Here is a 54,939-nt window from a genome sequence, read left to right as displayed (position 1 = left end):
GATCGCGATCGACGGCGGCGCAACGCTGGAAACACTCATCACGCAAATCCTCACAGATTGAAACACGCGAACATGACCCGCGGGAGCCGAAGCTTCCGTGAAGCAGATCGTTAAAATGCGAGGGATTTTTGGGAGCGGAAGGCTGAGGACGGTGGCTTTTGTCACCGCAATTGAGAGTGCCTCAGCAAGAGCACCGCTCTCTCCACGTCATTGCGAGCCGACGTTCGCGCGTAGCGCGGCGCGATGACAGGAAGCAATCCAGATCTTTCCGCCGGAGATAGTCTGGATTGATTCGCTGCGCTCGGCAATGGCGGAGTATGTGACAGGCGGCTTCGCGACAGGTATTCATCGCGCCCGCGGTCACCAGCGCGAAGCGCCCCGTCTATTCGTCCTTCGGCCGCGTGATCGCGATCGCGGCTTCGCTTTTGGTGCGCGTGCACTCCATGTTCAGCCGCTTGTAGCGCATCGATACCTTGTCGCCGCGCAAGATGCCCATGCGCTTCAGGCAGCGCGACGCACCGGTCGCGGTGTCGTCCTTCGGCAGCGTGAAGATGATCGCCGCCGCCGAGGCGATCAGATCATAGAACTGCGGCGTCGGCCGACGATCGCCCTTGGCATAGAGCTCGTTGGAATAGGTCTGCCCCTGCGCGCGACAGCCGAGCGACAATTCCTTCGCCGCCGGGTGGGTGAGATAGATGATGTTGGCCGCCTTGAAGTTGACCTTCAGCCCGTCAATGCCACTGCCGAGCTGTTTCGCAATATCGTCGCACTGGTCCGCACGCGCAGGCGAGGCGAGAGCGACAAGGCCGGTGATTGCGGCGGCGGCCAGAATCGCGCCGCGAACGTCGAATTTGAAAATCATGATGAAAAGCCCCTTCGGCGCTATAAAAGCGTCGCAGCGCGCGAAGCGCAAGGGTCGCGTTGGCGGTTGTGCGGGCCCAAGGCTCCGGTTCTTCAGAACCCGTAGATCGCCACGCCCACCGCAAAGGCAACCAACATCAACATGTTGAACAGCGTCGGTGCGCTGACGAGCAGCGTGGCGAGAGCAAGGCGCTGATTGCGGAGCGCGCAGGCGATGGCGCAGGCGGCCATCAGCGGGAAGGCGATGAACTGGGCCGGGGTCTGGAAGGCGCTGATGCCGGCGAAATCGAAGCCGTGCAGCACCACCGAAGGCATGTCGTGCAGCCAGGTCGTCACGATGATGGCGGCAAGCGCGAGAATTGCGCCACGCAGCCGTCCCATGGCCGCGCAGGCGAGCGCCATTAGCGCCAGCACGGGATGCGTGGCGATGTGCGCCTTGATCAGGAAACCGCCGAGACCCGGGCCCGGGATCTCCGACATGTCGCCAAACAGCGTCGAGACGTTGGATAGCCCGTCAAAAGCCTCCAGCACCGCGACGGCGAGAAGGACCAGCAAAAGACCGAACGGGCGGCGTGTCGGCAGGGTCGGGACCGGCACGGTGTCAGGTGTGATCGCAGGGGCAGGCATTCGTCATTTCGATTGCTGGAGGGCGTCCGAGAACCTTCCCTTTGTAGGAAAAGGGCTTAGAAGGGTTCAAACCTTGGCGCCTTCGTCGTGCCCAGCCGATCTAACCCGAGACCAGACCATGAACGCTCCCACTGCCTTTCCCGACCAGTCCCAGCCCGTTCCGCCCTACAAGCACACCCCGCTGTTTCCGCTGGGCAAGGACGAGACGCCCTACAAGAAGGTTTCGAGTGAAGGCGTGCGGGTCGAGAAGGTCCTGGGCAAGGACATGCTGGTGGTGTCGCGCGAGGCGCTGCGGGCTCTGTCGGAGGCGGCTTTCGGCGAGATCAACCACTATCTGCGGCCGGGGCATTTGAAGCAGCTCCGCGCGATCCTGGAAGACGGCGAGGCCAGCCCGAACGATAAGTTCGTCGCGCTCGACTTCCTGAAGAACGCAAATATCGCGGCCGGCGGCGTGCTGCCGATGTGCCAGGACACCGGCACCGCGATCATCATGGGCAAGAAGGGCTGCAACGTCATCACCGACGGCGAGGACGAGGCGGCGCTGTCGGAAGGCGCGCGCGACGCGTACCTCCGCCGCAACCTTCGCTACTCGCAGGTCGCGCCGCTGTCGATGTACGAGGAGAAGAACACCGCCAACAACATGCCGGCGCAGTGCGAGATCTACGCCGAGGGCGACGACGCCTACAAATTCATGTTCATGGCGAAGGGCGGCGGCAGCGCCAACAAGAGTTTCCTGTTCCAGGCAACGCCCTCGGTCCTCACCAAGGACCGGCTGCTCGCCTTCCTCAAGGAGAAGGTGCTGACGCTGGGCACGGCCGCGTGCCCGCCCTACCACCTCGCGATCGTGATCGGCGGCACCTCCGCCGAGCTCTGCATGAAGACGGTGAAGCTCGCCTCCGCGCGCTATCTCGATGCGCTGCCGACCCACGGCTCGCCTGATGGCAACGCCTTCCGCGACGTCGAGATGGAGCAGGAAATCCACAAGATGACGCAGTCGCTCGGCGTCGGCGCGCAGTTCGGCGGCAAGTATTTCTGTCACGACGTGCGCGTGATCCGCATGCCGCGCCACGGCGCCTCGCTCCCGATCGGGCTTGGCGTGTCGTGCTCGGCCGACCGCCAGGTGCTAGGCAAGATCACCAAGGACGGCGTCTATCTCGAGGAGCTCGAGCACAATCCCGCGCAGTATCTGCCGCAGGTCGAACAGACGCTCGGCGGCGAGGTCGTGAAGATCGACCTCAACCAGCCCATGAAGGATATCCTGGCGACGTTCGCGAAATATCCGATCAAGACGCGGGTCTCGATGACCGGCACCATGATCGTCGCGCGCGACTCCGCGCACGCCAAGTTGCGCGAGCGGCTGGAAAAGGGCGAGCCGTTGCCGGATTACTTCAAGAACCATCCGGTCTATTACGCCGGCCCCGCGAAAACGCCCGAGGGCTACGCCTCTGGCGCGTTCGGTCCGACCACGGCGGGCCGGATGGATTCCTTCGTCGACCAGTTCCAGGCTGCCGGTGGCTCGATGGTGATGGTCGCCAAAGGCAACCGCGCGCCGGCCGTGCGCGAGGCCTGCAAGAAGTATGGCGGCTTCTATCTCGGCTCGATCGGCGGTGCGGCGGCGAACCTTGCCGAGCACTGCATCAAGAAGGTCGAGGTGCTCGAATATCCCGAACTCGGCATGGAGGCGATCTGGCGCATCGAAGTGGTCGATTTCCCGGCGTTCATCATCATCGACGACAAGGGCAACGACTTCTTCAAGGAGTTGAACCTCGGCTAGTGCGCATCCGCGTAAGAGTTCACAAGGAATCCTGATCAAGTCGCCACGCGTGCGGCCGCGCCGTCGGCCGGACGCGCGGCTTCGATTCGTTCGGCCAGACCATTTCTGCCCGAACCAACCAAGGCTATTCATCTCGTGTCATTCCCGACCACAAGTCCGCCGCTCGCTCGCGCTCTCGCCGAGCGCAACTACGACCGGCCGACCCCTGTTCAGATCGCCGTGCTTGCGGACGAAGCTGTTGACCGCGACCTGCTCGTTTCGGCGCAGACCGGCTCGGGCAAGACCATCGCTTACGGGCTCGCCATCGCAAGCAATCTGCTCGGCAGCCTGGAGCGCTTCGAGCGGGCTGCCGCACCGCTTGCCTTGATCGTCGCGCCTACGCGTGAGCTCGCCTTGCAGGTTCAGCGTGAGCTCGCATGGCTCTATGAACATGCGGATGGGCGCGTCGTCTCCTGCGTTGGCGGTATGGATCCGCGCCGCGAACAGCGCGAGCTTGCCGCCGGCGCTCACATAGTGGTCGGGACGCCCGGCCGATTGAGTGATCATTTGCGGCGCGGCCATCTCGACATCTCGGAATTGAAGACCGTCGTTCTCGACGAGGCCGACGAGATGCTCAATCTCGGTTTTCGCGAGGATATGGAATTCATCCTGGAGACGACGCCGGATACGCGCCGCACGTTGTTGTTCTCGGCGACCTTTCCACGCGGCATCGTTGCGCTGGCAAAGCAGTATCAGCAACGGGCGTTTCGGATCGAGGTCGCCGGCGACCAAGGCGGTCACGCCGATATCGAGTACCGCGCCATCCGGATCGCTCCTGGTGATGTCGAGCACGCGGTCGTCAACGTCTTGCGTTTCTGGGAGTCGCCGAGCGCACTTGTGTTTTGCAACACCAGAGACGCCGTCAGGCATTTGCAGGCGGCGCTGCTCGAGCGCGGTTTTTCCGTGGTCGCGCTCTCCGGCGAGTTGACGCAGAACGAGCGAACCCAGGCTCTGCAGGCGTTGCGGGATGGACGTTCCCGCGTCTGCGTGGCGACCGACGTGGCGGCGCGCGGCATCGACCTGCCGAGCCTCGACCTCGTCATTCACGCGGATCTGCCGAACGATGCGGAGGTCCTGCAGCATCGCTCGGGCCGCACCGGCCGTGCGGGCCGGAAGGGTGTCAGCGTCCTGCTGGTGCCGCCCGCACGAAGACGGCGTGCGGAACTGCTGCTGAATCTGTCGGGCACGGACGCCGTCTGGGGCACGGCGCCGCAGGCGGATGATATCCGCAAGCTTGATCACGAACGCATGCTGAAGGATGCCGTGTTCACCGAGGAGGCGACTTCCGACGACCTGATGCTGGCGCGGGTCTTGCTTGCCGAGCGGTCGCCTGAGGATATCGCTGCGGCGCTTGCGCGTCTTTACCGCGCGCGGCTTCCTGCGCCCGAAGACATTCTCGATCCCGGTGAGGCTAGCGGCCGGCCGCGCGACGGGCGCGGTCGAGAAAACGCGAGAATCTCGCGCGGCGATGACCGTCCTGCCGCGTCCCGGTCGAAGACGGGAAAATCATCGTCGCGGCACGGCATGGCGGAGGCCAGCGTATGGTTTCGCGCCGCCATCGGACGAAGAAAGAATGCGGAGGCGCGCTGGCTCTTGCCGATGATCTGCCGTCGCGGCGGCATCGACAAGCGCGACATCGGCGCCATCCGGATCATGGACACTACCACCGAGTTCGAGATTTCCCAGCGGGTCGCGGAATCCTTCGCCGTCAAGATCCGGCGTCCCGACAAGGAAGACAGCATACGCATCGAGCCGATGGCAGATGCTCCTCAAGGCCAGGTGTCCTCGGACAAGCGCACGCACGCGCCCCGGCGCGAGACCGACGACATCGAACACAGCGCTCGTCGCCGCGACGATTCCCGTGACCCGGCAACGCGCAAGCCACGCGCCGAGGGCGGATCGAAATTCGGCAGCGAGGCTGAATTCGGCAAGAAGAAACGCCGGAGCAAGCCCGGCCACGCCGGCCAACCGCACCAGGCAAGTGCATGGCCTGCGAAGGGTGCTCGTGGAAAGAAGACAAGGAAGGACCGTCGCGGCTGAGGCGTTGCCGAACAGAGGGCGAGCGCGCTTGCGCGCTACGCCGGTTGTTTGTCATCTGCACTGCTCCCCGTTGCTGTTGTTGCGACGGACAGAGCCGTCGCAACAAAGAGGCCGGAGAGCACGCAGGGGTGAGGGGGACGGCTAGGCCCGCGTGCCGGTGAAGGGAAAGCTGCCCATCGGGCCGATGCTGGCTTCGCCTGAGATGCTGTCGCCGGAAACCGTGCCGGAAAAAGCGAGCGTCAGTGGCATCGGATTGGTGATCGAGATCTTCCAGGCGACATCGTCGCCGTTGACGCTTCCGTCGAAGATTTCGCCGGACTCGCCTTCGGCGCCCTGCGTGCCCGTCAGCGCGCTGCCTGCGCTCTTCAGCGTGAGGGTCGTGTTGCGGTCGCCCATCGGGGTGCTCAAGACGATATTCCAGTTTCCGTCGACGGCCATTCCTGTCTCCCTAACCTCTCCCGGCGAACCGCGATGATCCGCGGTCTGTCCAGCGCCGAGCGTATAGCCCAACTCAAAGCGGCTGCCTAACGCTCTCTTCGCCGCAGTCAGGCGCGGGCAGCGGCGCGCAAGCGGCCGGTGATGACGATGCGGAAGATGACGTATTGGATGGCGAATGCCGCGATCTTGGCGCCCATGGCGACGACCGAGACGTAGAAGCCCCACAATTTGAGGTCGCCGGTCGCGGCGACTGCGATGGTGCCGGCGCCGAGCGCAAACATCAGCGCGGCCCAGGCATAGCCTGCCGCGGTGACATATTCCGGAATGACGTCGGTCACGCGTGCCGGCATATAGCGCAGCATCCAGCCGCGCTTGAGCATGATCGCGCCGATCGCAAAATGCGCGATCGAGGGTTTTGCCAGCACGAAGCGCGGATCCTGGGTGAGGATGGTGACAGTGCCGAGCACGATGACGAGCGCGAGCGATGCGTAGGTCATGTAGCCGAGCGAGTTGCCCTTGAAGCGGGCGTAGATCACCTGCGCGATCGCCCCTGCAACCGCCACAGACGTCGCGAGGATGATGTTGTCGGTGACGAGATAGATGACGAGGAAGACGATGGTCGAGAGGAAATCGGAAGCGAGGCGGGCGAATACGTCCTTCATCGTCGGTCCTGTCGGTTAGGAAAAGGGCAGTGCGCTGGCGGGTGTACCGTATTTGATCTTACGATACTCGGGATACCATTTCGTGAAATACATCGCGCTGTTACGGGCGGCAAACGCCACTGCGAGGCCCGACCAGATCGGCAGGCCCGGCACGTAGAGCAGCACGACGTTGGAGGCCATCATCAACAGCGCCGCCGCGGTCCATGCGGCGGTAATGATGTAGTTGGCGCGCAGGAAGCCTGGCATCGCCGCCGTCTCGGCGGGGACCTCTTCGAGGGCGTATTGCAGCGTGAACGGATGGCGAGCCAGCATCGAGCCGAGCGAGATCACGAAGATGCCGGCATCGACCGACAACTTCACCGCGAGCGTGCTCAGCCAGGGATTGAGCAGCGCGAGATAGATACCGATGCCGGCGAACAGGATCGCCGATCCGGCGGCGAGGATCTTCACCGAGCGGCGGCACGCAACGTCGATTGCGATGGTGGCAAGGCAGATCGCGGAGGCGGTGAACACGCTGACCTTTGCCGATGTCAGGAACATCAGAAAGCCAAAGGCGCCGTAGGGAGCGAGGATCAGGAAGATTGTCATGAGCCGCCTCGATCAGGGCTTATCTTTACACTGTAAAGATGAATACGTCAGGCCGGGAGCGAGGTCAAGCAAAATCTTTACAGTGTCAAAATGACGTGAATGACCTGTAAAAAATGAATTGTTGCAATGGCTTGTGCCGACGCTTCGTCGGCAAGGTCGCTCCAGGGTAGCCGAGACAGGACCGTCAAGGCACACGTGATCAACAGGCTGATGGTGATGACGATCCCGCCGACGCGGCCGATCTGAAACCGCAGCGAGTTCGGCGTGGCGGACATGCCGATCGGGTGCAGCAGCCGCGACACCAAGAGTGCGCCCATCAGGAGGTGAATGCGCAGTGCGGATGCGCCGGACATTTCAATCATGGCGACCATCAGTGTGATGATCGGCACATATTCCATGAAGTTGCCGTGGGCGCGGATCGCGCTGCGCAAGCTCGTGTTGCCGCCATCGCTGAAGGCGGCCTTGTTGCTCCGCCGCAGCCAGATCACCTGAAGCGCGAGGACGGCGTAGAGCAGGGCGAGGACCGCGAGATAGAACGCAGTGATGGCTGGCATGTGCATGTGAGGCTCCCTGCTGAAGCACAAACGATCGTCATTCCGGGGCGCGCCATCTGACGCGAGCGCGGAATCCATCGTGCCGCGTCACGCGCGCCCGGGCACGTCGCGGAGCCTGTCATCGGGCCGCGCGTCGCGCGGACCCGTGGCTCTGCCCCGAAGTGACAGCGGATGGGCTCTACGCCGCTCCCACCCAGTTGCCATGAAAACCGTCGGGCACCCGGTGGCCGAGCTGCACGAGCGCGATGGGGCCTGCCTCGACATCGGCGGCGCTGAACACGGCGAGATCGCTGCGGTTCTCGCGGGCGCGCCAGACCACGGCGAGCAGCCAGCCATCGCCTTCAGCGGCATCTCTGGCACGCTCGACGAACACCGGTTCGGAGATGCTGTCGCCGGCCGGCAGCAAGTAATGGCCGAGGCGTTTTCCGGCGCCGTCGACATGCACGATGCCGGACAGCGCGGTGAACATCGGCAGTCTTGGATTGGCGCAGGCGTACCAGCCGTGGTTGGTTTTCAATCCTGCGCGACGATCATCGATGCGCGGGAATTCGCCGGTGAGATCGTCGAGATAGGTCTGCTGGAAGCGGTCGGTATTGCCGTTGAGCTCGAAGGTCCAGCGGCAATGGCGCGCGAATGATTTGTCGGGATTGGTTGGCCTGCCGTCGGGATGCGGAAACAGCGGCGCCTCCTCGAACTGCATAACGTCGGCGACGATGCGGTTGCCGTCCTCCCAGGCGTTCATGACGTGGAAGACGTAGCAGGCTTCAGTGCGGAACCAGACGATGTCCTCAGGTTTGCCGCTGCGCTTCATCACGCCGACATAGGCGCCTTTCTCCGGCTCCCAGGCGTAGGGCGGCCGGCCCTTCATCGCGCGCTCCATGCTGCCGGTGATGGGCAGGATCGGAAACAGCACGTGGTTCTCGGTGACGATGAAGTCGTGCACCATGCTGGCATAAGGCGCCTCGAAACGCGTAAAGCGCGTCGCCTTGCCGCCTGCGTCGATCGCGCCGTAGGAGAGGGTGGGCGTGAGCGGGCCGCTCGCATTGTAGCCGAAGAACACCATTTCTCCGGTTGAGGGATCGATCTTCGGATGCGCAGTGAAGGGGCCGGCGACGCGGCCCTGGTAGTTGCAGTAGCCGCGCGTGGCGAGCGTGCCGGGCTCGATCTCGGTCGGCAGATGACCTTCTTCGAGCGCGAGCAGCTTGCCGGCGTGGAAGATGACGTTGGTGTTGGCGACGCCGCCGTCGGTCAGGTGCGCAGGCGCGTCCGGCAGCTTGCGGCCGAAGCCGCCGAACAGTGCCCGGCCGGCATCGTGTTCGGCCTGCCATTTCGGGGTGCGGACCCAGCGGTTGCGGTAGCTCGCGCGGCCGTTTTCGAGATGGAAGGCGTGCAGCATGCCGTCGCCGACGAACCAGTGCGCGCCGGGTGCGTCGAACTGGGGATTAGGGCCGTTGCGATAAAGCGTCCCGTTCAATTCGCGCGGTAACTCGCCGACAATTTTTGGGAATGGCGCGTCGGCTTCGAACGGGATTGGCGCGCGATTGGCCGGCACCTGGCTGAACACATCCTGCTGCAAGGCGTATCCTCCGTATCTTTACATCGTAAAGATACGCTAGTGCCACTTCGAGCTTCGGTCAAGCGAAATCTTTACACTGTCAAAATGACGTCATATAACGCCAGTCATGGCCAAGACCGAAACCATCCGCCGCGCTCGCCCCAGAAAATCGCCGTCATCCGCCGCGAAGGAGCGGCCGCGCCGGGTCGCGAGCGCGAAGGCCGAGACGCCCTATCATCATGGTGCGCTGCGCGAGGCGTTGCTGAAGGCTGCGGAAAGAGTGCTGGAACGCGACGGGCTCGCCGGGCTGACGCTGCGCGCGGTGGCGCGCGAGTCGGGCGTGTCGCATGCCGCGCCGACCCATCATTTCGGGGATCTCACCGGTCTCGTCAGCGAGCTCGCCGCGGTCGGCTTCCGCCAATTCAATGCGGCGATGGCTTTGGCCTGCGATGCCGCCAGGACGCCGCTGGAGCAGGCACTGGCGCGGCCCAAGGCCTATGTCGCCTATGCGCAGGCCCATCCCGGCATGTACGGCATCATGTTTCGCACCGAACGGCTCGATTATTCCAGGCCCTCGCTGCATGAGGCCGCACATGCCTCGTTCGCGGGGCTCGCCAACGCCATCGGCGCGATGCGGCAAGAGCGGATCAGCGGCGATACGCTGACACTCGACCAGGCCGCAGCCATCGCGCGTGCCTGGTCGATGGTGCACGGCTTCACCATGCTGCTGCTCGACGGCCGCCTCGAGGACATTCTGGGACGGTTGCCGAAGGGTACGACGGCCGAGCAGCTTCTGGAGGCGATCCTGAAGTCGGCGGCGCAGGGGAAGCTGCCGCCGTCCTGATCGGAGGGGACCGCAACCCTTGCCATCGTCGTGCGTTGACGCGCCATGACGAGAACATCGCGGGCTCCCTGGAAACGCGCCAACCCGCGCAAACGCGCGGGCAAGGCGGCGAAGCACCTTACGCCCACGCAAGAATCGGCGGCGAAGGCCCGTGCCCGGCGCGCCGGCCGCCGTTATCCCAACCTCGTGGACAACATGCGCATGGCAGCAAAGAAGACCTCCAAGAAGAAGTCTCCCAGGTCCTCGAAGACATCGGCCAAAAAGACGCGTAAGCACACGACGCGCAAGCGCGCTTCAGCCGAACGCGAGAAGGATCCGCGCGGCGGTTTGACGGCCGCGGGCCGCAAGGCCTTCGCAGGCAAGGAAGGCGCGCATTTGCGGCCCGGCGTCAACAAGCCGGAAGCGGAGATGACGCCGCAGGACATGCGGCGCAAGGGAAGCTGGGCCGTACGCTTCTACGGCCGCAAGAAGCTGCCGCCGCTTGTGGATGCCAAGGGCCATCCGACCCGGCACGCGCTCTCGGCCCATGCCTGGGGCGAGCCAGTGCCAGAAACCGTCGCGGCAGCACGGCGCATCGCGGCCAAGGGCGAGCGCCTGCTGGCTCGCTATCGCCGCGCGAAGAAGGCTTAGCGCCGCGCGAGTTCGATCGCGCGGCCGCTGGTGCCGATCACCTTCACCTCGTCCTTGCCGCAGGTGAAGTCGCGCGCATATTGGTCGGCCGCCTGGCGCGCCAGCTCGTTGGCGTTCGCATTGGCCTTCACGTCGACACAGGCGACATGGCAGACCGGCCCCGGCGGCAGCCGCGTCACCGCGAGCATCGCCTTGGTGTTCGGCCGTCCTTCCTTGTTGAGATCGGTGCCGTCGGCGATGCGCCAGCGCTGGATGATGGCGAATGGTTTTGTGCCCTCGGCGCGCCATTCTACCGTGTGTTCGGTGGAGTTGAACGGCTGGAACCACACCTGCGCCGCCGGCTCTTTGGCGGCAAGTGCGCGGTTGAGGCCGATCGACACGACTTCGCGCAGATCGTCCTCGGCGATCAGCACCACGAGCCCGGCCTTGCCAGGGCAGACCCGCGTCGTGCTGCCGTCAAGCGCGCTTGGCTTGCCGATCTGCCGGCAATCCTTGGGCGCGGTCGAGGTGTAGGTACTGCCGAAGGATTGGGCGCCGGCCTGATCAAGCGCGACGCTGGCGAGCAGCGCAATCAGGCAGCCAAGTGTGACATGCTTCATGACGAAGCCCTCATGCCGCGGAACTCACCTCATTCAGACGTGTTCATTGTGGGGAAGGTTCAAACCGGGCCTCGAGACACCTGACATGGCCGCGGAATCGTTCTAGAAGAGCGCCTTCGCCTCGTCCCGCGTTGTCACTTATTTCGATCATGCCAGCCATCTTGTCGAACAAACCCTATCGCGTCGGCCGCTCCAAGACCGGACTTGGCCTCTTCGCCACCAAACCGATCAAGAAGGGTACCCGGATCATCCGTTATTTCGGACCGATCCTGGACTCGCGGATTCCTGAGCATGACGACATCGAGAACAAATACCTGTTCGAGCTCAACAACCGCTGGACCATCGATGGCTCGGTGCGCAAGAACGTCGCCCGGTACATCAACCATTCGTGCCGGCCGAACGCAGAATCCGACGTGCGCCCGCGCAAGCGCAAGGTCTTCATCCGCGCCATCAAGAACATCGAGGCTGGCGACGAGATCAACTACGACTACGGCACCGACTATTTCAAAGCCTATCTCAAGCCGATCGGCTGCAAGTGCGCCTCCTGCGAGAAGAAGCGCAAGAAGCTCCGCGCCGAGGCGCGGGCCGAACGGGCCAAGGTGAAGGCGCGCGCCGAGCGCAAGGCACAGAAGGCGGGCGCGAAAAAGAAGAAGCTCAACGGCAAGCACGCCAACGGCAAGGCCAACGGGCGCGCGCGGGCCTAAGGCGCCTTCGCGAGCGCAATCGTACTCCAACGGACGCCTGCGCTCCGGTTCGCCGCTTGGACCGAATCCGATCGCACGTTGAGCACCGAGCGCAGACCGTAAGGTCCTGCGAGCTCGATCGTCTCCTCAGGAGATACCTCAAACATTCGCCGCCCCGGCGGTATCGGGCCGTGGCGCAGCTTCATGATGACGAGGCCGCCGGTCGCAGTCAGGGACGCAACGTTCGGCATGGCGCGCCCGCGCTGGTTTTCGTCGAGATGCATCCAGACCGCGGTGAGCATGACCAGGTCGAAGGTCTCGTTGCGACTCCGCAAGTCCGAGAGATCGGGCAGGCTGTCGTTCACCCATTCGATGGCAGGCCGGGAGTGCCGCGCAATGGCACCTACCCGCAATGCATCAGTCGGTTCGACAGCGACGACGCGATGGCCCATTTCGGCAAACCAGGCCGCATCGCGTCCGCTGCCGGAGCCGATATCGGCCACCCGAGACGGGGTCTTGGGTAGGAGATGCAGCACCGCGCGATGCACATCGGCAGGCGGGATGGTCTCATATCGCGCGAAGAGTTCAGATGTCTCCTGCGCATAGCCTTCCGTGCCGCTGACTGGCTCTGACATTTATACGCCATCCCTCGAATCCAAGCGATTGTTGGCATCGCGGGCGAAGCGAAGCAATGCGGATCACGACATTCCGGGTCTGGCGCTGACGCGCTAGCCCGGAATGACTAGCTTGAGCGAGGTCAGGCCACGACCGCGCTGCCACTCTTGCGCAGTCCAACATACTGCAACTCCGCGAACACGCCGGTCGCGATCGCCTGGGCCACGACCATGAGTTCGCCGGCGAGGTTCGGTGACACCGCGCCGGAGAACAGCAGCGCGATGCTCGCAGCCGTCCAGGCGGCGTTGCCGACCACGACGAGGGTGACGAGGGCTTTCGGCACTGAGCTGCGCGAAGCGAGCCATCCGACAAACGCGGCATAGACGATCAGGAACAGGCCGGTTTCCCGCAGCAGTGCCTCGGGCAGATTGAAGAGCGAGGCGACGGCGCTCGCGTCGAAGGTCAGGCCGACTGCTGAGATGCCGCTGAAGATTGCGTCAGCGAAGAGGGCACGGCGCAGGAAGCTGGATGCATGGATCATGGTCGTTCTCCTTCTATGGGCTTCGGGGTGAAGATCAGCGCAGGCCGCGCCAGAAGGCGCGAATGATGCGTGCGAGGCGGAACGGGCAGAGGCTTTTTCCGACGCTGTGCTCGAAGGCCAGCACCTGTGCGATGACGAAGTCGCCGGTCGAGTGCACCAGCGGTTCTGGCATGTTGAGGCTGCGCGCGAGCAGGCGGGTGGCAAACTTCACCGCCCAGGGCAGCAGGGTGTCGGCAACGGTCCGGTAGAGAAGCAGCGCGATCATGGTCATCTCCTGCTGCTGGAGAAGATGAGCCATGGCCCTGCCCAATTCGATTACCTCGGGGGTAAGAAGGACGCCTGTTCTGGACAGTTCTCTATGTGCGACATTGTCGCGCAGGACGTGGTTCGTCGCCTCAGGCTAATTGGGATGCGTTCGCGCTTAAGATTACTAGCTTGAGGGCATGGCGATGAGGGTGAGGGCGCCTATCGTCGTTTGCCATGCCGCCGGCGACTTACGCGTCCGGAGGCGCGATGCCTACGCCTGCGTCCTCGCCGGCTACGGCGTCTGTTCTTGCGCGATTCCCGCGATTCTACGGATATCGGCGATCTATTTATCTTATTGCGGCATAATCTAATTGAATTGCTCGTGACATAAATTTAAGGCGATGCTTGCTGCGGAGCCAAAAAAGAACTTGGCGGATGCTGACTCAGAATCCGACCGGCTCAAACAATCATGATAATGGCGCGGAAATTGCTGATGTCTCGTGCGGGCGAGTGGTCGCGAACATGAGACAGAGGGCGTTGAGAGAGCGGTCGAACGAACACCGCGGGGAAGCATGGACGGCGATTGGCGGCTGCAGGCATCCTTGAGCGACACGAGCGATGACCTCGTATGCGTACGAAATCGTGCCGCTGCGTTTCTCGAGGAATTTTCGACTTCCGATTCCAAGGAGAAGGAGCATTGGCTTCTACATTGGATGACGGTTGGTGATCAGTATCGCGCATCGGCCGAACTCGCAGTCAAGGACAACCTGCCGGATACGGCCAGTGAATTCTGGCTTTGCGCCCTGACTGCGTTTGAAGTGGCGAGACAACTGGCTTGTCCGGAGAATTCATCGGGTGTCGTACTTGCGGACAGGATCGAGGGGAGTTTCAGAAGCCTCGAATCTTGTGCGCCTGATCGGGTGCAACGAGTAGAGATCGAGTTTTTCGAGCGAGTGCTTCTTGCGGGGTATTTTCTGCCGGCGGCGCGCCGCGAACGACCCGCACCTGCGGTCATTTTCATTAGCGACGAGGAGTCTTCGGCCGAATCGATTGCGAGCCGGCTATTGCCTGCAGTCAACGATCGCAATATGTCGGTTCTCGTTGTGAGCGGAGACGATGCTTCAAAACATCGTCTGTTTAAGCCCGAAGCCTTCTTGGCGAGTTGGCTGAATCATTTGGAATGCCGAGCGGATGTTGATGCCGGCCGAATTGCTGTCAGCGGCGAGAGAATGGCCGCCGGCTATGCGGCGCGCATCGCCGTATGCGACCGCAGGATAGTGGCCGCCGTGTGCGACGGCGGCCTTTGGGCCTCGCTCCGACATCGAGCGAGCGTGGGCTGGATGACGGGAATTTGGGATCCGGCCTGCGATCGCACGCGAGCGTCAAGTCTCGAGTTGGTCCGCCGAATGCGGTGCCCGGTCTTGATCGTTGCCGGCGGCCGAGCGCTGTTCGACCAGCAGAACGCTCTTGAACTGCAGGCCGACTGCAAGCTCGCTGGATTGGACTGTTCCGTTGCAATATCTCAAGCCTCCACCGAGGTTGAAAATTTCGTTGCAAAGGACGACGTCGTTCTCGACTGGCTCGGGGAGAAGCTCCGGTCACGCGGTAGCTTGAGTCAATAAACTAACCTGCAGCAGCCGCTCATCGAAAGGCTGCCTGCTCTGCAGCTCCAAAGCTGGCCCTCCAAAGCTGGTCAATGCGTTGATCCCATGATCACGAGATATCTATGGCCAGCAATCGCGACGCCAACCGCGCATTCTTCGCAATCCTCGTCAGCGCGGCGTTCAGGTCCGCCAAGGATTTCTCGTCGAACTCGTTGAACATTGTCGAGTTTAGAGCCAGCTTCCTCTTGGCGAGCTTTGCAATTTCAGCTTTTGCCTTGGCGGTAAGAGACATCAACACATAACGTGCGTCGTCCGCACGAGGTGCCCGCGACAGGAGTCCGTCCTTCTCGAGACTCTTCGTCTGGTTGGTGACGAATGCCGGATGAATCCGCAACTTGTTCGCGACCTCGATTCCTGCGACGCCCTGTCCCTCATCCAACTCTTCGATGGCCATCAAAATCAGCCATTGCGGTTCCGTGATGCCGAGGAGTTCGGCCCAGCTCTTATGGATTTCCTCCAATTGAGAGTGGATCTCGACCACATTCCAAATGAAATCGTTGATTGCTCGGTCGAGGTTTTTCTCGATCATTTTTGAGTTCCGGCGAGGTTGAAGGCACCAGGGGCCTTTCGGCTACTCTACGGTTATCTCTAATGATTTTGTTCTCAGATATTCGTTATCCACGGAGGCAATCTGCTCAATTTTTGCCACCACATGACAGCAAGCATCGGCTCAAAAACAGGCTTGCAAATATCAATTGATTAAAATAATCATCTTGAGTGTTTAGGAGCAGTTCGAACTCTTTCAACGAAGGGTTCTGATACACCACTCGCTAAACCTCCAAGGAAACCCTCGGGATGCCCCCCGAGGGTTTTTTGTTGCCTTTTCCCGCTGAAATTGCCCAAGAACCCGACAGATTCGGTGGTGTTGCGCTCATACAACAGGTCGCGGCGAACGATCGCTTGATGAAAACAATCAATTGAGATGATTGTTTTGTTAAACTATATCGAATTTAGCGACGGAGGGGGGCACCTCAAAGTCGTTTCCGCAGCCGGAACCTGGATGCGGACTTGGGGAATTGAGGGGCCGGAGGTCGCGTCTTTGGATCGCGTCCAAGTCGCCCAACACCAACTTGGAGGTAAGCAAATGAAATTGACGAAGAGCCTTATGCTCGGCTCGGCGGCGGCTCTGATCGCCGTTGGCGGAGCACAGGCAGCCGATCTTCCCGTGAAGGCCAAGGCGGTCGAATACGTGAAGATCTGCTCGCTGTACGGCGCAGGCTTCTACTACATGCCGGGCACCGACACCTGCATCAAGTTCGGCGGCTATGTTCGTGCCGACACGTCGGTTGGCGCGGGCGACTATTCCTTCCAGCAGGGCGCGAACCAGGGTTCGAACAACCGTCTGACCAACTACTGGTTCAGCCGCGCTCGTATGGACCTCACCGTCGATACCCGCACGGCGACCGAGTACGGCGTTGTGCGCACCTACGCGGACATGGTCTTCACCTGGACGAGCAATGCCGTGACCGGCAGCAACCCGTCGGCGCAAGGGACCTTTGACGGTTCCGCTTCGCTCGGCCTCTACCATGCGTTCATCCAGTTCGCCGGCTTCACCTTCGGCCGCACGGTCTCGATCTTCGACACTCCGTGGCAGAGCTATCCGGCTGGCGGTCCCGATACCATTCCGGGCGGCAGCAACAACGTCACCGGCGTGAACCAGGTTGCCTATACGGCTGACTTCGGTCAGGGCATCACCGGCTCGGTGGCCTTGCAGGATATGACGACGGCGGCAGGTGGCCAGTCGAACCTCTGGAACGTCTCGTCGGGTACCGCCGCTCAGTTCGTGACGGGCGTCTACGGTGCCAACGATTGGGGTGGCACGCGTTCTCCCGACATCGTCGGTGCGATCCGTGTCGACCAGGCCTGGGGTCTGGCCCAGATCTCGGTTGCCGCGCATGACATCCATTCCGCTTACTACGGCACCACGGAAGTCTCCGGTCACCCGGCTGACAAGTGGGGCTGGGCGGTTCAGGGTGCCTTGTCGATCAAGAACATCCCGACCGGACCCGGCGACAGCATCAACCTGCAGGCCGTCTACACGGATGGTGCGAGCCGCTACAACTTCCAGAGCCTGTTCCCGCAGAGCTTCTTCATGTTCAGCGGCACCGGCCTGGCCGGCGCCTACCAGAGCACTGGTTTCGCTGGCATTGCTGATGGCGTCTTCGGCACCGGCACCGGCATCGATACCGTCAAGACCTGGGGCTTCCGCGGTGGCTACACCCACAACTGGAGCCCGACCTGGGCGAGCGGCATCTACGGTGGCTATGGCCAGCTGAGGTACGGCGATACGGGCAAGGCCCTGATCTGCACCAACTTCGCTGCGATCGCCGTGGCCGGTTCGACCTGTAATCCGGACTTCAACTTCGCGGTTATCGGTGTCAACACCGTGTGGACCCCGGTCAAGAACCTGGCGTTCACCGCGGACGTGAACTGGACGCATCTGGACCAGAAGTATACCGGCGCGATCAACAGCCCGGGCATCACTTCCGCTGCCAAGCCGGCAGCCGTGTATGAGCTGAAGGACCAGAACTCGGTCAGCATGCTCCTCCGCGCCCAGCGCAACTTCTAAGATCGATCTCTCGACCGATCAGAGAACCCCGGCGGGCAACCGCCGGGGTTTTTCTTTTGGACAAAGCGCCAGGTGAGCCCTTGCAAATCAGGTAGCGGTCCGAACGGCGGTCTGACCCAGGGATGTGCTCGCGAAATTCGATTACCCCGGAGGTAATGGAAGGGCCGAAATCCGCATGCTACGTTTTTGACCATGAACGCACATGCAGCAGCGGCGCGAGCCGAGAGCGCCCAGCCCGTCCATATTGGCGATCACTTGCGCGAATGGCGGCAGCGCCGCCGCATGAGCCAGCTCGATCTCGCGGGCGAAGCGGAGATCTCGGCGCGCCATTTGAGCTTCGTCGAGACCGGCCGCGCCACGCCCTCGCGCGAGATGGTGTTGAAGCTTGCCGAGCGGCTCGATGTTCCCTTGCGCGAACGCAACGTGCTCCTGGTTTCGGCCGGGTACGCGCCGGCCTTTCCGCAGCGTGCGCTGGAGGATCCGGCCTTGAAGTCAGCCCGCCAGGCGATCGACCTCGTTCTCAAAGCGCATGAGCCCAACCCGGCACTCGCCTATGACCGGCACTGGAATCTGGTCTCCGCGAATCGCATGGTGGCACCGCTGCTCGATGGCATCCCGCAGCGGCTGCTCGGCCAGCCCTTCAACGTGCTGCGACTCGCCTTCCATCCCGAGGCGCTGGCGCCGCGCACCGTTAATCTCGCCGAATGGTGCGGGCATCTGCTCGAGCGGCTGCACCGGCAATGCGAGGCGACCGCCGATCCTGAATTGATCAAGCTCTACAATGATCTGAAGAGCTATCCGATTCCCGCGCGCTCGGCGCCGCTCTCGCACGACAATGTCGCGATTCCCTTCAAGCTGCGGCATGAGGGCGAGATACTAAGTTTCTTTTCTACCACCATGGTGTTCGGCACGCCCGTCGACATCACGCTGTCGGAATTGGCGCTGGAGACGTTCTTTCCGGCGGATGAGCGCACGGCGGAGCGGCTGAAGCAGATGGCGGCAAAGATGGGCTAGCGCCCTTGCCTGGGGGCTCGTTCGGCTTATCTTCCGGCGGAACCAAAGGTCCGCCCGAAGGAGATTGCCATGAGCTCACCCAATACGAGCACGCTCAAGCCGCTTCAGATCGACATCGTCTCCGACGTGGTGTGCCCCTGGTGCTATATCGGCAAGCGCCGAATCGAGAATGCGCTCGCGCTGGTGCCGGACGTGCCGGTCGAGCTCAACTTCCGGCCGTTCTTCCTCAATCCCTGGGTGCCGCGCGAGGGCATCAGCCGCGAGGCCTATCTGACCAAGAAGTTCGGCTCGGTCGAGGCCTATAAGGGAATCGCCGGTCGGGTCGTCGCGGCCGCGGGCGAGGAGGGGCTGACCTATCGGCCTGATCTCGTGCAGCGCCAGCCCAACACCATCGACTGCCACCGCCTGATCCACTGGGCGGAAGCTTCCGGCAAGGCACCCGAGATGAAGCAGCGGTTGATGGAGCTCTATTTCCGTGACGGCGGCGATCTCACCGATGTGAACGTGCTCGTGCAGGCGGCGGCCGATGTCGGGCTCAATGGTGACGACGTGCGACGGCGGCTTGCCACCGACGAGGACGTCGCCCTGATCTCGGCCCAGGCGCAGGACGCCGCCGAGAAGGGCATCTCTGGCGTGCCGACCTATGTCTTCGCGCAGAAATACGCCGTCTCTGGCGCGCAGGACCCGAACCTGCTCGCCCGCGCCATCCGCCAGGTGTCGGAGGAGATCAACGCGCAGGCGGCGGAGTAGGTACTCTACTTGCGGAGCAGCCGAAGCGTTTGCCGCGCGGTGTCCAGCGCGGCATTGCGCGCGACGAGCGTCGCGTGGATCAGCGCCACCACCGGATCGTTCCTCCACAACGGAATCAGCATATCGCCAATGGCAAAGCGGCTGCGCCAGATCGGATTGATCATGGGGTGATCGGCGCTGGCGGTGGAATCGGCGCTCGCGACCGCAGGATCGGCGCAGAGGTGGCGGGTCAGCTCGAGCGTGAGCTGTACACCCGGCGAATATTTCGCAAAGCGCTCATCGATGCCGAGCTTGAAGAAGAAGGCGCGATCCTGATGGCGCAGCACGATGCCGGCGGCAACCGGCGCTCTTCCAGCGCGCAGGCTGATGACCTCGCATTGACCGGTTTCGGCGAGCGCGAGCGCGGCGCGTCGAATGAACGTGGCATCGCCTGGGTGCTGGATCAGCGCGGTGCCGCGCCTGGCTTTCCAGCCGCTCGCCTCGAGCTGCAAGAACGTTTCGAGCGCTGCTTTCACAGCGTCAGGCGTGCGCGAGACGTCGAACATGACCGGACCATGCTCTTCCAGCCGGTGCTGCTGGCGCCGAAGCTCCTTGAGCTTCTTGGCCCCAAGCGCTTCGCGCAGCAGCGTATCGCCATCCTGGGTCGCATCGAGACTGGCGCGCATATACGAGCTCAGCACGCGCGGCTTCAAACCGTCGCGGGTCAAGATTGCAGTTAGTGATCTCATCGCCGCGCCATCGAGCGCGACGTCGCGCAGGATCAACGCGTGGGCGCCGGCATCGCGTGCCTGATCGAGCAGGCGCGCTGCGGCTTCGCTCGCGGTGTCACGATCAAGCAGCGGGCTGCAGAGCGTGCCGTAGGGATGCGCGCTCACCAGCGCGGGCAGGGGGATTTTCCAGGCGCGCCATAGCGAGACGACCGGCATCAGCCCGATCAGGTGTGCCGATGCGTTGAGCGCGCACAGCGCCATTGCGCCGGTGCGGCCGCGGGCCGTCGCGCTGACGGCGAGCGTCCAGGGCGGCAGGTAATAGCCGTTCGGTTCGATCGCCTGCGCGCTGAGCGCCTGCCATTGAGCCAAATCAACTGACGCAACGGGGACGAGCGGTACGGTGTCGGAGAGGTTGCGGGCACGCGGAGCCGTGGCATCGCTTGCCGATGCGCCCTTGATCGCAGCTCGATGCGCGATATCGACCACGTCTAGTCGTTCCCCGTTCACGCCGGCCGGGCCGAAACCCGAACCGCGTCAGCTCATGCTTAGCGCAAAGATTGGAAGATACCGTTGGCGCAAGCCGTCAATTCGAGCGGTAGCGTTAACGTCCCGTTGACCATCCGGAGGCAAGACCGCCGGATGGTCACTGGTCGGCCGGCACAAAATGGTCGCGTGCGCTTGCGCTTTCGCCGCTGGCCTTGTCCGTGATCGTGATCTCGATCTCCACCTCCGCCCGCGGCAGGTGGGCGGGATCGACCTGCACCGACATCCTGACTTCGCGGGTCTGGTCCTGTCCGACCTCGACGACGGGCTTGCCATCCAACTTCGCGTCAATGCCGATGATCCGGATCGCCGCCCCCGGCAGGCCGGAGACGTCAACCGTAAATGATCGCGCCGGGCCCTTGTTGAGCAGGCGGACCGTATAGTCGTTGCGAATCCCGCCGTCCGAGAGCTGCACGAACAGGGGATTGCGCTCGTGCAGCACGTTGACGTCCATCGTGCCGCGCGTTGCGAGCGTATAGAGCATGATGCCGCCGACGATGGCGATCGCCGCCGCATAGGTCAGCGTGCGCGGCCGGACGATGCGATAGATCGGTGCCTTGCCTTCGTGCCGGCGCTCCATGTTGATGTCGGTATCATAGCCGATCAGCCCGGTGGGACGGCCGATCTCCTTCATGATGTTGTCGCAGGCGTCGATGCACAGGCCGCACTGGATGCAGCCGAGCTGGATGCCGTTGCGGATGTCGACGCCGGTCGGACACACATTGATGCATTGGTGGCAATCGACGCAGTCGCCGGCGACATCGCCGAGAGCGCGCGCGGCTTCAGCCTTCTTCACCGACATGCGCGGCTCGCCGCGGTCGCGGCGATAGGTGACGTTGAGCGCCCATTCGTCGGTCAGCGCCGCCTGGATCCGCGGCCACGGGCACATGTAGATGCAGGTCTGCTCGCGGGCGTGGCCGGCGAACACGTACGTGGTGGCGGTGAGAATGCCGATCCAGAGATAGGCGATGAAGGGCGCCTGGAAGGTGGCGAGATCTTTCACCAGCGTCGGCGCATCGGCGAAATAAAGCACCCAGGCGCCGCCGGTCCACCAGGCGATCATGATCCAGAGGAAGTGCTTGAGCGCCACTTTGCGGATGTGATCGAACGTCCAGTAGCGCTTGTCGCCCTGCATGCGCTCGCGCCGGTCGCCCTCGACCCAGCGCTCGATGGCGTAGAACAGGTCGGTCCACACGGTCTGCGGGCACAGATAGCCGCACCAGAGGCGTCCCGCCACCGCGTTCATCAGGAACAGCGCCATGGCTGCGATGATCAACAGGCCCGTGAAGTAGTAAACCTCCTGCGGCCACAGCTCGATGAAGAAGAAGTAGAAGCGGCGATGAGGCAGGTCGACGAGCACCGCCTGGCTGGGCAGGCCGGGGCCGCGGTGCCAGCGCACGAACGGGAGCAGGTAGTAGATGCCGAGCGTGACGCAGAGAATTATCCATTTGATGCGGCGGAACCTGCCGTGAACCGACTGCGGATAGACCTTTCTGCGCCTCTCGTAGAGCGGCCCTTCGATGAGGGTGTCGTCGGTCATGATGCGCTCCTCGTCGTCGCGCGGGCAGCGATCCCCATGCTGGAGCGCAGAACGGGCGGTACAGCGCCTCCAGCACGGACCGGACCTCAGGGCTCGCGAGGCTGTAATATATCGTCCGGTCGTCGCGCCGGGTCTTGACCAAAGTCAATGCGCGCATCCTGCCGAGGTGCTGGGAGCGGGTGGCGCAGGGCAAGGCCTGACCGGCGCCATCATCAACCAATGACGCAAAAACGAAAAAGGACCGGACGACGGCGTCGTCCGGTCCTTTCCGATTTCATGTATTGGAACTAGTAGCGATCCTCGCCGACACCTACGCTGACGCCGGGCGCGCGAATATCGACGCCCGCACGCGGTCTGTCGTAGTCGCGATAGGTGCGACGCTCGTAATAGCGATCGCGCGGCATATAGTTGTAGGAATCGCGATCGCGGATGATCACCCGCGCGCCGCCGTGGGTGCGATAGCAGCGACCGGTATCGTCACAGACGAGGCGCACCTGCTGCACGAGATCGGGATTGGTGTATTCGCTGGTCGTGTAGATGTCGGCAGCCTTCGCGGCTCCCGTCGCGGCCAGGGCGCCGACGCCTGCCAGCAGCGCAATCATCGTTGTCCTCATCAGTCCTCTCCGTGGCAACTGCCCTCGGGGTGACAAGAATGGGCGCGCGCATTCGTTCCGGTTGCTTTTGCGCGTTTTTCCCGGAACACGACTGATTTCCAGGGAACATGATCTCTTCGCGCGGAAGACGAACCGTTCCCTAGATCGGCTCGTAGGTTTCGGACCCGCAGATGTCGTCAACCTCGGCGCGCCGGCGGTCGACGACCCTGCCGCCGCTGATGGTCACGACATAGGTCTGGCTACCTAGCCCGGTGCCGGTCGCCGACGTGAGCTGCGCGCGGACGCAGGACGTCCAGCCTAGCCCGCGAACCTCGTGATGGGGTGGGGCGACCTGCACCTCGCGCGGATATGACGCCGCCATGAAGACGACGTCGAGCTGCTCGCGAACGATTTTCCTGACGTCGGGTGGCGGTTCGGGAGGCGGCTGCTCGGCATCCCTCATGCGCATGAACTCGGGCACCGGCGCGCGGCTGTCGGCAAAGCCGCACGCGCCGAGCGCAAGCGCGCCGGCGAGCAATGCCGCATGAGCAACAAACCGTAACATCCGAGAAGATCCCCTGCGCCCCGAAAGATGGGTATGAAGACGGCCGATCGAAGTCCCCCTCGATCAACAATTGCTGAGCGGGCCGAAGAACTGACTGGGATTTGCCAATAAGGCAATGCAGGCTACGCTGAGACGCCAGATGGGAGGGATTGACGCATGAGGATTCTTGTCGTCGCGGTGACCGCGCTCGCATTCGTTGCCGCGCCTGCGCAGGCCCAGATGGGCGGCCGGCGCCACGGCAATGACGGTCCCAAGACCGAGAAGAAGGCTCCCGAGGTCGACGAGAAGGCCTACAAGGCTGCGCTGGAGCGCATTCCCGATCCCAAGGAGAAATACGACCCGTGGGGTGGGGCGCGTCCGACCGAGCCCGCCAAGAAGCCGAAATAGCGCCGGGCAAACCGCATGATCCGCCTGCGTCATCTGGCCGGCCCGTTCACGGTCCTGATGCTTGGGCTGGGTCCGGCCTCCGGCTGGGAGTTTTGGGGCGGCGACGCCGGCGGTCAAAAATATTCAGCGCTGAAAGAGATCACGCCTGACAATGTCGGCAATCTCGTTCGCGCCTTCGAATATCACACCGGCGATCTCGTGACACGTCCGAGCGAGGTGATGAAGCGGACGAAGTTCGAGGCGACGCCGCTGTTCGTCGAGGACAGCCTGATCTTCTGCTCGCCCTTCAACGAGGTGATCGCGCTCGATCCCGGCACGGGCGCCGAGAAGTGGCGCTACGATCCGAAGATCAGCACCGATTATCGCCCCGCAAACCGCTTCGTCTGCCGCGGCGTCACCTATTGGGTGGACGAGCAGGCGCCGGCGAACGCCGCCTGCCGCGCCCGCATCTTCATGGGCACCAACGATGTGCGACTGATCGCACTCGATGCGAGGACCGGAATTCCCTGTGCCGGTTTCGGCGACAAGGGCGAGGTCAGGATCGACGTCGGCATGAAGCTGGAATGGCCTGGCGAATTCCAGATCACCTCGCCGCCAGCGGTCGGCCACGGCGTCGTCGTGGTTGGCTCTGCGATCGGCGACAACCGGCGCGTCAATGCGCCGGCGGGCACGGTGCGCGCGTTCGACGCACGCAGCGGCCAGCCGCGTTGGAGCTTTGAGCCTCTGAAGCATGACGGCATCGAGGCCGGTCACGCCAATGTCTGGGCGCCGATGTCGGTGGACGATGCGCGCGGACTGGTGGTGCTGCCGACCTCCTCGCCGTCACCGGATTTCTGGGGCGGCAAGCGCCCCGGCAACAATGAGCATGCCAATTCGGTGGTCGCCCTGCGCGTCGAGACCGGCGAGCTCGCATGGTCGTTCCAGACCGTGCATCACGATCTCTGGGATTACGATCTGCCGGCGCAGCCAACGCTCGCGCGCATCGACACCGGCGCGGGTCAGCGCGACGTCGTGATCCAGCCGACCAAGCACGGCTTCGTCTTCGTGCTCGACCGCGATAGCGGCAAGCCGGTATGGCCGGTCGAGGAGCGCAGCGTTCCGCAAAGCGCGGCCGAAGGCGAAAAACTCTCGCCGACGCAGCCGTTTCCGACCCATGTCCCGGCGCTGACGCAGCAGACCATTTCGGCCGACGATACCTTCTCTCTGATCCCCGGCATGGGCTCTGCCTGCAAAGGGCAGTTCGCGGCGGCGCGCAACGAAGGCCTGTTCACGCCGCCCTCGACACAGGGCACGCTGGAGTTTCCCTTCACCGGCGGCGGCGTGAACTGGGGCAGCGCGGCATTCGATCCCGTCAACCAGATCCTCTATGCCAACACCAGCCGGGTTGCGCATCTCATCAAGCTGATCCCGCGCGCGGACGCGACCGGCTTCAATCCGCCGCCTGGCCATGATTTCGGTCAGCAGCAGGGCGCGCCGTTTGCGATGTCGCGGTCGGTTGTGATGTCGCCAATGGGGCTGATCTGCGTCAAGCCGCCATGGGGCGAGATGGTCGCCGTCGACCTCAAGGCCGGCAAGATCCTCTGGCGCACCACCGTCGGCACCACCGAGGATCTCGCGCCACTCGGCCTGCCGTTTGCGTGGGGCACGCCGCTCGTCAACGGCGTTGCGATCACTGCGGGCGGTCTCGTCTTCACCGGCGCGATGGACGCATACTTGCGCGCCTTCGATGCAAGGAGCGGACGCGAGCTGTGGCAGGGCCGGCTGCCCGTGCCCGGCGTTGCCAATCCCATGACCTATCTCTGGAAGGGCGAGCAATATGTCGCGATCGGCGCCGGCGGCCATTCGGAAGGCGGCACGTCGATCGGCGACAGCGTGGTCGCGTTCCGCCTGGCGCGGCAAGGGGAGTCGCCCTCGCTGGTGTCGCGCACGCTCGATCGTCCCGGGGGCCGGTTCTGGGCCGCGGTCGTCGTGCTGGTGCTCGTGATGATCGCGCTCGTCATCGCCGGCTTTCGCTGGCGCATGAGTCGCCGCAGGACGGTCTAGTCCCAGGCGCGAAAGACGGGTTTTGCGAACCGCGGTTCACAGCCTCGCGCGTTACTGTTCGAAGGTGAGACCGAGGCGTTTGTCGTTGCGCCACACGGTGCGGCACTTGCGCACGAACTGATCGCTGGAGATCGACAGGGTAAACGACGGCGGCAGCAAAATGCGGCCGTCGAGGTCGATTGCAGCGCCTCCGCTCGACAAATTCCGCACCGTGCACGCAACGCCGCGGCATTCAAAGGTGATCGTCGCACCCTTGAAAACCCGATGCCGCTGCGCTGCACGCTTCTCAATCATATCCGTTAATCCAAACTGAGAGAGCGTAAATTACGGCATAGAAATTACATCGAACTAAATTCAATGTACGTCGTACTTGCCGGGCGCTTCATACTTCGTTTACGACAATGCGCGGCGGGCGCGTGTGTTGTGCACGCGCTGCCCACAGCCTCGCAAGGAGGCTGATCAATTGTGGCGACACTCGCCAATGGAGATATTGATGAAGACCACGATTTCGATTTTGTTCGCTGCCGCCGTCGCGCTGTCATCGGCACCCGCCCATGCCACCAAGCTCGATCTGTCGACCATGAGCTGCAAGCAATTCCTCGAGAGCGGCGACGACACCATCAAGCTCGTCCTGACCTGGATGGACGGCTGGTATAAGGGCGACGAGGACAACGCGATCATCGACACAGACGTGTTCGTCGACAATGCCAAGAAGTTCGGCACCTATTGCGGCAACAACCCGACGGTCAGCATCGTCACCGCGGCCGACGAAGTGCTGGGCAAGTAATTAAAGCACGATCCGGAGCCGAAGAGCCGCGTTAGCGCAAAGTGCGAAGCGGTTTTCCCTCGCGACAAAACGCGGAACGCGTTTGCGCGGAGATTATGCTCAAACAATAACCTGAAGCGCGGTGAGGATTCATCCCAATCCCATCGCGCTTAGCCCGGCAGCATCGCGAACGCGCTCGAGACCATCGCCACCGGCTTGTTGTCGGTGGCGGACAAGAGCGTGACGCGACCGAAGCTCATGGTGCGTCCGAGCCGCACCACCTTCGCATCCGCCAGGACGTCCGACGATGAGACCGCGCGCATGAAGTGCGTGGTCTGGTCGACGGTCGTCATCGGACGGTAGCCGCGATTGGCGGCGAGGATGGCGATCACCATGGAGGTGTCGGCGAGCGCCATCAGGGCCTGGCCGCAGACCACGCCGCCGCTGCGGCAAAGCCGCTCCGAGAAGGCCATGCGCAGCACCGCGCCTGGCTGCCAATCCGAATCGTTCGGTGGCGGCTCATGGTCGATGCGCTCGACCGACAGGCCGAGATCCTGGACCCATGGCGCGAACACGTCGCCCAGCACGCGCCTGGCCTCCTCGATGCCGAATTCGGTCGTTGGCTGCGCTGGCATGATTCCGTTCCCCTTGTTGCCCGATGTTTCGGCCATTGTGCCCGCTATGGCACGGCAAAGTCACCTCGTTCGGGGGCTTCTGCCTTGGCTTGAAAATGCCCGACTTCGCCCCCTATGATGCCGCGCTTGGGAACAGGGTGGACGATGTTGCGGCGGTTTGTCTTGGTATTTTGCTTGGGCCTGGTCGGCCTGGCGCTAGGCGGGTGCACCAAGTGCGGCCCGATCTGGGACGATTGGCTGCAATCGCCAAAATCCTGCAAATCGGACCGTTTCTAGCGGTTCGCGCGGCATGCTGCGTTACGGCCGACGACGCGCCGGTTCGACCATCGATGATCAATGGAGTGACGTGATGAAGGTTTTCCGTATGGCGGCGCTGCTAGCGGTGCTCGCCGGGCCGGCCTACGCGCAGAATGCGATGCCCCACATCAATATGATGCAGGATACGCCGAGCAAGACCGACGAAGAGAAGGCGGTCGATGCCGAGCGCGACCAGCGTTACAAGGAGACGCTGAGGAAGATTCCGGACGCCAAGGCCGCCAACGATCCCTGGGGTGGGATGCGCGCCGATGCCCCCAAGGCCGCCGCGCCAAAGACCTCTGCTGCGGCCAAGAAGACCAAGACCGCTCCGACCGCCAACTGACCGCCCCGGTCGGCCGGACTCCTCTTCGTTCCCCGATCTCCTATATTCGAGGGGGGCGTAGGGCTGAAGGAGTAGCGGCATGGTGTTTCGTCCGCGGGATCTTGCCGACCGGATGGCGCGCCGGCGCAAGGCGGGCGACGGCTATTTGCGAGAGACCTTCACATTGCCGCGCGAGGCGGCGAGGGCGAAGGCGCAGGCCTTCTTCGCCCGCTATCCCAAGGCCGGGTATATGAGTGAGGTCGAAAGCTGGCGCGAACTGCCTGGCGGCGACATCGAGTTCACGATGCGCCGCCTGCCCAGCGCCGACTAAAGCGAGTGGCCCGGCTTGCCGCAAGTTTTAGTCTTTTTCGGAAACCCCGTTCAAAGCTTTGCCATTTAGGATCTCCCACTTCCAGGGGAGAGCGATGGCCCGGCACCGCAAAGATCTCGGCGCCCGCAGACATGTGCGGGTTGATCTCTACAGGCCCGGATTTCTGATTCCGGCACCCGATGCGCCATGGATTGAATGCACGATCGTCGAGGTCTCCGACGACGGCGTATCGATCGATGTCGGTGCGCTGCCGGTGCCGAAAGTGTTCGGCCTGTCGTTCACGACCGGCGGCGAGGTGATCCGAATCTGCATCCTGACGTGGCGCAATGGCGAGCGCGTCGGGGCGCGCTTCGTTCGTGCCAGGGATCTGCGGCGGAAGCGCCAGCGTGAGGCGGCCAGGGGAACGGCCGGGAAACCGGAGGGCCGGCCGGACACGGCTAGAGCATGATCCGGAAAAGTGTGGAGCGGTTTTCCGAAAAGATCATGCTCAAACAACAGCCTAAAGCGCGATGACGATCCATCCTAATCTCATCGCGCTTTGGTGTAGTCTAATCAAAGGATTCCGCGACGATACGAATCCGGAAAACCGGTTGCTTGGTCTCGTCCAGGAGCTCCATGTGCCATTCGGAGTTCTCCTGCAGTTTGCGGGCGATGCCGGCGGCCATGTCGGCGCAGACATGGGTCATTTCCTTCCAAGCTGCATCGCGATCGGGAAATTCGCTGGCCTGCTCCGATGAGCCCGAATAGCGCCCGTTCCGGATCCGGAAAAAATAGAGCGGCATGGCTGGCACCGATCGCGTAATGGCCGAGCCCCGAGGCCACGAGGCGCGCAGTGCAATCCCAAACCGCAGGCAGATCAACTCCGGAACTTTACGGGATTCATGAGCAGCAAAGCCGTGCGGGCAATGTGCAGGCGGCGCCCCCCACAGGGGTGCGGCCCAGTCTTGCTGACAGTTTCGCGACTGGCTCAGGCGGTCTTGCGATCGATGGCCTTCAGTTCCCGGTCGATACGCAGTTGCACGCGACGAATGGCAAGGAGATCGATCTTGGTCTCGGTCTTGCCGCTCTTGACCGTCTCACCGATGCGGAATTGCCACTGCCAGACGCCTTGTATCGCCGTCTTGGCCACGGTGAACTCGATGCCCCTGTGATTCATGGCCGACCTCCACGATTCACCCATGGTTAACGTAACAGGTTGGACGTCATAATATTCCGCCGTCCGTCAAATTTGCCGCTAAGTCGTGGATAATGCAACGAAATCCTTGACCTCTGTGGTGCGAAACAAACGAAGACGCGTGAAGGCCGCTTTCCACATATGGTGCAGCGCAAATTTCACCGGTGCTGAAAGGAACCAGTCGGCTGACCGCGCATTGGCTCGGCAAGGAAATTCATCCAGAGCCATTCGGCTCAAACCCGGCACCTTCGGATTCCATGAAGCTGATCGTCGAGCTCCTCAGGCGGGTCTGGCAGCGCGGCCGGCCCGAGACAAGCGGGTACAACCTGCACGCAAGCGAGGGCGACGACCGTTCGAGCATGGCCGATTTCGTCCGCATCCTTCAGATGCACGACCGGGAGGGCGGCCGGAGCAACTATCCGAGTTGATGGGGTGCTCCCGGGCAGGAACTTTGTTCATGGCCGGAGAACCACGGGTTCCGTGCCCGACATGTCCGCGAACGACGTGTTGGGCGAATGCGCAACGCGTTGCGGCTGCCTTGCGACAGGCCGCGCGGTCCGGGGAAAACCGACACGAGTGAGGACAGATCCCGATACGACCTTGCAATGTTTGTTCGCACATGGCAACGCCAGGTTTCATTATATGGTAGTTGCTAACTTGACCTTCTAAGAAACTGGACCTCGTAAAAGAGGATAGCGTGGGCTGGCTTCGTAATCTCGTGTTGCGCTGGGGTGCGCGAAATTTTTCTCTGGTCTGTCCGCATTGCAGGCAGCCGGCATCGCCTACGGTCTTCAGGCGCGGGCGCTATAGCCTCGGCGAGGAGACGCTCACTTGCGAGCGGTGCGGCGAGACGAGCGTGATCACCTTCTGGCGCTTTGAGGGACTATCAAACCAGCCGCCTGGCTGCGGCGGCGAATCATCCGCCGCCGGACCGCCGCTGGCACCTGGGTCGCGTCGCGCGGTGAGATGAAGCCGCGGCACGTGCCTTGCTTCGCCTCGTTGCGGGTCGAAAGGCAAAGGCGCCTCATTGGCTCGCCTCCTGGCTGATCTCCTGCGCCGCGATCCTGCCGGTCGTCCTCCCCGCCGCCCCTGCGATCGATTCCTTTTCGCTGCGGCTACGCGCAAATCCCGGGAATTGCGGGATAGAAAAAAAGCCCCGCCAGGGAGAGCCGGGCGGGGCAGAAGGTTATTGGAGGCTGAGGTGCTGGGCTGCAACACCGTAGCCAAGCAAGGTTACCCCGCGCAGCTTACAGGGAGCTTACAGGCGGGAGCGGGCGATTGGCGGTTCAAGGCCAGATTGCGGATAGGTCGTGTCGCCATCTCGAGGACGAATCCCGTCCCAATTCCGACACCCACTCGCAGAAATTACGACACAGCAATTGAGGAGACTCAGCGTTGCTCGGCGATGCCATGGGGGAACGTGGCCCGCCGATCAGGGGTGGCATATGGATAACGTAGAGCGATCATTCGCCGCTGCGACGGCGACGGGGTTTGTTGTGCTGGTTGTGGGGCTCATTCTGTTGGCCGTGCTGTAGGCCGGTACGCGCGGGGAGAGGAAGCGGCGTTGCTCGCCTCATGGGCCAAAACCGCGGACGGCGACGATGAGGAAGGCCGCGGGTGACCGTTGGCGATATTGCGGCGGCCGTGCCCTTTGCCAGCCGCTTCAGTCCCGGCCTTGGGAGCATGAGTCAGGCAATAGCGGCAATCTTGAAGATGACCTAAGGCGCGTCCCCTGATCACAAGCGGTTCCGGACGTTGTCAAAATCAACCTCGACGACAACCGGAATCAGAAGGGGCTGGCTACTTTGCATGGGGTTGTTTTCATGGATTCTGGTGAGACCCCGAAACCGCCGCGTCGCCCGTGCCAGCGGACTGGCGGCCTCAATCCGATGGACTGCAACCAATTGCTCCCTATACGAATTGGCCTACCCCATTCAGACTAGGCGTTTCGAGGCATGAACGCCTTGAGGCAGTCTGCGAACAAATTCTGACATTCACAAATTCAACTTGGGACACCGGGGGTTAAGTACGGACAGCACCTGAAGCTCAAAAAGAACATATTGCGAACATGGAACAAACAGTGTACGGTAATTTTATCGCCGGCCCGCTTCGCCAACCGTTTGTCCCTCTCGCGAATCCCCGCCATAAGGAGCACGACCAGATGTCCGCCACTGCCCTGCGTATCGTCGAAGGATCTTCCATGGACAAGAGTAAAGCCCTGGCTGCCGCGCTCTCTCAGATCGAGCGCCAGTTCGGCAAGGGTTCGGTGATGAAGCTCGGCAAGAGCGACCGTTCGATGGACATCGAGGCGGTGTCTTCCGGCTCGCTCGGGCTCGATATCGCGCTCGGCATCGGCGGCCTGCCCAAGGGGCGCATCGTCGAGATCTACGGGCCGGAATCCTCGGGCAAGACCACGCTGGCGCTGCACACGGTGGCGGAAGCGCAGAAGAAGGGCGGCATCTGCGCCTTCATCGACGCCGAGCACGCGCTCGATCCGGTCTATGCGCGCAAGCTTGGGGTCAACATCGACGATCTCCTGATCTCGCAGCCGGACACCGGCGAGCAGGCGCTGGAAATCTGCGACACGCTGGTGCGTTCGGGCGCGGTGGACGTGATGGTGATCGACTCGGTCGCTGCGCTCGTGCCGAAGGCCGAGCTCGAAGGCGAGATGGGGGAATCGCTGCCCGGTCTCCAGGCGCGGTTGATGAGCCAGGCGCTGCGCAAGCTGACGGCCTCCATCAACAAGTCCAACACCATGGTGATCTTCATCAACCAGATCCGCATGAAGATCGGTGTGATGTACGGCTCGCCGGAAACCACGACCGGCGGCAACGCGCTGAAGTTCTACGCCTCGGTCCGTCTCGACATCCGCCGCATCGGCGCGATCAAGGAGCGTGACGAGGTCGTCGGCAACACCACGCGCGTGAAGGTGGTGAAGAACAAGCTGGCGCCGCCCTTCAAGCAGGTCGAGTTCGACATCATGTACGGCGAGGGCGTGTCGAAGATGGGCGAGATCCTCGATCTCGGCGTCAAGGCCGGCATCGTCGAGAAATCTGGTGCCTGGTTCTCCTATGACAGCCAGCGCCTCGGCCAGGGCCGCGAGAACTCCAAGGCGTTCTTGAAGGCCAACCCCGATGTCACCGCCAAGATCGAAACCGCGATCCGCCAGAACTCCGGCCTGATCGCCGAGCAGATTTTGGCCGGCAATCCCGAGCGCGACGCCGACGGCGAGGAGCCGACGGAGGAGTAGGACTTAGCCGAATAGAGTTTCGCGAGGAGCGGGCGCTGAGGACGTTGAGTTGCCGACGTCATCAGTGCCCGTTTCGTTTTTGCGTGATAGAAGGGATACCGGATCAGTTGTCGAGACCGGGATCGCCGTGAGTTGGAATCAGTCCGAGGTCATTGCTGCTCGCCAAATCATCATTGAGACGGCGAAAGGTATACTTTCCGGAAGCGTGTTCCCGGTGGAAGGAGCCAGGACGATTGCGAGGCGTCGCTTCAAGGCTCGCCTCGAAGACGATCCTGATATTTTACCCTTTGTCGGAATTGCTTCCGAGACCGAATCTTTGCCGCTCGGACGCGAAAGGGCGCACTGGCAGGTACGCGCGCTCGCTGATCTGCAGGGCAGAATCGATGAATCCCAGGCTTGGGCGCTCACAATTGCGACCGCTCATTGTCAGAGCCTTCTGGCGCGATCGGCAAGTCTGATGCGTTGGCCCGACGGCTAGGATGGGTTGGACAAAGCCCATCCTACGAATCCCTCACTCCGCCGCTTGCGCGTAATCGCTCACCGGCGGGCACGAGCACACGAGGTTGCGATCGCCATAGACATTGTCGACGCGGCCCACCGGGCACCAGTATTTGTCGGTGCGCGAGGTGCCGGCCGGGAAACAGCCCTCGGCGCGGGTGTAGGCGCGGGTCCAGTTGTCATCCGCGATGTCGTGCACGGTATGCGGGGCGTGGCGCAGCGGTGATGCCTCGATCTTGAAGCGGCCGGCCTCGACCTCAGCAATTTCTTTCCGGATCGCGATCATCGCGTCGCAGAAGCGATCGAGCTCGGCTTTCGATTCCGACTCGGTCGGCTCGATCATCAGCGTGCCCGGGACCGGGAAGCTCATGGTCGGGGCGTGGAAACCGTGGTCGATCAGCCGCTTTGCAATGTCGTCGACGGTGACGCCGCTGGTCGTCTTCAGCGGTCGCGGATCGATGATGCATTCGTGCGCGACGCGGCCCTTCGCGTTCTTGTAGAGCACCGGGAAATGCGCATCCAAACGCGCCGCAACATAATTGGCGTTGAGGATCGCGATCTCGGTCGCACGCTTCAAGCCTTCGCCGCCCATCATCAGGATGTAGATGTAGGAGATAGTCAGGATCGACGCCGAACCGAAAGGTGCAGCAGAAACCGGGCCGACCGTCGCATTCGGATTGGTTGAGGGATGGCCGGGCAGGAACGGCGCGAGATGCGCCTTCACGCCGATCGGACCCATGCCCGGGCCGCCGCCGCCATGCGGAATACAGAAGGTCTTGTGCAAATTGAGATGGCTGACGTCGGCGCCGTAGTCGCCGGGCCGCGACAGGCCGACCTGGGCGTTCAGGTTCGCGCCATCGAGATAGACCTGGCCGCCATGGCCATGCACGATGTCGCAGATCTCGCGGATGTGCTCCTCGAACACGCCATGGGTCGAGGGATAGGTGATCATCATGGCGGCCAGGTCGTCCGAATGCTTCTCGGCCTTGGCGCGGAGATCGTTGACGTCGACGTCGCCGTTCTTCTCGCAGGCGACGACCACCACCTCCATGCCGACCATCGCGGCCGAGGCCGGATTGGTGCCGTGGGCGGAGGAGGGGATCAGGCACACTTTACGATGGGCGTCGCCGCGCGCGGCATGATACCCACGGATGGCCAAAAGCCCGGCATATTCGCCCTGCGCGCCCGAATTCGGCTGCAGCGAGATCGCGTCATAGCCGGTGATGTCGCACAGCCATTTTTCCAGCCGGGCGAACAGTGCGTGATAGCCCTTTGCCTGCTCGCTTGGCGCGAACGGATGCAGGCTGCCGAACTCCGGCCAGGTCAGCGGTGTCATCTCGGTGGTCGCGTTCAGCTTCATCGTGCACGAGCCCAGCGGAATCATCGCGCGGTCGAGCGCGAGGTCGCGGTCACTGAGCTTGCGCATGTAGCGCAGCATCTCGGTTTCCGAGCGGTGCGCATGGAACACCGGATGGGTGAGGAAGGGCGTCGTCCGCCTCAATGCGTCAGGCAGCACCTCGCGCGTGGTCGCGTCGATCTCGGCATAAGAAAGCTTGCCGCCGAACGCACGCCAGACCGCCTCAACGGTCGCCGGCGTCGTGGTCTCGTCGAGCGCGATGCGCAAGGCACCATCACCGAGGCCGAGATTGATATTCTCGGCCGTCGCGCGCGCGACGATCTCGTCGCGCTTCGCGCCGGCGTCTACGCTGACCGTATCGAAGAAGTTTTCGGAGCGTGGCGCAAAGCCGAGCTTGCGCAGGCCCGCGGCCAGCACGGCGGCGCGGCGATGGACAGTGCGAGCGATCTGCGAGAGGCCTTCGGGGCCGTGGTAAACGGCGTACATCGAGGCGATCACGGCGAGCAGCACCTGCGCGGTGCAGATGTTGGAGGTCGCCTTCTCACGGCGGATATGCTGCTCGCGGGTCTGGAGCGCAAGGCGATAGGCGGGCGCGCCGCGCGAGTCCACGGAGAGGCCGACGATGCGGCCGGGCAGCGAGCGCTTCAGCGCATCGCGCACCGCCATGTAGGCTGCGTGCGGTCCGCCATACCCCATCGGCACGCCAAAGCGCTGCGCCGAGCCGATCGCAATGTCGGCGCCGAGTTCGCCGGGCGAAGCGAGCAGCGTCAACGCCAGCAGATCGGCGGCAACGATCGCAAGCGCGCCCTTGGCGCGCAGCGCCGCAATGGCCGGCCGCAGGTCGCGCACCGCGCCCGAGCTGCCCGGATATTGCAGCAGCGCACCGAGCACGTTCGCCTTGTCAAGATCCGTGAGGGGATCGCCGACGATCAGGTTCCAGCCCAGGGGTTCGGCGCGGGTGCGCATCACCGCGAGCGTCTGCGGATGCACGTCCTTGTCGACGAAGAAGGCTTGCGCCTTCACCTGCGAGTGCCGCTCCGCGAAAGCCATGGCCTCGGCCGCAGCCGTCGCCTCATCGAGCAGCGAGGCGTTGGCAACATCGAGCCCGGTGAGGTCGCAGATCATGGTCTGGAAGTTGAACAGCGCTTCCAGCCGGCCCTGGCTGATCTCGGGCTGATAGGGCGTGTAGGCCGTGTACCAGGCGGGGTTTTCGAGGATGTTTCGCTGGATCACCGCCGGCAAAATGGTGCCGGAATAGCCGTGGCCGATCAGCGAGGTGAAGACCTGGTTCTGGGCTGCGAGCTCGCCCATATGCGCGATCGCTTCCGTCTCGCTCAAGGGCTTGCCGAGATCGAGGGGAGCTGCCTGTCGGATCGAGGCCGGCAGCGTCTCCGCCATCAGGGCGTCCACGCTTTTCGCGCCGACGGTGTCCAGCATCGCCGCGACATCGCGCGCGGAGGGGCCGATATGGCGGCGAACGAAAGAGGCGGTGGTGTCGCCGTCGGATTTGCGGTGCGCGGTCATCATGGGTCCTCGCTAGGAGTTGCTGTCATGCCCCGCGAAGGCGGGGCATCCAGTAAACGCAACCGTTCGAGCTAGAGCTGATAGGCCGCGGCGTACTGGATCGTCCGCCCCAGTGCGCAGTGCGCACAAGGCGGACGATGACACGAAGTATGGGGTGACTACTCGCTTCATCTCACGCCGTGTGCGCCTTGTAGGCGGCCTCGTCCATGAGGCCGCCGAGCTCGCTCTTGTCGGCAATCTTGATCTTGAAGAACCAGGCCTTGCCTGCAGCGTCCGAATTGACCAGCGCCGGCTCATCGACGATCGCCTGGTTGACCTCGAGCACTTCGCCCGAGATCGGCGCATAGACGTCGGACGCGGCCTTCACGGACTCGACCACGGCCGCAGCTTCCGTCTTCTTCAGCGCGCGGCCGACCTTGGGCAGCTCGACGAACACGACGTCGCCGAGCTGCTGCTGGGCGTAATCGGTGATGCCGACGGTTGCGACATCGCCATCGATATCAAGCCATTCATGGTCGGAGGTGTACAGCGTCGTGGTCATTCTCGGTCCTCAGCGTTTGTAGGTGTTTTTCATGAATGGCATGGCGGAGACGGTGAGCGGCAGGCGCTGGCCGCGCACTTCGGCAAAGAGCTTTGCGCCGAGCGCGCTCTTCGCGGTGGGCACATAGCCCATCGCCACCGGTGCATTCAGGCTCGGGCCAAAACCGCCGGAGGTGACCGTGCCGATCGCTTCGGCCGACGTCGCGTCCGCAAACAACAGCGCGCCCTCGCGCACCGGTGCGCGGCCTTCAGCGCGCAACCCGACGCGGCGCCGCGGCGCGCCCTGATCGAAATGGGCGAGGATCTTCTCTGCGCCCGGAAAACCGCCGGCGCGGGCGCCGCCCGCGCGGCGACTCTTCTGCACCGACCATTCCAGCGCGGCCTCGACCGGCGTGGTCGTGGTGTCGATGTCGTGGCCGTAAAGGCAAAGCCCGGCCTCGAGCCGCAGGCTGTCACGGGCGCCGAGGCCAATCGGCAGTACGTCGGAATTTGCGAGCAGCGCCTTTGCCAGGCGTTCGGCATCGCCTGCTGGAACCGAGATTTCGAACCCGTCCTCGCCGGTATAGCCCGAACGCGACACGAAACACCCGATGCCATCGACCTTGCGCGGGCCCGCGTCCATGAATTTCATGGAAGGCGCCTCCGCACAAAGTTTCGCCAGCACGGCTTCGGCCTTCGGGCCCTGGAGCGCGATCAGCGCGCGGTCGTTCAGCGACTCGATGATGCAGTCGTCGGAGAGGTGCGCGCGAAGATGCGCCTCGTCGTCGGCCTTGCAGGCGGCATTGACGACCAGGAACAGGTGATCGCCGAAATTGGCGACCATCAGATCATCGAGGATGCCGCCGTCCGGATTGGTGAACTGGGCATAGCGCTGTCGCCCCGGCGCAAGCGCCATGATGTCCTGGGGCACCAGCCGTTCCAGCGCACGGGCAGCATCCTCGACCTTGCCGGACTTCGGCCGGAGCGCGATCTGGCCCATATGGGACACGTCGAACAGGCCGGCGGAGCCGCGGGTATGCAGGTGCTCTTTCAGCACGCCAGCGGGGTACTGCACGGGCATTTCATAGCCCGCGAATGGCACCATCTTGCCGTCAAGGGACACATGCAAGGCGTAAAGGGGGGTACGTCTGAGGGAGTTTTGGTCGTCGCGTGCAAGCATCACAGGGGCCCTCGCGGTTCCCGGGGAGGATTCCCCGCGGAAACCAGTCGAAGCCCCATCTGTCGCTGTGCCTGAGAGTATTATCCCGTCGGCGGGTGCCACCCGGGCTTCAATGCCCGTCGGCGCCTCTTTCCAGATGCTGTCAAAGCCACGCGGTCCTTTTGCCTGAGAGTTTCCGGGGCGGTTGCTCCTTCGGCGCCGGCACCAAAGCCGGTCTCTCCCGACGTGGCCGTACGATACAGGTAGGTACAGAACACGGGCCAGCCAAGCCTGTCAACGCGCCTGCAACAGCTATCAACGAGGATTGCGCGCCTGCGGCAACCCTCTGATCTCTCTGCACAGTTTCTGGACAGGGCAGCTCACCTTGTCTAAAAGCGCTATCGCCCGCAGATATCAGCCTTAATTTCAGGTTTGGGCGGGACCACACCCGATTGGATGAACATGAGCGGCGTCAACGAGATCAGGTCGACCTTTCTGAACTTCTTTGCCAAGAACGGCCACGAGATCGTGCCGTCCTCGCCATTGGTGCCGCGCAACGACCCGACGCTGATGTTCACCAATGCCGGCATGGTGCAGTTCAAGAACGTCTTCACCGGCGTCGAGAAGCGCCCCTACCAGCGCGCCACCACCTCGCAGAAATGCGTGCGCGCCGGCGGCAAGCACAACGACCTCGACAATGTCGGCTACACCGCGCGCCATCTCACCTTCTTCGAGATGCTCGGCAACTTCTCCTTCGGCGACTACTTCAAGGAGCGTGCGATCGAGCTCGCCTGGAATCTGATCACCAAGGATTTCGGCCTGAAGAAGGACAAGCTGCTCGTCACCGTCTATCACACCGACGACGAGGCGGCCGGTCTCTGGAAGAAGATCGCGGGCTTCTCCGACGATCGCATCATCCGCATCCCGACCTCGGACAATTTCTGGGCGATGGGCGATACCGGCCCGTGCGGCCCGTGCTCGGAGATCTTCATCGATCGCGGCGAGCACATCTGGGGCGGACCTCCGGGCAGCCCGGAGGAGGATGGCGATCGCTTCCTCGAATTCTGGAATCTCGTGTTCATGCAGTTCGAGCAGGTGACGAAGGAGGAGCGCCAGCCATTGCCGCGCCCCTCGATCGACACCGGCATGGGGCTGGAGCGCATGGCGTGCATCCTGCAGGGCGTCGACAGCGTTTTTGAGACCGATCTCTTCCGTCAGCTGATCGATGCGACCGCGTCCGCGCTCGGCAGCGGACCGAATGAGCAGACCGTTGCCTCGTTCCGGGTGATCGCCGATCATTTGCGCTCCTCGGCCTTCCTCGTCTCCGACGGCGTGCTGCCCTCGAACGAGGGCCGCGGCTACGTGCTGCGCCGGATCATGCGCCGCGCGATGCGCCATGCGCAGCTCCTGGGCGCGAAGGAGCCACTGATGCATCGCCTCGTCTGGGCGCTGGTCCGTGAGATGGGCCAGGCCTATCCGGAGCTGGTGCGCGCCGAAAAGCTGATCGAGGAAACGCTGCGGCTGGAAGAGACCCGCTTCCGCAAGACGCTGGTCCGCGGCCTTGCCATTCTCGATGAGAAGAGCGCGTCCTTGAAGAAGGGCGACATGTTCGACGGCGACGTCGCCTTCACGCTCTACGACACTTACGGCTTCCCGCTGGATCTTACGCAGGACGCGCTCAAGTCGCGCGGCATCGGCGTCGATCAGGCTGCGTTCACCGACGCGATGGAGCGGCAGAAGGCCAAGGCGCGCGAGTCCTGGAAGGGCTCGGGCGAGGCGGCTTCCGAAGCGATCTGGTTCCCGCTGCGCGAAAAGCTCGGGGCCACCGAATTCCTCGGCTACGAGACCGAGAGCGCCGAAGGCGTTGTTTCTGCATTGGTGAAGGACGGCCAGGAAGTTGCCAGCCTCAAGGCTGGTGAGACCGGCGCGCTGGTGCTGAACCAGACGCCGTTCTATGCGGAGTCCGGCGGCCAGGTCGGCGACACCGGCGTACTGAGCGGTGAGGGCGGCCTCAAGTTCCGTGTTACCGACACGCAGAAGAAGCTCGGCGATTTCTTCGTGCACGTCGGCGCGGTGGAGAGCGGCGAGCTGAAGGTCGGCACTGCGCTCCAGCTCGAGGTGGATCACGGGCGCCGTTCTTCGATCCGCGCCCATCACTCCGCGACGCATCTGATCCACGAAGCACTGCGCCAGGTGCTCGGCGATCACATCGCCCAGCGCGGCTCGCTGGTCGCGCCCGATCGTCTGCGCTTCGACTTCGTGCATCCGAAGCCGATCACGCCGGAGGAGCTCGCTCGCGTCGAGGACATCGCCAACGACGTGGTGCTGGAGAATGACGAGGTCACCACCCGCGTCATGGGCGTGGACGAGGCCCGCGAAGCCGGTGCGCGTGCGCTGTTCGGCGAGAAATATGGCGACGAGGTCCGCGTCGTCTCGATGGGCAAGACCGCGCGCGAGCATGGCGCCAACGCACTCGGCTGGTCGGTCGAGCTTTGCGGCGGCACCCATGTCAAGCGCACCGGCGATATCGGCCTGATCACGCTGACGAGCGAAAGCGCCGTCGCCTCCGGCGTCCGCCGCATCGAGGCGCTGACCGGACGCCATGCGCGCAAGCATGCCAACGACACCATGGCGCTGGCGAAGACCGCGGCCGCCGAGCTGCGCACCTCGCTCGAGGACGTGCCGGCGCGCATCACCGCGCTGATGGACGAGCGCAAGAAGCTCGAGCGCGAATTGTCCGACGCCCGCAAGAAGCTTGCGATGGGCGGCGGTGCATCGTCCGGCAACGGCGCTGCCGCGGGCGTACGCGAGGTCGGCGACGTCAAGTTGATGGCGCGTGCGGTCGAAGGCATCGAGATGAAGGATCTCAAGAGCCTTGCCGACGACGGCAAGAAACAGATCGGCTCCGGCGTGGTCGCGATCGTCGGCGTCACCGAGGACGGCAAGGCCGGCGTCGTGGTTGGCGTCACCGCCGACCTGACTTCGCGTTTCAACGCCGTCAATCTGGTGCGCGTCGCCTCCGAAGCGCTCGGCGGCAAGGGGGGCGGCGGCCGGCCTGACATGGCGCAGGCTGGCGGGCCCGACGGCGCCAATGCGGCGGCGGCGCTCTCGGCGATCGAAAAAGCCATGGTCGGCGCGTAAACACCGTGCGCCTCGTTCCGCGAGGACGTGGGCTTCGCGATCCCAATTTGAGGGATCGCCTCTACGAACTCCTGGAGCACGATCCGCTGGCCTATTCCGCCGGGTCGCGTTTCATCCAGGTGATCATTGCCGTCATCGTGCTCGACGTCGTGGCAATGACGCTTGCCTCGGTGCCGGAACTGGACGCGCAATTCGACCCGCTGTTCTCGGCGATCACCATCCTTTCCGTGATCGTGTTCGCGCTGGAATATGCGGCGCGGTTATGGACGGTCGCCGGCCATACGCAGCGCAAGGGGTCGGCGCTTGCCGATCGGTTCTCCTACGTCTTCTCCGCGCTCGGCATCATCGATCTCATGGCGTTCCTTCCCGCAGCGATCGTGCTGGCCACCGGCCGGCACGCGACGCTGGCTGCGCTCGGCGTGCTGCCGTTCTTCAAGTTGATCCGCTATTCGCCGGCGATGCGCTCGCTGTTTGCCGCCGTCCATGCCGAACGGCGCGCGCTGATTGGATGCATCGTCATCCTGATCGGCGTGGTGCTCACCTTCGCCTCACTGCTCTACGCCATCGAGCGCGAGGTGCAGCCCGAAAAGCTCGGCACCATCCCTCAGGCGATGTGGTGGGCGATCGTGACGCTCGGCACGGTCGGCTATGGCGACGTCGTGCCCGTGACGGCGCTCGGCAAATTCGTCTCCGTGTTCGCCATCATCAGCGGCTTTGCCATGATCGCGCTGCCGGTCGCGATCATATCGAGCGCGTTTGCGGAGGAGGTGAAACGGCGCGACTTCGTCGTCACCTGGGGCATGCTCGCGCGCGTGCCGCTGTTCTCGCCCCTGACGGCATCGGAGATCGCCGACATCATGCGGCTGCTTCGCGCCCGCACGATCGAGCAGGGCGAGATTCTGGTCCGGCGCGGCGACGCCGCCTCGTCGATGTATTTCATCACCGCCGGTGAGGTCGAGATCGAGCTTCCCAACCAGCATGTGCGGCTCGCCGACGGCACGTTCTTCGGCGAGATCGCGCTGCTGCACAAGACCAAGCGCAGCGGCACGGTGACCGCGACACGCAAGACGCGGCTTCTCGTGCTCGACGCCCAGCATTTCCACGCCCTGATCGAGCGCATGCCGACGCTCGCGGCGCATGTGCACAAGACGGCTAAGGCGCGGCTCGAAGAGGCCGGCGACCTCGCGGCGACCGAGCTCGCGCAGGCGGAGCGCGAGGGCACCGACCGCTGAGCGATCAGCCCTTGCGCAGGAAGACGTAGTCGGCGGAGTAGGGCGCGCTTCTGAACTCGCCGGCCTTCTCGCATGCCCCCTCGAGCTTGCCGCCATGGGTGTTGATGCGCTGGACGGTGGTGACGGGCGTCAGAACCCCGCTGCCGCGGCGCGAGGCGACCTCGAGCTTCAGCCAGGGGATATCGCCTGCGGTTGCGCCCGGTGCGTTGCCGATGGCCTTGCCGACCACGGCGCTGCCGTCGGCGTGCTCCCAATTGGGACCTGCATAGTGCCGGCCGATCGTCTTGCCCTCGGACAGCAGCGTCGCGATCGGCTCGCGGAACGCCCAGGCCAGCTTGCCGTCGGTCCCTGTCTTGCACTCATAGACCTGCGCGCCCTCGGCGTGGACGCTGAGCACGACGCTCTCGCCGGAGGCAGCGATCGTGTCGGGGAGCGCATCGGCGGCGAACGCAGACGTGCTGGCCAGCGCGAAGACAGAAAAGGCAAGACTCTTGAATGTCGGCATGATGCTTCCTCGAACAAAGGTCTCGTCATTGCGAGGAGCTCTTGCGACGAAGCAATCCAGCGTCTCTCCGCGGAGACAGTCTGGATTGCTTCCGCCTTCGCTCGCAACGACGGTTGAGGTGAGACGCGGGCTTACGCCGCCAGCGCCTTCGCGAGGTTCTCGGCGACCTTGTCGAGGAAGCCGGTGGTGGAGAGCCAGCGCTGGTCGGCACCGACGAGAAGGGCGAGGTCCTTGGTCATGTAGCCGTCTTCGACGGTGTCGACGCAGACCTTCTCGAGCGTGGTCGCGAACTTCGCCAGCTCCGGATTGTTGTCGAGCTTGGCGCGGTGGGCGAGGCCACGGGTCCAGGCGAAGATCGACGCGATCGAGTTGGTCGAGGTCTCCTTGCCCTTCTGGTGCTCGCGGTAGTGGCGGGTCACCGTGCCGTGGGCGGCTTCGGCTTCGACCGTCTTGCCGTCGGGCGTGAGCAGGACCGAGGTCATCAGGCCGAGCGAGCCATAGCCCTGCGCGACCGTGTCGGACTGCACGTCGCCGTCGTAGTTCTTACAGGCCCAGACATAGCCGCCGGACCACTTCAGCGCCGAGGCCACCATGTCGTCGATCAGGCGATGCTCGTAGGTCAGGCCCTTGGCGTCGAATTCCTTCTTGAACTCGCGGTCGAAGACCTCCTGGAAGATGTCCTTGAAGCGGCCGTCATAGACCTTCAGAATCGTGTTCTTGGTCGACAGATAGACCGGGTAGTTGCGCATCAGGCCGTAGTTGAACGAGGCGCGGGCGAAGTCGATGATGGAGTCGTCGAGATTGTACATCTCCATGGCGACGCCGGCGCCGGGGGCCTTGAAGACCTCCTTCTCGATCACGGTGCCGTCCTCGCCGACGAACTTCAGCGACAGCGTGCCCTTGCCCGGGAACTTGATGTCAGTGGCGCGGTACTGGTCGCCATAGGCATGGCGGCCGATGATGATCGGCTTGGTCCAGCCGGGAACGAGGCGCGGCACGTTCTTGCAGATGATCGGCTCGCGGAAGATCACGCCGCCGAGGATGTTACGGATGGTGCCGTTCGGCGACTTCCACATCTGCTTGAGGTTGAACTCCTTCACCCGGGCTTCGTCCGGGGTGATGGTGGCGCACTTGACGCCGACGCCGACCTTCTTGATCGCCTCGGCAGCGTCGATCGTCACCTGATCGCTGGTCTGGTCGCGGTACTCCATCCCCAGGTCAAAGTAGAGGAGCTGCATATCGAGGAACGGGTTGATCAGCTTGTCCTTGATGTACTGCCAGATGATCCGGGTCATCTCGTCGCCATCGAGTTCGACGACGGGGTTGGACACCTTGATTTTTGCCATGATCGGGGAAGCCTCTTGGGAACGGCGCTTTGGCGCGCCAACGGGAATATCCGCCGCCTCTTAGCACCGGGAAGTGGCGGGCGAAAGCCAAGGGATTATGCACTTTTAGCTCATCCAGCTTCCGCAGATGGGGAGCCGCAGCGGCGCCGCGGCCGGGGGCGGAGCTGAAGTTTCGGACAAGATTCAAAAGCCGATTCTAACCCCGTTATTTCCCTTGAGAATTTTGTCAGGACAGGCAAACGACGGGGTAACGGAGCCGGCCCGATAGGCCTGCTTGAATCAATTCTTTGGAGCGCCTGCGTAAGGCCTTGAGGACCAGCGTGAAAGCAAAACGAGATGTCGGGGACTGACAAGAGCAAGACGGGCCTCGCCCTCGATGGTCCCATCGTGATCCTGGTCGAGCCGCAGCTCGGCGAGAACATCGGGATGGCAGCCCGTGCTATGGGCAACTTCGCCCTGAGCCGCTTACGCATCGTCAACCCGCGTGATGGCTGGCCCAACATCGCCGCCCAGCGCGCCGCGGCCGGTGCCGACCACATCCTGGAGCGGGTCGAGCTGTTCGATACCGTCGAGCAGGCGGTCGCCGATCTCGACCTGTTGTTCGCCACCTCCGCCCGGGCCCATGACCAGGCCAAGCCGGTGGTCGGCCCGGAAGCGGCGACGACCGAGATCGCCGGCCATATCGCCACCGGCGGAAGGGCCGGCATCCTCTTTGGCCGCGAGCGCTGGGGGCTGACCAACGAGGAGGTCGCGCTCGCCAACCGGGTGGTCACCTTCCCGGTCAACCCGGGCTTTGCCTCGCTGAACCTTGCGCAGGCGGTGCTGCTGGTCGGCTACGAATGGTTCAAACGAGCCACGGAGGGCGCGCTGCCGCACGGCATGCCGGAGCGCTCGGAGCGCGCCTCGCAACACCAGATCCAGGCCTTCTTCGACAACCTCGTGCGCGAGCTCGACCGCGTCGAATTCCTGCGCCCGGCCGAGAAGCGCGACACCATGCTGGTCAATTTGCGCAACATCTTCACCCGCATGGAGCCGACCAAGCAGGACATGCACACCCTGCACGGCGTGGTGATGGCGATCGCGGAAGGGCGCAAGGGGCCAGCCAAGGGCGGCGTGCTCGACGGCGAGCAGGCAACGCGGCTGCGCGCGCTGCTGGCCGAACACGGCCAGGGTGGGGCGCCCGACAGCGGCAGCACAGTGCGCGGCCTCGCGCGCCTGCTCCGCCGCAACCCGACCGATGCCGAGCGACTGCTCTGGCAGGCCCTGACCCGAGACCGCCGCTTCGCCGGCCAGTTCAAGCGCCAAACGCCGGTCGGCCGGCAGATCCCGGATTTCGTCTCGTTTCAGCACCGCATTGCGATCGAGCTGGTCAATCCGAAAGAGACTGAGACTATCGTTGCCGATCGCGCGGCGCGGCGGGCGTGGCTGGAGGAGCGCGACTATCGGGTGATCGAGATCAGGGCTGCGGATGTGGAGCGCGACCTGGAGGCCGACTTGGTGCGTTTGGCGGCGCTGCTGCGCGACAAATCGGAAAATCCGTAGGGTTTGGCAAAGCCTCGGCCATCGCTCGAAGAGCGAGGGCAGAGGCGTGCCCACCCAACAGCGTCGGTGCCCAATCCATTGGCACGCTTCGTGCAACCCAGCGCGATACGAAATGACGTTGCGTCTCCGCTTCCCGGAAGGGAGCAGAATGACGCGACCCAATCATTGGCCAAGGGAGACCCCGACATGAAGCGTTCCGACCTCACCGAAAAACTGCTCGACATCAAGCGCGAGAAGGGCTGGAGCTGGAAATACATCTGCGAGAAGATCGGCGGCTATTCCGAGGTGTTGATCGTCGGCGCGATCATGGGCCAGATGAAGCTCACCAAGCCGCAGGCGGCGAACGCCGGCGAGCTGTTCGGGCTGTCGAAGGCGGAGACTGCGATGCTCAACGAGGTGCCCATGCGCGGCACCGGCACGCCGATGCCGCCGACCGATCCCTTGATCTACCGCTTCTACGAGATGGTGATGGTCAACGGCCCGGCGTGGAAGGCGCTGATCGAGGAGGAGTTCGGCGATGGCATCATGTCGGCGATCGACTTCGACATGGCGATCGAGCGCGTCGCCAACCCCAAGGGCGACCGCGTCAAGATCACCATGAGCGGCAAATTCCTGCCTTACAAATATTACGGCGCGAGCGGCAACGTGCCGGAGTATGGCTTCAAGGAGGGGTGATACGGCGGTTAATGCCGGGTGAAGCGGCAAGTCGATGTTTGCCACCTCAGGTTCGCTTTATCGCAACCGGGGGTAGTTAAGAACGAACTCGTCACTTCAACTGCAGGAATTCGCCATGACGTTGCGTACGCCCCTTGTTTCGGCAGGCCTTGGTCTGCTTGTTATGATCGTTCCCGCTTCTGCCCAGTCACCGGGCCAGCGGGTCATCATCGAACAGTCCGGTGGCTCCCAACGTCAGGAAGGCTCGGTGCGCGTGCAGAGCACGATCAACTTCTTCGTCGCCGGGCCGAGCGGCGATACCGATGACGCGCAGAAGCTGCGCGACCGCGCGCGCCGCACAGTCTATGAAATGGCGGCGCGCGAGTGCGATCTCCTCCGCGAGGTTCTCGCCAAGGACTGCCGACTGGAGACGGTGAACAGCAACATCAACCGACAGTTCGGGCAGCAGCAGCAAGAAGGCTTCAGCGTGAGTGGTTCGATGAGCCTTCAAATCACGCTGAAATAGTTGCCGGAGGCGGGGACCTATTTCCCCGCCTTCACCTCAATCGCGGCCACCGCTGCGAGCTCATTCATCTTGGTGCGAATCGCCTGCTCGGTGAGGGCGACGCCTTTGGCTGAGAAATCGCCCAATACCTTGCGCAGGACGTCACCGTCGCCGGCTTCCTCGAAATCGGCTGCAACCACCTCCTTGGCATAGGCCGTGGCTGCATCGCCCGTGATCCCGAGCTTCTCGGCCGCCCACAGGCCGAGCATCCGGTTGCGGCGGGCCTCGGCCTTGAATCTCTGCTCCTCGTCGAGGGCGAATTTCTTCTCAAATCCTTCCTCGCGCTTGTCGAAAGTGGTCATGCTTTTCCGTTCCAATTCCCTTACCTGAATCCGGCCGTGACGCCGCGTTGCGGTGACACCAGCCGATGCCTAGATAAGGGGCACGAATCGGCAGACCAATGAGCCGTTAAGCCGCAGGCAAGACGGTATAAGTTGATGCCGGGAGAGCCGGATCGATTGTGCTGGGACCGCCAATCGGATAGGTTGCCTAAGGTTTGGTTCCTGTTCTGTTTCTATGGGTTCCGGACCGTTCACGGCAGCTCCGCTGTGGGTCGTAATCCTTGTCAACCGGAGCACACCAAATTCATGGATTTTAACAAAACACGGTACATCCCAATGAGCCGTCGGCGTCGTATTTATGAAGGCAAGGCAAAGGTTCTTTACGAAGGCCCCGAGCCCGGGACCCTGATCCAGCACTTCAAGGACGACGCCACCGCGTTCAATGCGAAGAAGCATCAGGTGATCGAGGGCAAGGGCGTCCTCAACAACCGGATCTCGGAGTACCTGTTTCAGCACCTCAACGACATCGGGGTGCCGACCCATTTCATCCGCCGTCTCAACATGCGCGAGCAGTTGATCCGCGAGGTCGAGATCGTGCCACTCGAGGTGGTGGTGCGGAACGTTGCCGCGGGCTCGCTCTCGCAGCGGCTCGGCATCGAGGAGGGCACGCAGCTGCCACGCTCGATCATCGAATTCTACTACAAGAACGACCAGCTCAACGACCCCATGGTGTCGGAAGAGCACATCACCGCCTTCGGCTGGGCGACGCCGCAGGAGATCGACGACATCATGGCGCTCGCCATCCGCGTCAACGACTTCCTCACCGGCCTCTTCCTCGGTATCGGAATCCGCCTCGTCGACTTCAAGATGGAATGCGGCCGCCTGTTCGAGAACGAGATGATGCGGATCATCGTCGCCGACGAGATCTCACCGGACTCCTGCCGTCTGTGGGACATCAAGTCGAACGAGAAGCTCGACAAGGACCGCTTCCGGCGCGACCTCGGTGGCCTGCTCGAGGCTTATACCGAAGTTGCGAAGCGCCTCGGCATCCTCATGGAGAACGAGCGTCCGGCGGGTTCGGGCCCGGTGCTGGTGAAGAGCTAAAGAGGGATTATCGACGTGAAGGCACGTGTCACCGTTACCCTGAAGACGGGCATTCTGGATCCGCAGGGCAAAGCCATCGAAGGCGCGCTGAAATCGCTCGGCGTCGATGGCGTGGCCAGCGTCCGTCAGGGCAAGGTGTTCGACATCGAGCTCGCCAGCGCGGACAAGGCCAAGGCCGAAGCCGCGCTGAAGGAGGCCGCTGACAAGCTTTTGGCGAACACGGTGATCGAGAATTATCGCGTCGAGATTGTGTAGCGTTCACAGCCATCCGACGCGGCGGAAGCGCCAATAGAGCGCGATGCACGAAATCAGCATCAGGCCGAGTACGGCAAAATAACCGTACTCCCACTCCAACTCCGGCATGTGCTTGAAGTTCATGCCGTAGATTCCTGCGACCGCCGTTGGGATGGCGATGATCGCGAGCCATGAAGCAAGCCTCTTGGAGACCACGGTCTCCTGAGCCTGGCCGACCAGCAGACTCGCTTCGAAGGCGAAGGCCAGCACCTCGCGCATGGAATCGATGCGCTCCTGGATATTCCGGACGTGGTCGGTGACGTCCCGGAACAGAGGCTGCATGGTCTGACGCACCATCGACAGCTCGTCATGCTCGAGCCGACGGCAGACTTCGACCAGCGGGCCGATCGCATTGCGCAGCCGCAACAGATCGCGGCGCAGCATGTAGAGCCGCTCGATCTGCGCCTTGGTGATCACGTTGGAGAGCACGTGGTCCTCGATCTCCTCGACCTCCTCATGGATGCTTTCGAGCACGGGGGAGTAGTTGTCGACGATGAAATCGAGGATGGCATAGAGGATGTAGTCCTCGCCCCGGGCCAGCGCCCGCGGACAGCTTTCGCAGCGCGCGCGCACCGCGGTGTAGGACGTCGAGGCGCCGTGGCGTACCGTCACGAGATAGCCGTCGCCGACGAAGATGTGCGTCTCGCCGAAGGCTATCCGGCCGTCGATCAGTTGCGCTGTACGCGCGACGATGAACAGGGCTTCGCCATATTGCTCGATCTTCGGCCGCTGATGGGCGTTGTTGGCATCTTCGATTGCGAGCTCGTGCAGATCGAATTGCTTCTGCACCGCGGCGAGCAGCGCCATGTCGGGCTCGTGCAACCCGATCCAGACGACGTGCCCGGGCTTTGCCCGCCAGCTCGAGGCTTCGCTGATCGCGATGTTGGCCACGCGCCGGCCGTCGACATAGGCGCCGGCAGCAACGACGCCCTCGGTGGAGACCGGTTCGGCTGGGGATGTAGGCGACGACGGGACGTTCATGGCTTCAATCCCCGGCAAAATCGTTGGCCAAAGGGCGGGTTATGGCCTGTGCACAAAGCCGTCAGGTGAGGCTAGCACTGGTAAAATCCGCGTCAAATGGTTATGTCTCCTCACGATTTGGCCGCCGGCCAGCCCGATTCCATTCCTCGCTTCGGAACTCAAAGCCATGAAAGCCGCCATCCTCGTCTTTCCCGGAATCAACCGCGAGCGCGACATGGCGCGTGCGCTGAAGCTGATCTCGGGACACGAGCCGGCGATGGTCTGGCACGCTGAGATGTCGCTCCCCGTTGGGACCGATCTCGTCGTGGTGCCCGGTGGCTTCTCCTATGGCGATTACCTGCGCTGTGGCGCCATCGCCGCGCGCGCGCCGGTGATGGACGCGGTGCGCGACTATGCGGCGAAGGGCGGGCTCGTGCTCGGCGTCTGCAACGGTTTCCAGATCCTCTGCGAGTCCGGCCTGTTGCCGGGCGTGCTGATGCGCAATGCGCGGCTGAAGTTCATCTGTCACGACGTGCATCTGCGCGTCGAACGCTCCGACACGCCGTTCACCCGCGGCTACAATGCCGGCCAGGTGATCCGCGTGCCGGTCGCCCATGGCGAGGGCAATTACGAGGCGGATGAAGAGACCATCAAGCGGCTCGAAGGCGAGGGGCGGGTGCTCTACCGCTACTGCTCGGCCGAAGGCGTGGTCGACGAGGCCCACAACATCAACGGCGCAGCGCATTCCATTGCCGGCATCGTCAACGACAAGGGCAACGTGCTCGGCATGATGCCGCATCCGGAAAACCACGTCGAAGACATCATGGGCTGCACCGACGGCCGTGGCCTGTTCGCCGGCCTCGCGGCGCATCTCGACCTCGCGGCATGAACCTCGTCACGCGACATCGCGGCTGACCGAGGGTTGTTCGATGACGTGGCGCTGCTTTCGAGCTACGCGCCCGATGGAGGCGTCGCCTTCCGCTTCACCCGCTTGATCGTGCCGGAAAAGGTGAACAGCCGACGCTCGCCGGCCATCATCTCGCCGCGCAGGAAGATCAGCGAGCCGCCGGCGCGGGTGACCTCGCCGGTGCATTCGATCAGCTCGCCCTCGTGGCCGGCATCGAGGAATTCGCAGCCAAAATTGACGGTCACGCCCCGGCCGTCCAACGCATGGCGGCCGATCGCGAACAGGCAATAATCGGCGAACGCCATGAAGCATCCGCCGTGGACGTTTTGGGACCCGTTGAGGTGCTTTTTCTCCACCCGGAAGGCGCAGCGGACGCGGCCGTCCTCCTCGAAGCGGTGCCAGAAGGGGCCGATATGGTTCTCAAAACTGTCGCGAATCCAGGTCTGCCAGCCCTTGAATTCCCCCTCGGTCGCGACGTGCAGGTCGGGGCGGGGGGAAGAAGTCGTCTTGGTCAGCTCGTGCAAGGAATGGGGCCTTCAAATGAGAGGTTTTTGCCCTTAAATCCGATCCGTCCGTGCTGTGCAATTCCTGTTCCCGCGGGCCCCTTCTGCAAAACTATGGACAGTGGGAAAATGCGCCTTAAAGGGCTTTTCGCGAGGCCCGGATGTTCCTAAGAACGGCCAGACCCCGCCGAAAGCGCCGAATCCATGCTCAAGAACGAACCGAAGATCACCCCCGAACTCGTAGCCGCCCACGGGCTCAAGCCCGATGAGTATGAGCGCATCCTGAAGCTGATCGGGCGGGAGCCGACCTTCACCGAGCTCGGCATCTTCTCGGCGATGTGGAACGAGCACTGCTCGTACAAATCCTCGCGCATCCATCTCCGCGGCCTGCCGACGAAAGCACCGTGGGTGATCCAGGGCCCCGGCGAGAACGCCGGCGTGATCGACATCGGCGACGGGCAGGCGGTTGTCTTCAAGATGGAGAGCCACAACCACCCGAGCTACATCGAGCCCTATCAGGGAGCAACCACCGGCGTCGGCGGCATCTTGCGCGACGTCTTCACCATGGGCGCGCGCCCCATTGCCTGCCTGAACGCGCTGAGCTTTGGCGCACCCGAGCATCCCAGGACGCGGCATCTCGTCTCCGGCGTGGTCGCCGGTGTCGGCGGCTACGGCAATTCCTTCGGCGTGCCGACGGTCGGTGGGCAGGTGCGCTTCCACACCCGCTATGACGGCAACATCCTCGTCAACGCCATGGCGGTCGGCCTCGCCGACGCCGACAAGATCTTCTATGCGGCCGCCTCCGGCGTGAACATGCCGATCGTCTATCTCGGCTCCAAGACGGGCCGCGACGGCATTCACGGCGCCTCGATGGCGTCGGCCGAGTTCGATGACAAGTCCGAGGAGAAGCGCCCCACCGTTCAGGTCGGCGATCCCTTCGCCGAGAAGCTGCTGCTCGAGGCCTGCCTCGAGATCATGGAGAAGGGCTGTGTCATCGCGATCCAGGACATGGGTGCGGCGGGGCTCACATGCTCGGCAGTCGAGATGGGCGCCAAGGGCGACCTCGGCGTCGATCTCGATCTCGACGCGGTGCCGACGCGCGAGACCGGCATGAGCGCCTACGAAATGATGCTCTCGGAGAGCCAGGAGCGCATGCTCATGGTGCTCAAGCCCGAGAAGGAGAAAGAGGCCGAGGCGATCTTCAAGAAGTGGGGGCTGGATTTCGCCGTGGTCGGCTACACCACGCCCAGCAAGCGCTTTGTGGTCAAGCATGGCGGCGATGTCATGGCCGACCTGCCGATCAAGGAGCTCGGCGACGAGGCGCCGGTCTATGACCGCCCGCATGTCGCCTCAAGCGCGCTGCCGGTCGTGCATGCCCGCGAGGTCGCGGCGCCGATGGGCATTGGTGCTGCGGTCGAAAAGCTGATCGGCACGCCCGAGCTGTGCAGCAAGCGCTGGGTCTGGGAGCAGTACGACCACGTCATTCTGGGCAATACGGTGCAGCGCCCCGGCGGCGATGCTGCCGTCGTGCGCGTGGAGGACGGGCCGAAGGGCCTCGCGATGACGGTGGACGTCACGCCGCGCTATTGCGAGGCTGATCCATTCGAAGGTGGCAAGCAGGCGGTGGCCGAAGCCTGGCGCAACATTACCGCGGTCGGCGGCAAGCCGCTCGCGATCACCGACAATCTCAACTTCGGCAATCCGGAGCGACCCGAGATCATGGGCCAGTTCGTCGGCTGCCTGAAGGGCATTTCGGAAGCCTGCCGCGCGCTGGATTTCCCGGTCGTGTCCGGCAACGTCTCGCTCTACAACGAGACCAACGGCCGCGCGATCCTGCCGACGCCCTCGATCGGCGGCGTTGGCGTGCTCGATGATTTCACCAAATCCGCTTCGCTCGCCTTCAAGGCCGAGGGCGAGGCGATCCTCCTGATCGGCGAGACCCATGGCTGGCTCGGCCAGTCGGTTTATCTGCGCGACATCTGCGGTCGCGAGGAGGGCGCGCCGCCGCCGGTCGATCTCGCTGCCGAGAAGCGCAATGGCGACGTCGTACGCGGCATGATCCATGCGGGCACTGCGACGGCGGCACATGACCTCTCCGACGGCGGCCTCTTGATCGCGCTGGCCGAGATGGCGATGGCCAGCGGCATCGGCGCGCGTCTTTTGGCTGCGCCGGCCGCACTCGTGCCGCACGCCTATTGGTTCGGCGAGGACCAGGCGCGCTACATCGTGACCGTGCCTGAGACGCAGGCCGGCCTCGTGCTTGCAAAGATGCGCGGCTGCGAGGTGCCCTGCGTGCGCATCGGCACCACCGGCGGCGACGCGATCGCAATTGTCGGCGAGGCGCCAGTCAAGATCGACACTCTGCGCACCGCATTCGAGCGCTGGTTGCCGGAGTATATGGGCGCGAAGGTGGTGTAAGTCCCACAGTCTCTCGTCATTGCGAGGAGCGAAGCGACGAAGCAATCCAGGCTCGCGCCGCGGAGACAGTCTGGATTGCTTCGCTGCGCGCTCGCAATGACGAAATGAGAGAGCTGGGCTCACAACACCCGCGTCGCGCCGGGAATCTTTCGTAGCGCTGCGGTGGCCGCCCAGCTCAGGATCGCCGTGAGCACGAACGCAATCGTCGCCTTGACGATCGCCGGCACGCTGACGTCGAACAGGTAATACTGGATCCACAGCACGATCGGATAGTGCACCAGGAAAATGCCGTAGGCTTCGCCCTGCATGCGATCGAGCAACGTCGGTCCCGGTGCTTTCGAGTGCAGGAAGAAGGCGAGGATCGTCAGCAGGATTGCGGCCGAGAACAGCACGAAGAACGAGCCGTAGATTGCATGATACCACCACGGCAGATGAGGCGGATTGCCCAGGATCTCGCGCTTGACGAAAATCATGCACCACATGCCCGCGTAGGGGAGCAGTGTAACGAACAGCCAGCTCCATCGGCTTTTCGGTAACTGGCCCTCCGGGCCCAGCACGCCGGTGGCCATGCCGGCACAGCCGACGCCCGCGCCGATGAAGAAATAGGAGGCATAGAGCAGCACACGGCTCGCCTGCACCGAGAACGGCCCGAACTCGAACCAGTGATTGACGCCGTAATAGATCAGCATCGGGATGTAGGCGATCTCGGTGACGATCCAGAGCAGCAGCCAGAACCGCCACGGCTCCTTGAAGCCTTGCTGCGAAATCCGGTTGATCGGAAACACCAGCGTGGACGAGACCCGGTAGAGCAGGCACGCCGTGACATCGAAGGCGAGCAGCACCCAGACGAACCAGATTGGACCGCTTGGCCATGGCCCGACGGTCACCGTCTTCCACCAGAACGCCGAGAAGGTGAGATCAGAGCCGCCCTGCAATGCCAGCGCGTAATAGGCGAGCGGGATCAGCGTCAGCGCGCAGACGGCGAAGGGAAGGCCGAGCCGCAGCAGGCGGTCGCGGATGAAGGCCAGCGGTGCCTTGTGGCCGAGGCCGGGCCATACGAACAGGCCTGACAGGAAAAAGAACATCGCCATGAAGAACGAGTCATTGGCGAGCACGATCAGATCGAACCCGATCCACTCGGTCGGATCGGTGTGACCGAAATAGGTATAGGGGATGACGGCATGATGCAGCAGCACCACCAGAGTCAGGAACGTACGCGCCCGATCGAGCGACAGGTTTCGTGCTTTGCTCTTGGGAGCTGCGCTGACCTCAGCGCCAGCCGTCGCCGTAGGTGAGATCGTTGTCATGTTCGCCCCGGTTGCATCCTTCCCTGGGTGCGGATGTTGCCGCTGGGACGGGAATTCAGCAAGTTCTGTTTAGCCTGACTCTGCTTCGTCTCGCCGCCGTACCAGTGGCGGAGGAACCGGTCCCATCCCCTGCACGTTAGAGTTCACGAAATCTTTAATTACCCGTCCGCTTTGGCGGCGCGGACCTCGCGGAGCAGGCGATGACCATCCTGAAATGGGCGCTGATCTTCCTGTTGATCTCGATCGTGGCGGGCGTGCTCGGCTTCACCGGCGTTTCGGCCGCCTCCGCCGATATCGCGCGCTTCCTGTTCTACGTCTTCGTCGTGATCTTCCTGGTGCTCCTGGTGTTGGGGCTCACGATCTTCAGGGCGTAGCTACCTAAGTCATTCCGGGGCGATGCGAAGCATCGAACTGTGGTGCGCAATTGCGCACCTGAGAATCTCGAGATTCCGGGCTCGGTCCTGCGGACCGCCCCGGAATGACAGCATCCAAAAATTACCCCACTTCCTCGATCTTCACCTTGTCAGGATAGAAGGCGAGATGGCCGGAGATCTCCGTCATGGCGGGGAACGGCGTCTCGTAGGTCCAGATCGCATTGTCCAGCGTCGTGCCGTCAGCCTTGACGCTGAAATAGCTTGCGTCGCCCTTGTAGGGACAATGAGTGACGCGGTCGG

The 54,939-nt window shown here is 63.3% G+C and carries 59 protein-coding genes and 1 riboswitch (1 of these 60 only partly in view); of the genes, 28 read left to right on the top strand and 31 right to left on the bottom strand.

The window, feature by feature from the left end; genetic code table 11:
• The 3 genes from SO140_RS32385 to SO140_RS32375 all read right to left on the bottom strand — a co-directional run.
• A protein-coding gene (locus SO140_RS32385) for a hypothetical protein (RefSeq protein ID WP_449377099.1) crosses the window boundary here: on the bottom strand, positions 1 to 39 show its beginning. Its footprint begins 135 nt before the window's first position; 39 of the gene's 174 nt are visible here — the first part of the coding sequence; it begins with the start codon at positions 37 to 39; its stop codon lies off the left edge, out of view.
• 343 nt (positions 40 to 382) lie between these two features.
• Entirely contained in the window at positions 383 to 862 is a 480-nt protein-coding gene (locus SO140_RS32380) for a hypothetical protein (RefSeq protein WP_449377100.1), read from the bottom strand.
• A 92-nt stretch (positions 863 to 954) separates the two neighbouring features.
• Positions 955 to 1,488, bottom strand: a complete 534-nt coding sequence (locus SO140_RS32375; protein WP_449377101.1) for a hypothetical protein — start codon at positions 1,486 to 1,488, stop codon at positions 955 to 957.
• A 118-nt stretch (positions 1,489 to 1,606) separates the two neighbouring features.
• On the opposite strand from SO140_RS32375, the gene SO140_RS32370 reads away from it, so the two are divergent.
• Together SO140_RS32370 and SO140_RS32365 are read left to right on the top strand one after the other, a co-directional pair.
• Positions 1,607 to 3,262 carry a fumarate hydratase gene (locus tag SO140_RS32370; RefSeq protein WP_449377102.1) on the top strand — a complete coding sequence of 552 codons (1,656 nt, stop codon included), beginning with the start codon at positions 1,607 to 1,609 and terminating at the stop codon, positions 3,260 to 3,262.
• 135 nt (positions 3,263 to 3,397) lie between these two features.
• Complete coding sequence (locus SO140_RS32365) at positions 3,398 to 5,341, top strand: DEAD/DEAH box helicase (protein WP_449377103.1); 1,944 nt, start codon at positions 3,398 to 3,400, stop codon at positions 5,339 to 5,341.
• Between the two features lie 141 nt (positions 5,342 to 5,482).
• Here SO140_RS32365 and SO140_RS32360 read toward each other — a convergent pair whose 3' ends face one another.
• The 5 genes from SO140_RS32360 to SO140_RS32340 form a co-directional block, all read right to left on the bottom strand.
• Complete coding sequence (locus SO140_RS32360) at positions 5,483 to 5,779, bottom strand: hypothetical protein (RefSeq protein ID WP_449377104.1); 297 nt, start codon at positions 5,777 to 5,779, stop codon at positions 5,483 to 5,485.
• 107 nt (positions 5,780 to 5,886) lie between these two features.
• On the bottom strand, positions 5,887 to 6,441 hold the full coding sequence (locus SO140_RS32355; protein ID WP_449377105.1) for an inner membrane-spanning protein YciB: 555 nt from the start codon (positions 6,439 to 6,441) through the stop codon (positions 5,887 to 5,889).
• 15 nt (positions 6,442 to 6,456) lie between these two features.
• Entirely contained in the window at positions 6,457 to 7,029 is a 573-nt protein-coding gene (locus SO140_RS32350) for a hypothetical protein (protein WP_449377106.1), read from the bottom strand.
• A gap of 77 nt (positions 7,030 to 7,106) precedes the next feature.
• The gene (locus SO140_RS32345; RefSeq protein WP_449377107.1) at positions 7,107 to 7,589 is read right to left on the bottom strand and encodes an MAPEG family protein; all 483 of its coding nucleotides are present in this window, start codon (positions 7,587 to 7,589) and stop codon (positions 7,107 to 7,109) included.
• 172 nt (positions 7,590 to 7,761) lie between these two features.
• Positions 7,762 to 9,159, bottom strand: a complete 1,398-nt coding sequence (locus SO140_RS32340) for a carotenoid oxygenase family protein (protein ID WP_449377108.1) — start codon at positions 9,157 to 9,159, stop codon at positions 7,762 to 7,764.
• A gap of 106 nt (positions 9,160 to 9,265) precedes the next feature.
• Here SO140_RS32340 and SO140_RS32335 point away from each other — a divergent pair, with 106 nt between their 5' ends.
• Positions 9,266 to 9,982, top strand: a complete 717-nt coding sequence (locus SO140_RS32335; protein ID WP_449377109.1) for a TetR/AcrR family transcriptional regulator — start codon at positions 9,266 to 9,268, stop codon at positions 9,980 to 9,982.
• A gap of 45 nt (positions 9,983 to 10,027) precedes the next feature.
• Complete coding sequence (locus SO140_RS32330; RefSeq protein ID WP_449377110.1) at positions 10,028 to 10,612, top strand: DUF6321 domain-containing protein; 585 nt, start codon at positions 10,028 to 10,030, stop codon at positions 10,610 to 10,612.
• Here the strand turns inward: SO140_RS32330 and SO140_RS32325 are convergent.
• On the bottom strand, positions 10,609 to 11,211 hold the full coding sequence (locus SO140_RS32325) for a hypothetical protein (protein WP_474802693.1): 603 nt from the start codon (positions 11,209 to 11,211) through the stop codon (positions 10,609 to 10,611). The two genes, SO140_RS32330 and SO140_RS32325, sit on opposite strands and share 4 nt — an antisense overlap.
• Positions 11,212 to 11,360: 149 nt before the next feature.
• Here SO140_RS32325 and SO140_RS32320 point away from each other — a divergent pair, with 149 nt between their 5' ends.
• Complete coding sequence (locus SO140_RS32320; protein ID WP_449377112.1) at positions 11,361 to 11,915, top strand: SET domain-containing protein; 555 nt, start codon at positions 11,361 to 11,363, stop codon at positions 11,913 to 11,915.
• Here the strand turns inward: SO140_RS32320 and SO140_RS32315 are convergent.
• The 3 genes from SO140_RS32315 to SO140_RS32305 all read right to left on the bottom strand — a co-directional run bounded on the left by SO140_RS32315 (position 11,912) and on the right by SO140_RS32305 (position 13,315).
• Entirely contained in the window at positions 11,912 to 12,529 is a 618-nt protein-coding gene (locus SO140_RS32315; RefSeq protein ID WP_449377113.1) for a class I SAM-dependent methyltransferase, read from the bottom strand. The genes SO140_RS32320 and SO140_RS32315 overlap by 4 nt on opposite strands.
• A gap of 122 nt (positions 12,530 to 12,651) precedes the next feature.
• On the bottom strand, positions 12,652 to 13,050 hold the full coding sequence (locus SO140_RS32310; RefSeq protein WP_449377114.1) for a hypothetical protein: 399 nt from the start codon (positions 13,048 to 13,050) through the stop codon (positions 12,652 to 12,654).
• Between the two features lie 34 nt (positions 13,051 to 13,084).
• Positions 13,085 to 13,315, bottom strand: coding sequence for a hypothetical protein (locus tag SO140_RS32305; RefSeq protein ID WP_449377115.1), 231 nt, complete (start codon positions 13,313 to 13,315; stop codon positions 13,085 to 13,087).
• A 553-nt stretch (positions 13,316 to 13,868) separates the two neighbouring features.
• Between SO140_RS32305 and SO140_RS32300 the strand changes: the two genes are divergently transcribed.
• The gene (locus SO140_RS32300) at positions 13,869 to 14,918 is read left to right on the top strand and encodes an alpha/beta hydrolase family protein (protein ID WP_449377116.1); all 1,050 of its coding nucleotides are present in this window, start codon (positions 13,869 to 13,871) and stop codon (positions 14,916 to 14,918) included.
• A 91-nt stretch (positions 14,919 to 15,009) separates the two neighbouring features.
• Here SO140_RS32300 and SO140_RS32295 read toward each other — a convergent pair whose 3' ends face one another.
• Positions 15,010 to 15,489: a MarR family winged helix-turn-helix transcriptional regulator gene (locus SO140_RS32295; protein WP_449377117.1), complete on the bottom strand. Its 480-nt coding sequence runs from the start codon at positions 15,487 to 15,489 to the stop codon at positions 15,010 to 15,012.
• A 555-nt stretch (positions 15,490 to 16,044) separates the two neighbouring features.
• On the opposite strand from SO140_RS32295, the gene SO140_RS32290 reads away from it, so the two are divergent.
• From SO140_RS32290 to SO140_RS32280, 3 genes are all read left to right on the top strand, one after another.
• The gene (locus tag SO140_RS32290; protein ID WP_449377118.1) at positions 16,045 to 17,529 is read left to right on the top strand and encodes a porin; all 1,485 of its coding nucleotides are present in this window, start codon (positions 16,045 to 16,047) and stop codon (positions 17,527 to 17,529) included.
• 192 nt (positions 17,530 to 17,721) lie between these two features.
• The gene (locus SO140_RS32285; RefSeq protein WP_449377119.1) at positions 17,722 to 18,543 is read left to right on the top strand and encodes a helix-turn-helix domain-containing protein; all 822 of its coding nucleotides are present in this window, start codon (positions 17,722 to 17,724) and stop codon (positions 18,541 to 18,543) included.
• 69 nt (positions 18,544 to 18,612) lie between these two features.
• Positions 18,613 to 19,293 carry a DsbA family oxidoreductase gene (locus tag SO140_RS32280; RefSeq protein WP_449377120.1) on the top strand — a complete coding sequence of 227 codons (681 nt, stop codon included), beginning with the start codon at positions 18,613 to 18,615 and terminating at the stop codon, positions 19,291 to 19,293.
• A 5-nt stretch (positions 19,294 to 19,298) separates the two neighbouring features.
• On the opposite strand, the gene SO140_RS32275 is transcribed toward SO140_RS32280, so the two are convergent.
• From SO140_RS32275 to SO140_RS32260, 4 genes are all read right to left on the bottom strand, one after another.
• Positions 19,299 to 20,489: a GNAT family N-acetyltransferase gene (locus tag SO140_RS32275; protein WP_449377121.1), complete on the bottom strand. Its 1,191-nt coding sequence runs from the start codon at positions 20,487 to 20,489 to the stop codon at positions 19,299 to 19,301.
• Positions 20,490 to 20,646: 157 nt separating this feature from the next.
• A complete protein-coding gene (gene ccoG, locus SO140_RS32270) occupies positions 20,647 to 22,086 on the bottom strand; it encodes a cytochrome c oxidase accessory protein CcoG (protein ID WP_449377122.1) in 1,440 nt (479 codons plus the stop codon).
• Positions 22,087 to 22,373: 287 nt separating this feature from the next.
• Positions 22,374 to 22,700, bottom strand: a complete 327-nt coding sequence (locus SO140_RS32265) for a hypothetical protein (RefSeq protein WP_449377123.1) — start codon at positions 22,698 to 22,700, stop codon at positions 22,374 to 22,376.
• A gap of 139 nt (positions 22,701 to 22,839) precedes the next feature.
• Complete coding sequence (locus SO140_RS32260; RefSeq protein WP_449377124.1) at positions 22,840 to 23,244, bottom strand: hypothetical protein; 405 nt, start codon at positions 23,242 to 23,244, stop codon at positions 22,840 to 22,842.
• A gap of 156 nt (positions 23,245 to 23,400) precedes the next feature.
• Here SO140_RS32260 and SO140_RS32255 point away from each other — a divergent pair, with 156 nt between their 5' ends.
• Both SO140_RS32255 and SO140_RS32250 read left to right on the top strand, forming a co-directional pair.
• Positions 23,401 to 23,631, top strand: coding sequence for a hypothetical protein (locus tag SO140_RS32255; RefSeq protein WP_449377125.1), 231 nt, complete (start codon positions 23,401 to 23,403; stop codon positions 23,629 to 23,631).
• A 57-nt stretch (positions 23,632 to 23,688) separates the two neighbouring features.
• Positions 23,689 to 25,674, top strand: a complete 1,986-nt coding sequence (locus SO140_RS32250) for a pyrroloquinoline quinone-dependent dehydrogenase (RefSeq protein ID WP_449377246.1) — start codon at positions 23,689 to 23,691, stop codon at positions 25,672 to 25,674.
• A gap of 51 nt (positions 25,675 to 25,725) precedes the next feature.
• Here SO140_RS32250 and SO140_RS32245 read toward each other — a convergent pair whose 3' ends face one another.
• Positions 25,726 to 25,968 (bottom strand): PilZ domain-containing protein, encoded by a 243-nt coding sequence (locus tag SO140_RS32245; RefSeq protein ID WP_449377126.1) that lies wholly within the window; start codon positions 25,966 to 25,968, stop codon positions 25,726 to 25,728.
• Between the two features lie 199 nt (positions 25,969 to 26,167).
• Here SO140_RS32245 and SO140_RS32240 point away from each other — a divergent pair, with 199 nt between their 5' ends.
• Complete coding sequence (locus tag SO140_RS32240) at positions 26,168 to 26,461, top strand: HdeA/HdeB family chaperone (RefSeq protein ID WP_449377127.1); 294 nt, start codon at positions 26,168 to 26,170, stop codon at positions 26,459 to 26,461.
• 149 nt (positions 26,462 to 26,610) lie between these two features.
• On the opposite strand, the gene SO140_RS32235 is transcribed toward SO140_RS32240, so the two are convergent.
• Positions 26,611 to 27,075, bottom strand: a complete 465-nt coding sequence (locus SO140_RS32235; protein WP_449377128.1) for a PaaI family thioesterase — start codon at positions 27,073 to 27,075, stop codon at positions 26,611 to 26,613.
• Between the two features lie 349 nt (positions 27,076 to 27,424).
• On the opposite strand from SO140_RS32235, the gene SO140_RS32230 reads away from it, so the two are divergent.
• From SO140_RS32230 to SO140_RS32220, 3 genes are all read left to right on the top strand, one after another.
• The gene (locus tag SO140_RS32230) at positions 27,425 to 27,715 is read left to right on the top strand and encodes a lysozyme inhibitor LprI family protein (protein WP_449377129.1); all 291 of its coding nucleotides are present in this window, start codon (positions 27,425 to 27,427) and stop codon (positions 27,713 to 27,715) included.
• A gap of 79 nt (positions 27,716 to 27,794) precedes the next feature.
• Entirely contained in the window at positions 27,795 to 28,025 is a 231-nt protein-coding gene (locus tag SO140_RS32225) for a hypothetical protein (protein ID WP_027526271.1), read from the top strand.
• A gap of 94 nt (positions 28,026 to 28,119) precedes the next feature.
• Positions 28,120 to 28,473: a hypothetical protein gene (locus tag SO140_RS32220; protein WP_449377130.1), complete on the top strand. Its 354-nt coding sequence runs from the start codon at positions 28,120 to 28,122 to the stop codon at positions 28,471 to 28,473.
• Between the two features lie 100 nt (positions 28,474 to 28,573).
• Here the strand turns inward: SO140_RS32220 and SO140_RS32215 are convergent, their stop codons facing one another.
• Both SO140_RS32215 and SO140_RS32210 read right to left on the bottom strand, forming a co-directional pair.
• Complete coding sequence (locus SO140_RS32215) at positions 28,574 to 28,807, bottom strand: DUF6894 family protein (RefSeq protein ID WP_449377131.1); 234 nt, start codon at positions 28,805 to 28,807, stop codon at positions 28,574 to 28,576.
• Between the two features lie 185 nt (positions 28,808 to 28,992).
• The gene (locus tag SO140_RS32210; RefSeq protein ID WP_449377132.1) at positions 28,993 to 29,181 is read right to left on the bottom strand and encodes a hypothetical protein; all 189 of its coding nucleotides are present in this window, start codon (positions 29,179 to 29,181) and stop codon (positions 28,993 to 28,995) included.
• Positions 29,182 to 29,456: 275 nt separating this feature from the next.
• Between SO140_RS32210 and SO140_RS32205 the strand changes: the two genes are divergently transcribed.
• The 3 genes from SO140_RS32205 (at position 29,457) to SO140_RS32195 (ending at position 32,927) form a co-directional block, all read left to right on the top strand.
• Positions 29,457 to 29,627, top strand: coding sequence for a hypothetical protein (locus SO140_RS32205; protein ID WP_449377133.1), 171 nt, complete (start codon positions 29,457 to 29,459; stop codon positions 29,625 to 29,627).
• Positions 29,628 to 31,360: 1,733 nt separating this feature from the next.
• Positions 31,361 to 32,449, top strand: a complete 1,089-nt coding sequence (recA, locus tag SO140_RS32200) for a recombinase RecA (RefSeq protein WP_027527840.1) — start codon at positions 31,361 to 31,363, stop codon at positions 32,447 to 32,449.
• 49 nt (positions 32,450 to 32,498) lie between these two features.
• Positions 32,499 to 32,927 (top strand): hypothetical protein, encoded by a 429-nt coding sequence (locus SO140_RS32195; RefSeq protein ID WP_449377134.1) that lies wholly within the window; start codon positions 32,499 to 32,501, stop codon positions 32,925 to 32,927.
• A 33-nt stretch (positions 32,928 to 32,960) separates the two neighbouring features.
• Here SO140_RS32195 and gcvP read toward each other — a convergent pair whose 3' ends face one another.
• The 3 genes from gcvP to gcvT form a co-directional block, all read right to left on the bottom strand.
• Positions 32,961 to 35,828, bottom strand: a complete 2,868-nt coding sequence (gene gcvP / locus SO140_RS32190; protein WP_498543569.1) for an aminomethyl-transferring glycine dehydrogenase — start codon at positions 35,826 to 35,828, stop codon at positions 32,961 to 32,963.
• Positions 35,829 to 36,000: 172 nt separating this feature from the next.
• Positions 36,001 to 36,369, bottom strand: coding sequence for a glycine cleavage system protein GcvH (gene gcvH / locus SO140_RS32185; protein ID WP_449377135.1), 369 nt, complete (start codon positions 36,367 to 36,369; stop codon positions 36,001 to 36,003).
• A 9-nt stretch (positions 36,370 to 36,378) separates the two neighbouring features.
• Positions 36,379 to 37,527, bottom strand: coding sequence for a glycine cleavage system aminomethyltransferase GcvT (gcvT, locus tag SO140_RS32180; protein WP_474798563.1), 1,149 nt, complete (start codon positions 37,525 to 37,527; stop codon positions 36,379 to 36,381).
• A gap of 144 nt (positions 37,528 to 37,671) precedes the next feature.
• Positions 37,672 to 37,760: riboswitch (glycine riboswitch) on the bottom strand.
• 208 nt (positions 37,761 to 37,968) lie between these two features.
• On the opposite strand from gcvT, the gene alaS reads away from it, so the two are divergent.
• Positions 37,969 to 40,647, top strand: a complete 2,679-nt coding sequence (gene alaS / locus SO140_RS32175) for an alanine--tRNA ligase (RefSeq protein WP_449377137.1) — start codon at positions 37,969 to 37,971, stop codon at positions 40,645 to 40,647.
• A 5-nt stretch (positions 40,648 to 40,652) separates the two neighbouring features.
• Positions 40,653 to 41,879, top strand: a complete 1,227-nt coding sequence (locus tag SO140_RS32170) for a cyclic nucleotide-gated ion channel (RefSeq protein WP_449377138.1) — start codon at positions 40,653 to 40,655, stop codon at positions 41,877 to 41,879.
• A gap of 4 nt (positions 41,880 to 41,883) precedes the next feature.
• Here SO140_RS32170 and SO140_RS32165 read toward each other — a convergent pair whose 3' ends face one another.
• Together SO140_RS32165 and SO140_RS32160 are read right to left on the bottom strand one after the other, a co-directional pair.
• Positions 41,884 to 42,384, bottom strand: coding sequence for a DUF3455 domain-containing protein (locus tag SO140_RS32165; protein ID WP_449377139.1), 501 nt, complete (start codon positions 42,382 to 42,384; stop codon positions 41,884 to 41,886).
• 131 nt (positions 42,385 to 42,515) lie between these two features.
• On the bottom strand, positions 42,516 to 43,730 hold the full coding sequence (locus SO140_RS32160; RefSeq protein WP_449377140.1) for an NADP-dependent isocitrate dehydrogenase: 1,215 nt from the start codon (positions 43,728 to 43,730) through the stop codon (positions 42,516 to 42,518).
• A 336-nt stretch (positions 43,731 to 44,066) separates the two neighbouring features.
• On the opposite strand from SO140_RS32160, the gene SO140_RS32155 reads away from it, so the two are divergent.
• The 3 genes from SO140_RS32155 (at position 44,067) to SO140_RS32145 (ending at position 46,452) form a co-directional block, all read left to right on the top strand.
• On the top strand, positions 44,067 to 45,272 hold the full coding sequence (locus tag SO140_RS32155) for a TrmJ/YjtD family RNA methyltransferase (protein ID WP_449377141.1): 1,206 nt from the start codon (positions 44,067 to 44,069) through the stop codon (positions 45,270 to 45,272).
• Positions 45,273 to 45,458: 186 nt separating this feature from the next.
• Positions 45,459 to 45,947, top strand: a complete 489-nt coding sequence (cynS, locus tag SO140_RS32150; RefSeq protein WP_449377142.1) for a cyanase — start codon at positions 45,459 to 45,461, stop codon at positions 45,945 to 45,947.
• A gap of 115 nt (positions 45,948 to 46,062) precedes the next feature.
• Complete coding sequence (locus tag SO140_RS32145) at positions 46,063 to 46,452, top strand: hypothetical protein (protein WP_449377143.1); 390 nt, start codon at positions 46,063 to 46,065, stop codon at positions 46,450 to 46,452.
• A 17-nt stretch (positions 46,453 to 46,469) separates the two neighbouring features.
• Here the strand turns inward: SO140_RS32145 and SO140_RS32140 are convergent, their stop codons facing one another.
• Positions 46,470 to 46,793, bottom strand: coding sequence for a DUF1476 domain-containing protein (locus tag SO140_RS32140; RefSeq protein WP_449377144.1), 324 nt, complete (start codon positions 46,791 to 46,793; stop codon positions 46,470 to 46,472).
• A 315-nt stretch (positions 46,794 to 47,108) separates the two neighbouring features.
• Here SO140_RS32140 and purC point away from each other — a divergent pair, with 315 nt between their 5' ends.
• Together purC and purS are read left to right on the top strand one after the other, a co-directional pair.
• Entirely contained in the window at positions 47,109 to 47,876 is a 768-nt protein-coding gene (gene purC, locus SO140_RS32135; RefSeq protein ID WP_008974302.1) for a phosphoribosylaminoimidazolesuccinocarboxamide synthase, read from the top strand.
• 15 nt (positions 47,877 to 47,891) lie between these two features.
• On the top strand, positions 47,892 to 48,131 hold the full coding sequence (purS, locus tag SO140_RS32130) for a phosphoribosylformylglycinamidine synthase subunit PurS (protein ID WP_449377145.1): 240 nt from the start codon (positions 47,892 to 47,894) through the stop codon (positions 48,129 to 48,131).
• 3 nt (positions 48,132 to 48,134) lie between these two features.
• Here purS and corA read toward each other — a convergent pair whose 3' ends face one another.
• Positions 48,135 to 49,151, bottom strand: coding sequence for a magnesium/cobalt transporter CorA (gene corA / locus SO140_RS32125; RefSeq protein WP_449377146.1), 1,017 nt, complete (start codon positions 49,149 to 49,151; stop codon positions 48,135 to 48,137).
• A gap of 166 nt (positions 49,152 to 49,317) precedes the next feature.
• Here corA and purQ point away from each other — a divergent pair, with 166 nt between their 5' ends.
• Positions 49,318 to 50,019, top strand: a complete 702-nt coding sequence (purQ, locus tag SO140_RS32120; protein WP_449377147.1) for a phosphoribosylformylglycinamidine synthase subunit PurQ — start codon at positions 49,318 to 49,320, stop codon at positions 50,017 to 50,019.
• A gap of 62 nt (positions 50,020 to 50,081) precedes the next feature.
• Here the strand turns inward: purQ and SO140_RS32115 are convergent, their stop codons facing one another.
• Complete coding sequence (locus tag SO140_RS32115) at positions 50,082 to 50,561, bottom strand: PaaI family thioesterase (RefSeq protein WP_449377148.1); 480 nt, start codon at positions 50,559 to 50,561, stop codon at positions 50,082 to 50,084.
• Between the two features lie 183 nt (positions 50,562 to 50,744).
• Here SO140_RS32115 and purL point away from each other — a divergent pair, with 183 nt between their 5' ends.
• Positions 50,745 to 52,958: a phosphoribosylformylglycinamidine synthase subunit PurL gene (gene purL, locus SO140_RS32110; protein ID WP_449377149.1), complete on the top strand. Its 2,214-nt coding sequence runs from the start codon at positions 50,745 to 50,747 to the stop codon at positions 52,956 to 52,958.
• 119 nt (positions 52,959 to 53,077) lie between these two features.
• Here purL and SO140_RS32105 read toward each other — a convergent pair whose 3' ends face one another.
• Positions 53,078 to 54,265 (bottom strand): acyltransferase family protein, encoded by a 1,188-nt coding sequence (locus SO140_RS32105; RefSeq protein WP_449377150.1) that lies wholly within the window; start codon positions 54,263 to 54,265, stop codon positions 53,078 to 53,080.
• A gap of 200 nt (positions 54,266 to 54,465) precedes the next feature.
• Here SO140_RS32105 and SO140_RS32100 point away from each other — a divergent pair, with 200 nt between their 5' ends.
• Positions 54,466 to 54,639 (top strand): DUF1328 domain-containing protein, encoded by a 174-nt coding sequence (locus SO140_RS32100; protein ID WP_449377151.1) that lies wholly within the window; start codon positions 54,466 to 54,468, stop codon positions 54,637 to 54,639.
• A gap of 121 nt (positions 54,640 to 54,760) precedes the next feature.
• Here the strand turns inward: SO140_RS32100 and SO140_RS32095 are convergent.
• Positions 54,761 to 54,939, bottom strand: a 179-nt coding sequence (locus SO140_RS32095) for a DUF427 domain-containing protein (protein WP_498543568.1), incomplete at its 5' end; no start/stop codon positions are given.

The sequence above is a fragment of the Bradyrhizobium sp. UFLA05-108 genome, from assembly GCF_059803455.1.
This window is presented reverse-complemented; position numbering and strand designations above follow the sequence as displayed.

Coding starts and splice junctions, on each gene's coding strand:
- SO140_RS32380 (WP_449377100.1), bottom strand. CDS start 862: ATGATTTTCAAATTCGACGTTCGCGGCGCGATTCTGGCCGCCGCCGCA.
- SO140_RS32375 (WP_449377101.1), bottom strand. CDS start 1,488: ATGCCTGCCCCTGCGATCACACCTGACACCGTGCCGGTCCCGACCCTG.
- SO140_RS32370 (WP_449377102.1), top strand. CDS start 1,607: ATGAACGCTCCCACTGCCTTTCCCGACCAGTCCCAGCCCGTTCCGCCC.
- SO140_RS32360 (WP_449377104.1), bottom strand. CDS start 5,779: ATGGCCGTCGACGGAAACTGGAATATCGTCTTGAGCACCCCGATGGGC.
- SO140_RS32355 (WP_449377105.1), bottom strand. CDS start 6,441: ATGAAGGACGTATTCGCCCGCCTCGCTTCCGATTTCCTCTCGACCATC.
- SO140_RS32350 (WP_449377106.1), bottom strand. CDS start 7,029: ATGACAATCTTCCTGATCCTCGCTCCCTACGGCGCCTTTGGCTTTCTG.
- SO140_RS32345 (WP_449377107.1), bottom strand. CDS start 7,589: ATGCACATGCCAGCCATCACTGCGTTCTATCTCGCGGTCCTCGCCCTG.
- SO140_RS32335 (WP_449377109.1), top strand. CDS start 9,266: ATGGCCAAGACCGAAACCATCCGCCGCGCTCGCCCCAGAAAATCGCCG.
- SO140_RS32330 (WP_449377110.1), top strand. CDS start 10,028: ATGACGAGAACATCGCGGGCTCCCTGGAAACGCGCCAACCCGCGCAAA.
- SO140_RS32325 (WP_474802693.1), bottom strand. CDS start 11,211: ATGAAGCATGTCACACTTGGCTGCCTGATTGCGCTGCTCGCCAGCGTC.
- SO140_RS32320 (WP_449377112.1), top strand. CDS start 11,361: ATGCCAGCCATCTTGTCGAACAAACCCTATCGCGTCGGCCGCTCCAAG.
- SO140_RS32315 (WP_449377113.1), bottom strand. CDS start 12,529: ATGTCAGAGCCAGTCAGCGGCACGGAAGGCTATGCGCAGGAGACATCT.
- SO140_RS32310 (WP_449377114.1), bottom strand. CDS start 13,050: ATGATCCATGCATCCAGCTTCCTGCGCCGTGCCCTCTTCGCTGACGCA.
- SO140_RS32305 (WP_449377115.1), bottom strand. CDS start 13,315: ATGATCGCGCTGCTTCTCTACCGGACCGTTGCCGACACCCTGCTGCCC.
- SO140_RS32300 (WP_449377116.1), top strand. CDS start 13,869: ATGGACGGCGATTGGCGGCTGCAGGCATCCTTGAGCGACACGAGCGAT.
- SO140_RS32295 (WP_449377117.1), bottom strand. CDS start 15,489: ATGATCGAGAAAAACCTCGACCGAGCAATCAACGATTTCATTTGGAAT.
- SO140_RS32290 (WP_449377118.1), top strand. CDS start 16,045: ATGAAATTGACGAAGAGCCTTATGCTCGGCTCGGCGGCGGCTCTGATC.
- SO140_RS32285 (WP_449377119.1), top strand. CDS start 17,722: ATGAACGCACATGCAGCAGCGGCGCGAGCCGAGAGCGCCCAGCCCGTC.
- SO140_RS32280 (WP_449377120.1), top strand. CDS start 18,613: ATGAGCTCACCCAATACGAGCACGCTCAAGCCGCTTCAGATCGACATC.
- ccoG (WP_449377122.1), bottom strand. CDS start 22,086: ATGACCGACGACACCCTCATCGAAGGGCCGCTCTACGAGAGGCGCAGA.
- SO140_RS32265 (WP_449377123.1), bottom strand. CDS start 22,700: ATGAGGACAACGATGATTGCGCTGCTGGCAGGCGTCGGCGCCCTGGCC.
- SO140_RS32260 (WP_449377124.1), bottom strand. CDS start 23,244: ATGTTACGGTTTGTTGCTCATGCGGCATTGCTCGCCGGCGCGCTTGCG.
- SO140_RS32255 (WP_449377125.1), top strand. CDS start 23,401: ATGAGGATTCTTGTCGTCGCGGTGACCGCGCTCGCATTCGTTGCCGCG.
- SO140_RS32250 (WP_449377246.1), top strand. CDS start 23,689: ATGCTTGGGCTGGGTCCGGCCTCCGGCTGGGAGTTTTGGGGCGGCGAC.
- SO140_RS32245 (WP_449377126.1), bottom strand. CDS start 25,968: ATGATTGAGAAGCGTGCAGCGCAGCGGCATCGGGTTTTCAAGGGTGCG.
- SO140_RS32240 (WP_449377127.1), top strand. CDS start 26,168: ATGAAGACCACGATTTCGATTTTGTTCGCTGCCGCCGTCGCGCTGTCA.
- SO140_RS32235 (WP_449377128.1), bottom strand. CDS start 27,075: ATGCCAGCGCAGCCAACGACCGAATTCGGCATCGAGGAGGCCAGGCGC.
- SO140_RS32230 (WP_449377129.1), top strand. CDS start 27,425: ATGAAGGTTTTCCGTATGGCGGCGCTGCTAGCGGTGCTCGCCGGGCCG.
- SO140_RS32225 (WP_027526271.1), top strand. CDS start 27,795: ATGGTGTTTCGTCCGCGGGATCTTGCCGACCGGATGGCGCGCCGGCGC.
- SO140_RS32220 (WP_449377130.1), top strand. CDS start 28,120: ATGGCCCGGCACCGCAAAGATCTCGGCGCCCGCAGACATGTGCGGGTT.
- SO140_RS32215 (WP_449377131.1), bottom strand. CDS start 28,807: ATGCCGCTCTATTTTTTCCGGATCCGGAACGGGCGCTATTCGGGCTCA.
- SO140_RS32210 (WP_449377132.1), bottom strand. CDS start 29,181: ATGAATCACAGGGGCATCGAGTTCACCGTGGCCAAGACGGCGATACAA.
- SO140_RS32205 (WP_449377133.1), top strand. CDS start 29,457: ATGAAGCTGATCGTCGAGCTCCTCAGGCGGGTCTGGCAGCGCGGCCGG.
- recA (WP_027527840.1), top strand. CDS start 31,361: ATGTCCGCCACTGCCCTGCGTATCGTCGAAGGATCTTCCATGGACAAG.
- gcvP (WP_498543569.1), bottom strand. CDS start 35,828: ATGACCGCGCACCGCAAATCCGACGGCGACACCACCGCCTCTTTCGTT.
- gcvH (WP_449377135.1), bottom strand. CDS start 36,369: ATGACCACGACGCTGTACACCTCCGACCATGAATGGCTTGATATCGAT.
- gcvT (WP_474798563.1), bottom strand. CDS start 37,527: ATGCTTGCACGCGACGACCAAAACTCCCTCAGACGTACCCCCCTTTAC.
- alaS (WP_449377137.1), top strand. CDS start 37,969: ATGAGCGGCGTCAACGAGATCAGGTCGACCTTTCTGAACTTCTTTGCC.
- SO140_RS32165 (WP_449377139.1), bottom strand. CDS start 42,384: ATGCCGACATTCAAGAGTCTTGCCTTTTCTGTCTTCGCGCTGGCCAGC.
- SO140_RS32160 (WP_449377140.1), bottom strand. CDS start 43,730: ATGGCAAAAATCAAGGTGTCCAACCCCGTCGTCGAACTCGATGGCGAC.
- SO140_RS32155 (WP_449377141.1), top strand. CDS start 44,067: ATGTCGGGGACTGACAAGAGCAAGACGGGCCTCGCCCTCGATGGTCCC.
- cynS (WP_449377142.1), top strand. CDS start 45,459: ATGAAGCGTTCCGACCTCACCGAAAAACTGCTCGACATCAAGCGCGAG.
- SO140_RS32145 (WP_449377143.1), top strand. CDS start 46,063: ATGACGTTGCGTACGCCCCTTGTTTCGGCAGGCCTTGGTCTGCTTGTT.
- SO140_RS32140 (WP_449377144.1), bottom strand. CDS start 46,793: ATGACCACTTTCGACAAGCGCGAGGAAGGATTTGAGAAGAAATTCGCC.
- purC (WP_008974302.1), top strand. CDS start 47,109: ATGAGCCGTCGGCGTCGTATTTATGAAGGCAAGGCAAAGGTTCTTTAC.
- corA (WP_449377146.1), bottom strand. CDS start 49,151: ATGAACGTCCCGTCGTCGCCTACATCCCCAGCCGAACCGGTCTCCACC.
- purQ (WP_449377147.1), top strand. CDS start 49,318: ATGAAAGCCGCCATCCTCGTCTTTCCCGGAATCAACCGCGAGCGCGAC.
- purL (WP_449377149.1), top strand. CDS start 50,745: ATGCTCAAGAACGAACCGAAGATCACCCCCGAACTCGTAGCCGCCCAC.
- SO140_RS32105 (WP_449377150.1), bottom strand. CDS start 54,265: ATGACAACGATCTCACCTACGGCGACGGCTGGCGCTGAGGTCAGCGCA.
- SO140_RS32100 (WP_449377151.1), top strand. CDS start 54,466: ATGACCATCCTGAAATGGGCGCTGATCTTCCTGTTGATCTCGATCGTG.